Origin of the sequence: Dorea amylophila (genome assembly GCF_025567265.1) — a bacterium.
Lineage (GTDB): Bacteria > Bacillota > Clostridia > Lachnospirales > Lachnospiraceae > Dorea_A > Dorea_A amylophila.
Genome location: NZ_JAOQJW010000004.1, coordinates 57,672 through 114,657, shown reverse-complemented (window position 1 = coordinate 114,657; position 56,986 = coordinate 57,672). Strand labels below are relative to the sequence as shown.

The window sequence follows — 56,986 nt, the reverse complement described above, 5'->3', positions numbered from 1 at the left end:
TAGAATGGAAATGAATTCTGCAAGAGAATGGTATCTTGTAGGAACACCGTATTGTGGTGATCTGGAATATATCCGGGCAAGGATACCGGGATAATTCAGCCATACAAGTAACGCAGGAGTGAACCGACCAACGGGAGGAATAGCCCCCGGCAGGGCGCAAGGGTACTTTTGATGGACGGTACGGCTGTCGAAAGTGCTTTTGCGTTACTTTTGACAAAAGTAACAAAACCGCCGTATCCGGCGAAAGTTTCTTAATATCGCTATTACTGGCGTGAATAAAAATTATGTGCCATATCTAGCACTTGATTAGAAAAGAGGTGAGAAACATTATGATAAAACGAACAATTAGCGGTATGATTGGGAAAGGTTCTCTGGCTCATAACAGGAGAGAGTTTTTCGCAGAGAATGTAGACCCAGACAGAGTACAATTAAATATTTGTTACCAGAATGAAAATCTGAAAGAAGTTTACAAAGAGTTATTTGATGATGCTGTGGAGAGATACAATACCGGGAAAAGAAAAGACCGGAAGATTACAAATTACTATGAAAAAATCCGGCAGGGAAAACAGGAAAAGTTGTTCCATGAAGTGATTTTCCAGATTGGAAACCGAGAAGATATGGCTGTTGGAACAGAAGCAGGAAATCTGGCTGTAAACGTACTGGATGAGTATGTAAAAGATTTCCAGAAACGGAATCCGACACTTCGGGTATTTAGTTGCTATTTGCATCAGGATGAGGCTACTCCACATCTTCATATTGACTTTATTCCTTATGTGACGGGCTGGAAAGGAAAAGGAATGGATACCAGAGTTTCGCTGAAACAGGCATTAAAAGGTCTTGGATTTCAAGGTGGAAATAAGCATGATACGGAGCTGAATCAGTGGATAAATCATGAAAAAGAAGTACTGGCAGAGATTGCAAGGCAGTATGGAATTGAATGGGAACAGAAAGGTACTCATGAGGAACATCTGGATGTCTATAACTTCAAGAAAAAAGAACGGAAAAAGGAAGTACAGGAATTGGAGCAGGAAAAAGAGCATCTAACTGCTGAAAAAGAAGAATTAACAGCACAAATTGCAGAATCCAGAGCAGATATCCAGAATTTAAAAGACGATAAGGAACAGGCAATCAAGGCGAAGCAAGAAGCAGAACAAAAGGCAGGGAGCGCAGAAAAAGAACTAAAAAGCCTGGAAGATCGCAGAGAACAGCTACAACCGATTATGGATAGTGTGAGCAAAGAAATCAAAGAATATGGAACAGTTAAAATGTTACTGCCGGAGGCGGGCACGCTAGAACGGGCAGTAACCTATCGAGACAAAAAAATTAAACCACTGTTTCTTCAAATAAAGAATAAGGTTGCTGTAATGGCGGCTCAGGTTAAAGAACTCACGAAAGAGGTGGAAGGGTGGAAGAAAAAATATCAAAAGGTGAAACAGAAATATAATGCTATTCAGAGAGAACTGGATGATATACGTAAAGACAATCAGAAATTGTCAGAAGAAAAAGATATATTACAAGGTGTTTCTGATAGGTATGATCATGTTGTGCGTGTTCTTGGAATAGAAACTGTAGATACAGCAGTACAGCAGGATATTCAAAACGAGAAAGTCCTGGAAGAAAAGCGACGGATGGAGCAAATGCCGAAGGGAAATATTCATGAAAGATTGGCATGGGGAATGAAAAAAAGCGAGATGGAGAATCAGCAGCGTAAGAAAACTAAATCAAAAAATAGAGAAATGGAGAGATAAGATTATGGAAACACACATTTATGATGAAAAGAACGGATTAAGCTATACTTTGCATGGAGATTATTATTTGCCGAATTTGGTATTGAATGAAGAAAAACCGATATATGGGAAATATGGAATGCTGCGAAAACAGTTTCTGAAGGAACACAGATTAGCAAAATATCAATATTTGTTGTTGACTGGAAAGCTGACGGAACACCTGAATCAGATTGATCAGGAGAGCAGAGAACAGGTGGAAATGCTTATGGAACAGATGGCAGAAAAACAGGGTGTAACTGAAGAATTAAAGGTACAGAACCAGACGAAGTGGGTTAGGCTGATGAATAATATAAAAGCCAGTGCAGAAGAAATGGTGTTGAGAGAAATACTTTATATATAAGTATTGGTTGTAAAGGACTGAACAGGAAAAGTATAATACTATCCGGCTTATTAAGATTTATTTCACATCTCTTGATTTTTATTACGGTTACTGATATAGTTATTACAGTAACCGTAATAAGGAGGGGATGCTATGAGGGATAATGTGAAAAGTGGTGCACTCACAGAAGTGACATTCTATATTTTGCTTTCACTCTATTCACCTAAACACGGATATGCTGTCATGCAGTTCATTGAAGAAAAAACAGGTGGGCGGCTTTCATTGGGAGCAGGCACTTTATATGGTGCATTAAATTCAATGCAGGAAAAGGGATGGATTGAGCTTTTCGGAGATAGTGAAGGTAGAAAAAAAGAGTATCTTATCACTGTAAAAGGAAAGGAGATAGCTGAAAAAGAACTTATCAGACTTCGTGAACTTGTAGGTATTGCAAGCGGAATTGTAGGAGGTACATTATGAGCAAAAAGTGTTATCGTTTTTTTGGCGGGCTATTGACGGTACAGAAAAACTGGCTGAATAAGATGGCTGAAAAAGGTTATCGCCTTATTCGAACGGGAAAATTACTCTATGAATTTGAAAAATGTAAGCCAGGTCAAGTTCAATATTGCGTGGAGTTTATAGGACAAAAATCAAAAGCTAATGCTGAAGATTACCATGATTTCTTGGAAGAAATGGGATATTCCGTATTCTATAAAAATATCAATCTTAATTATTCTGTTGGTAAAGTTCGCTGGCGTCCGTGGGCTGAAATTGGCGGTCGTATTGCAACAAACACTACAACATTTAACAGGGAATTGCTGATTGTAGAAAAAGAAAATGATGGAAAACCTTTTGAACTTCATACGTCCTATGAAGATAGGGCAAATTATTACAGTAATTTGCGAAATCCCTGGCTTTTATTAATGCTTATGCTCGTGGCATTTGCTACCGTAAATCGGTCTGTTATTTTAGGCATAGTTGCTGTGATTTTTCTAATCCCTGTCATTATATACCAGTTGCAAATTATGAAAAATAGGCATGAAGCGAAGATGAAGGAGTGGTGATTCAGGATAACAAGGTTGGTTTAGCTGATGCAATGTAATGCACTGTCGTTTGAGGGTTAGTAGCCCGTTCTTAAATTTGTGGGCAGTTTGTTGCTGATGATATAAATATTAGAGAAAATTAATTGAAAGTTAAAAAAAGAAAGTAATAAGTAAACAAAGGCTCAATTGTAAACATGTATTGGGAACGCTATAATGGAAATAAGGACAGGAGGTGCGAACAATGCGTATTGGTGAGCAGATAAAAAACTATCGAAAAACTGAGGGATTAACACAAGAACAGGTGGCAAATTATCTGGGTGTTTCTACTCCTGCGGTAAATAAATGGGAAAAGGGAAATACATATCCGGATATCTCATTACTTCCAGCTTTGGCACGATTATTGAAAATTGATATGAATGAATTGTTTTCGTTTCGTGAAGAATTGACCGAAAAAGAGATTGGACAATTTGTGAATGAACTTTCGGAAGTTTCATTGGACAGCTTTACAGAGGCTTTCGAGATGGCATCTCGTAAAATACAGGAGTATCCTCATTGCGACTTATTAATATATACGATCGCAACCGTTCTGAACGGATCTTTGACTTTGTCAGATCTTAATGGCGAAGAACGAATGGAATATAATACAGCTATTATTGAGTGGCTGGAACGAACAGCAGACAGTCAGGATGAAAGAGTGAGAAATTCAAGCGTTTTTATACTTGCAACAAAATATGTCCAAATGGAGAAATATGAAGAAGCAAATGCCCTTTTGAAAAAAATTCCTGATACTGTAATTGATGCAACGATTATGAAAACAAGTGTATTAGCACATCAGGAAGGAACAGACACTGCTGCGTTATTCCTGGAAGGGAAACTGCTACAGGCAGTTGTCAATATTCAAAGCTACTTGTATAAGTTAATTGAAATGGAAGAAGAAACAGGAAACCATGATAAAGCAGAGAGAATTGCTGAGATTACAGATCACATGATATCGTTGTTTGGACTATGGAATTACGGCAACACAGTGCCATATCTGCTGATTGCTGGATATCGAAAAGATGTAGAAAAATGTGTTCAGTTAATTAAGCAATTATTAAGTGAATCACAGAAGCCTTGGAATATGACACAATCCCCTTTGTATTACAGGTATGAAGATACTGCACAGGGAAAAGCCTTTTCGGGAGTTGGAAAAAATTTTGTTCGTGAATTGTATTCGGAAATTGAAAATAAGAAAGAGTATGAATTCTTGAGAGGGAATAAGGAACTCGAATTAATTTTTGAGGAACACTTGAAATAGGTTGTAAAAATGTATGGAAATAGATATAGTTGAGAAAGAAGAAAATTTTTGACATTTCCACAGATGCGTGCTAATATGATTATAGAAAAAGAGTGCTACCGATAGACGGTTAGTCCGTTTTACTATTTAGAATATCATCAAAGATAACCGCTTAGTTTACCAGACCAGGGCGGTTATTTTTGTGGTTTATGATTATCTTTGCCTAATGTATATCCGATACTAAAGCAGGTTAAGCCGAAGCTCACTACTGCTATGAAGTCAATAATACTCATTGGCTTAGCCCTCCTTTCCACTGGATTCCTTTACAGGTTTCTATGTAATCAGAGGGTCACAGGTCTCCGTTTCACTTCGGTCGTTGCAAAACGAGTGCCACTGGCACTCTGCAACCCTCTGGAGAAGGACTAACCGCCTACCGTTATGGTAGCACCCATGTTTCGATTATAACAGTTAAAAATTACCGGTGCAATATAAAGTTGGTAGAGAAGTATCTAGTATCTACAGAAGAGAATCGGTTTGAGTATTCTCCGGTGCCAAAACGGTGCCAAGAAATCAGGCAAATCAAAATAGGTGGTGCAATTCAGCCGTTTTTCACTGTATTTTGGAGAGAAAACCATAAAAAATATGAGATAAAACGGGATTAAAGTATCGTGAAGGTGGACGTACTGTAGGATCAGGACGTGTTGCTACAATCATCGAGTAATCATAATCTGTTATCAGAATATTAACTCAAATATAAAAAATGCAGGTAAGAATGGAAACATTCTTACCTGTTTTTTTATTTTATGCCCCGAGAAATTATGTTATGATATTAATAAAAACAGATTTAACCATAAGACAATTAATAGGAGAAGGGAAAATATGCAGAATCCAGAAATCCTGATTATAGGAGCGGCAATCATAGATATACTGGCCAGACCGGTGAATACCAAGGTGTTTGATACAGGTTCCTACCCTGTCGAAGATATTCATATGACAACAGGAGGGGATGCGCTGAATGAAGCAACGATTCTTGCAAAGACAGGACATAAAGTTCAATTAGAAACAGTAATTGGAGAGGATGAAGCCGGAAAATTCATATTAAATCACTGTCGGGAATGCGGTATGGTCATCAGAAATGAAAGTGTAAGGAATGAGCAGATAACCGGTATGAATGTGGTGCTTGTGGACGAAAACGGATCAAGAAGTTTTTTGACAAATCCATATGGAACACTCAGGAGTCTTAGGAAGGAGTATATCCGGATGCCGTTTCCGGATAGTGTGAAGATTGTATGTTTTGCAAGCATTTTTGTGTTTCCTGAGATCGGACCGGTTGAATTAAAGGATATATTTAGGATCGCAAAGAGACAGGGGAAGATTGTCTGTGCTGATATGACAAAACGTAAGAAAGAGGAGACAATAAAAGACATGGCAGATGCTTTTTCATATATAGATTATTTATTCCCGAACGACGAAGAGGCTATGCTTTTGACAAAAACCAGAAATGTAGAAGAGGCTGCAGAACAGATCAAACATACTGGTGTGGGAAATGTAATCATTAAATGTGGAAAGCGTGGCTGTTATGTAAGGACAGATGAGGATAAATATTGGATTACGGCAGTAGAAGATGTGGAATGTATAGATACTACAGGGGCAGGGGATAGTTTTGCAGCAGGATTCATGAGTGCGTTACTGGCCGGCAGAAGTGTAATAGAATGTGCAAAGGAAGGCAATAGATATGGAGCAAAAGCAGTTCAATATGTAGGAGCAACAGAATGGTTAAGACATGAAATTTTAGATGGTAAATAGCATATTTGGATGTCTATTTAGCCTGTGAAACCGTCTATTTAACATGCGTGTGTTTTTCTATGTCAAAATATATGCATTTCTGTCTGTTAGTATCAATCATATAGAGTATTTCAAAGGAAAATACGGAATACTTTACACAGAAAATATCCTTAGAAAAGGAGTTCAGATTCTTCAGGAATCCGCAAAAGAGGATGTAAAAATCCGCAGGGTATCAGAGAATATTTTTTGCTTCTGGCTAATGGAACCGGTAGAATTAGAGCTCTACATACAACAACTAAAAGAGGCATTCAGAAAAAAAGGGGAAGAAGAGGATCTGCCATTTTCCTCCTCGATAGGTGCAATATACAATAATACAATAGGAAAAGAAAATATTGACGAATTGATTGACCGGTGTGGAAAGATGCGGCTTTTGAACGAAAAGCATGCAGAAGCAGAGTTTAGTGAAGGAAAAATGAAGATGTTATAAAAAGTGATTATGGAGGTAAAGGATGTTATACATAGGTGTAGATCTTGGAACGTCAGCAGTAAAACTTCTGGTGATGGATGAGACCGGAGACATTAAAAAGATTGTTTCGAAAGAATATCCGCTCTTCTTCCCGCATCCGGGATGGTCAGAGCAGAAACCGGAAGACTGGTTTGAAAAATCGATGGAGGGAATCAAAGAACTGACGGCAGAGTGTGATAAGTCACAGGTAGCAGGAATCAGCTTCGGAGGACAGATGCATGGATTGGTTGCGTTGGATAAAGATGACAAAGTCATTCGTCCGGCAATTCTATGGAATGACGGAAGAACAGGAGAAGAGACGGAGTATCTGAATGAAGTGATCGGAAAAGAGAAATTGTCTGAGTATACGGCGAACATTGCATTTGCCGGATTTACAGCACCAAAGATTCTCTGGATGAAGAAACATGAGCCGGAGAATTTTGCAAAGATCACAAAAATCATGCTGCCGAAAGATTATCTGGCTTATAAGCTATCCGGTTCTTTCTGTACGGATGTATCGGATGCTTCCGGTATGTTGCTTATGGATGTGAAGAATCGCTGCTGGTCAAAAGAGATGATGGACATTTGCGGGATTACAGAAGATAAACTGCCAAAATTATACGAAAGTTTTGAAGTAGTTGGAACGCTGAAAAAAGAAGTCGCAGATGAGCTTGGGTTTTCAGAGAATGTAAAAGTAATTGCCGGTGCAGGAGATAATGCTGCGGCAGCAGTGGGAACCGGAACAGTCGGGGACGGAATGTGCAATATTTCCCTCGGAACATCCGGAACAATCTTTATATCCAGTAACAAGTTCGGAGTAGACGAGAACAATGCACTGCATTCATTTGCACATGCGGACGGGTACTATCATCTGATGGGATGTATGTTGAGTGCTGCATCCTGCAACAAATGGTGGAACGAAGAGATTCTGAAGACAAAAGATTTTGCAGCGGAACAGGACGGAATTACAAAGCTTGGCGAAAATCGTGTATTCTATCTGCCGTATCTGATGGGAGAGAGATCTCCGCATAATAATCCGGATGCAAGAGCAATGTTTATCGGAATGTCCATGGATACTACCCGTAAAGATATGACACAGGCAGTATTGGAAGGGGTTGCATTTGGCCTGCGTGATTCACTGGAAGTTGCAAGAAGGCTTGGAATTAAGATTGAAAGAACCAGGATCTGCGGCGGAGGGGCGAAGAGCCCGCTCTGGAAGAAGATGATCGCCAATATCATGAATCTGAAGGTGGATGTGGTAGAGAGCGAAGAAGGGCCGGCGCTTGGCGGAGCAATGCTGGCAGCAGTAGGATGCGGAGCATATCCGGATGTAGAGGCTGCGGCTGCCAAGATTGTAAAGGTCGTAGATACAGTAGAACCGGATACGGAACTGACAACAAAGTATGAAGAACGATACCAGCAGTTCAGGAAAATCTATCCGACTGTAAAATGCTTATATGAAAAATGTTGATTTCACTTCCGTGGATAAGGCGGATATGTTAAAATAACTTGAAGAGTGAAATCTTAGATAAAGAGGTATGAGATGTGTAATTCTCATACCTCTTTTTTAAGACAAAGGAAAAAGAGGAGGAAAATGAACTATGGAAAGTCATAAGATTATCCAGGTAGAAGAAAAAGTACCATTGAAACTATTGCTGCCACTTAGTATCCAGCATATGTTTGCGATGTTTGGGGCATCGGTGCTGGTTCCGTTCATATTCGGAATCAATCCAGCGATCGTACTTTTTATGAACGGTGTGGGAACGCTGATCTTTATCGTGGTGACAAAAGCGAAGTCACCGGCGTATCTAGGATCCAGCTTTGCATTCCTTGCACCAGCTGGTGTCGTGATCAGTAAGATGGGGTATCCGTATGTGGAAAGACTCAGTGATGCGGTATTCAATATCCGTATGCTGTATGATGACACGGTGCTGATCGGCGGTGAACTGGGAGAATATGCGGACTACTTCATCGAAAAAGTATGGGGGATTCTGGACAGCCAGGATATCTACCGGGAAGAAAGTGCAAAGGATTATGTAAAAGTCTGTGAAGATGGAGAGAATGTGATCGCGATCGGAGCAGCAATGTATTATATCAATCAGGCGGCAGTCAGATTGTAAAAGAATCTAAGAGATCAAGGAGGAAAAAAGATGACAGAATTAGAAATCAAGGAACAGATGTGTGAAGTGGGCAGACGCGTATATAACAAAGGCATGGTGGCGGCTAATGATGGAAACTTTTCCGTAAAATTAAACGATCACGAATTCTTATGCACACCAACAGGTGTAAGTAAAGGGTTCATGACACCGGAATTCATCTGTAAAGTAGATGAGAATGCGAATGTATTAGAGGCTAATGAAGGATTCCGTCCCTCTTCGGAAATTAAGATGCATATGCGTGTTTATAAAGAAAGACCAGATGTAAAATCTGTTGTACATGCACATCCGATGTATGCAACATCATTCGCATGTTGTGGAATGGGTCTGACAGAGAAGATCATGCCGGAAGCAGTACTGTCACTTGGAGAAGTACCGCTTGCAAAATACGGAACACCTTCTACAGACGAGATTCCGGATGCAGTTGCAGAATATCTGGATTATTATGATGCAGTACTTCTGGAAAACCATGGAGCTTTGACCTATTCCGATTCCCTGATGAATGCGTATTTTAAGATGGAATCACTGGAGTTCTATGCAAGACTTCTGTATCAGGCAAAAATGCTTGGCGGCCCGAAAGAACTTCCGGAAGAACAGGTACTGAGACTTTATTCTATGAGAAGCCAGTATGGACTGACAGGAAGACATCCTGCCGACAAACTGAAAAAATAATCACAAAAGAGCTGAAAAACGGGAAAGAAAGGAGCGTACAGGATGGAAAATCAGAATACACATTATGTTCTGGCATTTGATTTTGGTGCTTCCAGTGGAAGGGCAATTCTCGGCGCCCTGAAAGATGGGAAAATAGAGATGAAAGAGATCCACCGCTTTTCGAATGATCCTGTTATCGTAAACGGAACGATGTACTGGGATACACTCCGGCAGTTCTTTGAGATCAAGCAGGGAATTGTCAAAGCGAAAAAATATGGAACCATCGACAGTATGGGGATTGATACATGGGGCGTGGATTTTGGACTGATCGATGAACATGGTGCACTTCTGGAAAATGCCGTACATTATCGTGATGAGCGGACACGCGGAATGGACAGAAAAGTATTTACGAAGATCCCGAAATCAGAACTTTATAATATAACAGGAAATGAATTTAACTACTTCAATACAATCTTTCAGTTAAATGCATTGAAAGAAAATCGCCCATGGATGTTAGAAAGAGCGAATAAATTCCTCTTTACACCGGATCTTTTTAACTATTTCCTGACAGGAGAAAAGAAAGCAGAGTATACGATGGCAACAACGTCCTCACTCCTGGATATCCGGAAAAGAGAGTGGTCGGAAGAAGTGATAGAACGGATCGGACTGAAGAAAGAATTATTCCCGGAGCTGATCGCAAGTGGAAGTATCGTCGGTCCTCTGAAAAAAGAAATCTGTGAAGAACTTGGCGTGAATTCGATGAAGGTTATAGCTGTAGCCTCTCATGATACACAGAGTGCATCGGCAGCAGTCCCAACGCAGGAAAAAGATTTTATCTTTATCAGTTGTGGTACATGGAGTCTGTATGGCACAGAACTGGATGAGCCGGTTATTGGAGAAAAATCACTTGAGATGAATGTATCGAATGAAGGCGGTTATGGAGGAAAGATTAATTTCCTTAAGAATCTGACCGGTCTTTGGATGGTGCAGGAAAGCAGAAGGCAATGGATTCGGGAAGGCAATGAATATAGCTTCGGAGAGCTGGAGACACAGGCAAAAGAAGTGGAATTATTCCAGAACTTTGTGGATGCCAATGCAGAAGAATTTGTATCATCTGGCAATATGCCGCGCAGGATTCGTGAATATTGTAAACAGACGGGTCAGACAGTACCGGAGACGCCGGGCGAGATCGTATGCTGCATCAATCAGAGTCTTGCAATGAAATACAGAAGGGAACTGGATAAGATACAGTATTGCCTGAATAAGAAGTATGACACGATCCATATGATCGGTGGAGGAATCCAGAGTAAACTGCTCTGCCAGATGACGGCTAATGCAACCGGCTGCCGCGTAGCTGCAGGACCAGTAGAAGCTACTGCATTTGGAAATATTGCAGTACAGATGATCGCACTTGGCCAGATCAAAGATATCAAAGAAGCAAGAGAGATCATTGAACGTTCTGAGGCGACCTGTTATTATGAACCGCAGAATACAGAAGAGTGGAGTCAGGCATATGCACGTTACTGTCAGGTGACAAAAAGACAGGAAGAAGGATTAGAATAAAAAACATAATAAAAACTCCGGAGAAGAGATTGTTCAAATCTTCTCCAGAGTTTTGCTATCCCAGGGGAGGGATATGTATTACTTACTGGAGTTCCGAGATGGTTACATCACCATATACAGATTTCCAGTCAGCATCAAAATTATCTACGGCTTTCAGAATATGAGCCTGTGTCAGTGCAGCTGATAAGATGGAAGGATCCATGGTTGCTGTCTGTGCACCGGCAAGGAAAGCGCGGTCAACCTGGCCTGCATTCTTAAAGCTTGCGCCAAGAATCTGTGTGTGATATCCGTAAAGTCCTATCATTTCTGCAAAAGAAGCAATGACATCATCCGGATCGATTCCCATATTTTCCATCCTGTTAAAGTATGGTGCGATATAATCAGCTCCTGCTTCCATGGCAAGGAATCCCTGCTGTTTGCTGTAGATTGCGGTAGCGGTTACATTAACGTCCTGTTTTTTGAGAGTTTTGATCGCTTTGATACCTTCTAATGTAACAGGAACTTTGACGCATACCTGATCGTCTACTTTGTTAAGGATCGTCTCTGCATCACGGAGCATTCCGTCAGTGTCCAGTGCCGTAACCTGAATATGCAGAGTCTTGTCCATTCCGATGATAGAACGGATCTCGTTCATATGCGCAAAGAAATCAATCTTTCCTTCTTTTTTTACAATCGATGGATTTGATGTAACACCGGCGATTGGGAAAATGTCTGTATAGTAACGAATTGCATCAAGATTAGCTGTGTCTAATAAATATTTCATAAGAAACCTCCTGAAAATTAATAATATGAAATAAATAAGTGATTACTGTGCAACCAGTATCCGGATTCCCTTTTCGGAGAGAAAAGATTTTTCCTCTTCGGAAATGCCGGCATCGGTAATGAGCTGATAAACATCCTGAAACCGTAGATAAGCAACAGCTCCGGATTGACGAAATTTTGCAGAATCGGCAAGAATGTAGGTGTGATCTGCAGAGTTTGTCATTTCACGTACAGTATCAGTACGTGTCAGATCTTCTCCGGTGAATCCGAACTCTTTGGAAAAGCCATCGGTTCCGGTAAATATTTTATCTACATGAAACGCTTTAATAGCTTGTTTGGTAAGAGGACCGACCAGGGATCTGCCTTTTGGCTGTAAAGTACCGCCCAAAAGAATGATCTGGATATTGCTATAGTCAGCAACGTAATCGGCAAGATATACGGAATTGGTAATAATCGTAATGTTCTGTTTTGTTTTGGCAAGTTCTTCTGCGAAAAGTGCGCAAGTCGAACCAGATTCAATGATCAACGTCTCGCCGTCCTTTACAAGTGATGCGGCAGACTGTGCAATCTTCTGCTTGTTGTCATAATGAAAGGCCATACGGTAATTGATATCCCCGGGATCTTTTAGTACAGCATAACCGCGCTCTCTTTTTAAGATTCCGCGTCCGGACAGCGTGTCTAAATCCTTGCGGATTGTTACTTTAGATGTATGCAGATATTCTGCAAGTGTAGATACTTCGGTCTTGCCATGTTCCGTCATATATTCAAGTAATGCGGTATGTCGTTCTTTTGATGTCAAAATGCACACCTCCTTTAAGTTATGTGATTTCTACAGTTGTTATATTATCACTGAAAGTAACATAAGTCAATAATTGAAGTTACGTACGAAAGATAAAAAGTTTCAAAATATTTACAAGGAGATGACTATGTGGTATAGTAATAGACAGAGAAAGAGGAAAATAGGAGAAGGAGAGCGGTGAAATGGATAAATATTTAATCGCACATGATCTTGGAACATCGGGAGACAAAGCATCCTTATTTTCAATAGAGGGAAAGCTGGTAAAAAGCTATACGGCATCTTACAAAACGCATTATTTTCATAATAATTATGCAGAACAGGAGACGGAAGACTGGTGGGAAGCAATCTGCAGGTCAACAAAGGAAATTGTTAAGGACATAGAACCCGAAGCAGTTCTTGGAATTTCCTTTTCGTCGCAGATGCAGGCGTGTGTTGTGGTAGATGAAAAAGGAAATGCGCTGCGTCCGGTTATGATTTGGGCGGATCAGAGATCCGGAGAACAGATGGAGAAACTGACCGAAAAAGTAGGAGCGGACCGAATGTACGAGATTAACGGACATCGTCCGAGTGCAAGCTACAGTATCGAGAAGCTGATGTGGATCAGGGATCATGAAGCGGAAGTGTATCAGAATACATATAAGATGCTGCTGGCAAAAGATTATATTATCTGCAGACTGACAGGAAAATTTGTTACGGATTATTCGGAAGCTTCCGGAACGGATGCATTCGACCTTAAAGGAATGGAATGGTCGGAAGAAGTGCTGAGTGCTGCAGAAATTCCGGCAGATAAGATGCCTGAATTACATGCATCGACGGATGTGATTGGTAATTTGACTGCTCATGCAGCGGAAGAATTGGGACTTGCCGTGAATACAAAGGTAGTATGCGGAGGGGGAGACGGACCATGTTCTGCACTGGGAGCCGGAAGTACGGAGAATGGGCAGATGTTCCTGTCGTATGGCACCTCGGCATGGATCGCAGGAACTTCAGATGAAGTATTCCTGGACAAAGACCGCACATTAATCTGTTTTGGGCATGTAATACCGGGAAAATATATGCCTTGTGGTACCATGCAGGCAGCAGGAAGCTCTTATTCTTATATCCGCCATGCAATGTGTGGAGAGGAAGAAGTGACCGCAGAAAAAGAGGGGGTATCTATCTATGATGTCATGAACCGTCTGGTAGAACAGTCGCCGGCGGGAGCGAAAGGACTTGTATTCCTTCCATATCTTGTGGGGGAGAGAAGTCCGAGATGGAATCCGGATGCATCGGGAAGTTTTCTCGGAATCCGGATGGAGCATGAAAAGTGTGATTATATCCGTGCCGTACTGGAAGGGGTAGCCATGAATCTGGGTATAATCCTTGAAAAGCAGAGGGAGAACGGAGAGATCCAGGATCTGGTACTTACCGGAGGAGGAGCCAAAGGAGATACGTTGTCTCAGATACTGGCAGATGTGCTGGGTGTACGCCTGCACCGGCTGGATCAGGTGGAGACTGCAACTTCCGTGGCAGCAGCGGTTATTGCAGGTATCGGTGTAGGTGTGTTTAAAGATTTTTCTGTTGTAGATCAGTTTGTGAAACGGGAAAAGACATTTGTTCCGCGTGAAGAATATAAGCCGGTATATGATCATCAGAAAAAATTGTTTGAAAAAGGATATGAGTGTCTGTTGGATTATTACAAAATGTCTGCAGAAGAATAGAACAGAAACGGAAAGTATGTAAGATGTATATAAAGACATACAAAGAAAAGGAGGATATACAACATGAAACATGGAATTTATTACGCTTATTGGGAAAGTGAATGGGCTGCTGATTACAAATATTATGTGGAAAAAGTAGCCAGACTTGGATTTGATATTCTGGAAATCGGTGTAGGTCCGATTGCAGATTATTCTCAGACAGAGATCAAAGAATTAAGAAAATGTGCGGATGATAATGGTATTATTCTGACAGGCGGATATGGTCCGACATTTAATCATAATATGGGATCCTCTGATCCGAAGATCAAAGCAGAGGCGCTTGACTGGTATAAGCGGACGTTTGATGTAATGGGTGAATTGGATATGCACTGGCTTGGAGGTGCACTTTATTCTTACTGGCCGGTTGATTTTTCAACGGTAAATAAACCGGAAGACTGGAAATACAGTGTAGAGGGTGTACGGGAACTTGCTGATGCTGCAAAACCATATGGAATTGATCTTGGAATGGAAGTTATTAACAGATTTGAGACGCACATTTTGAATACATCGGAAGAAGGTGTGGAATTTGTAAAAGAAGTAGATAAAGATAATGTGAAAGTTATGCTTGATACATTCCACATGAATATTGAAGAGGTGAGTATCGGAGACGCAATCCGCCATGCAGGAAATCTTCTGGGACACCTGCATACAGGCGAATGTAACCGTATGGTACCGGGAAAAGGACGTATGCCTTGGAGAGAAATCGGTGATGCATTACAGGATATTAAATATGACGGGAATGTAGTTATGGAACCGTTTGTACGTATGGGTGGTCAGGTTGGATCGGATATTAAGATCTGGAGAGATATCAGTCGTGGGGCAAGTGAAGCAGAACTTGATGCAGATGCAAAACGATCAGTTGAGTTCCAGAGATATATGTTGGATTGGAAATAATCTGGTGTTAAAAAATAAGTGAGAAAACCGATGGAGTAGCTGATAACAGCTATTTCCATCGGTTTTTTAGACTCTGACATGCAAGAGAAGCAGCTGGAAGATTTTTTTGTGTTATACCGCAGGCAATTCATCAATAATCTGCTGCAAAACTTTCTCAACAGAATCCGTAACATGGGTTGCATATTTATCGATCCCAGGGGCGGCATTAGCCATAGCATAGCTTGTGCCGGCGGTCTTGAGCATTTCAACATCGTTGTACTGATCACCGAATACAACACAGTCCTTTGCATCGATATGCAGATGATCGAGCAGATTTTTCAGTGCACTTCCTTTGTTGGCTGTCGGACAGATAAAATCTACCCAGAGGTTACCGGAAGTAACCACTTTAATGTCGGAAGAAAACATTTCTTTTAAATGCTTTTCACATGCATCGGTTCCGTTGTAATCGCAGACCGCAATCTTAAGGATCGGTTCCGGAATCTCGCTTTTTGGATCATCAATGAATTTCATATGATTCTTGATGACATTTACCATGTGATTATAGAATTCCGGATTTTTCGAGGTGCTGTAGCAGACACGTTCGCCGGAGATAATGCAATTGTATTGTGGATATCTGGCAACTTCATCCAGGATACGGTAAGCAAGGTCGTGTTCGATGATCCCTTTGGAAATAGTCTCTTCGTTGTATATGCAAAGAGAACCGTTTTCGGCTATGTATGCGATATCATCCTGAACCGGAGTGAATAGCCTGCGCAGGTTCAGATACTGGCGTCCGCTGGCTGCTGCGAACAGGATTCCTTGTTCTTTTAATGTACGGATCTGGTCGAAAACGATGGGATTTACATCACGTGCGCCGTTTTGAAGTAATGTGCCGTCGAGGTCACTGGCGATTAATTTAACCATAAATAACTCCTTAGATAAAACATTTCTGAAAACATTGATATTTATTTCGCTACTAATTATAATATAAATGAGTAAAATATGAAAGACAAAGGTAGGAACAAGGATATGAAGATAGGGATTGCAAACGATCATTCGGCAGTAGACATGAAAAATGAGATTGTAGAATATCTGAAAAGCCTGGGATATGAAGTTGTGAATTATGGAACAGATACTTATGAAAGCTGCAATTATCCAGAGTATGGTGAAAAGATTGGTAATGCGGTGGCAAGCGGTGAAGTAGAGCAGGGGATTGCAATCTGCGGAACCGGTGCAGGGATCTCGCTTGCAGCGAATAAAGTAAATGGTATCCGTGCAGTAGTATGCAGCGATCCATATACAGCAAGAATGGCGAAAGAACACAACGATGCGAATATAATTGCATTCGGAGCACGTGTGATCGGTATTGAAACAGCGAAATGTATCGTTGATGAATGGCTGAACGCGAAGTTTGAAGGCGGAAGACATGCCGCGAGAGTGGACATGATCATGGATGTGGAAAAAAGAAATCATAATTTGTAAAACTAAAAAATATAAAAAGGCAGTACACGGAGTGATGATCTGTGTACTGCCTTTTGTCATTTATTTCTGATGAGATGCTTCATAGTCTCTGAAAGCATCTACCTTTGACTGTGAAGAGCATCCAGGAACAAATTCGTTCGTAAGGAAAGCATCTGTTAATTCTTCTCTTAATTAGGATTATTTTGAAAAAGGAAATGGCTGTGTGCTTGACAATATAAACAGATAGTGTAAACTTACTTATTAAGAGATAGTGTCATTATATAATGAAAGAGGAATGTGATGGAGAGACAGCAGAAGGCTTATAAAGGTGTAATTGATTACTTTAAAAAGAAGATTTTGGATGGAGAACTTCGTCCGGGGGAGAAACTGCCGCCGGAGCGGGATATCGCAGAACGGTTGAATGTAAGCCGTAATTCAGTGCGGGAGGCAATCCGTATCATGGATATGACAGGAGTAATTTCTTCGCAGCAGGGATCGGGAAATTATATTACCTGCGAATTCCAGAAAAGTCTTGCGGAGACGATGACGATGATGTTTGCTATGGATCAGATAGACTACAGGCAGATCAGTCAGATACGCCAGGCGTTGGAATGTCTGGCCTTTTCGCTTGCAATAGAGAATGCAACAGATGGTCAGATAGAAGAAATGGAGAAAGCAGTAAAGGAACTGGATCGGAGTCAGGATGATGTAAAGAATGCAGAACTGGATAAGAAACTGCATTATACGCTCGCACAGGCGTCGGGCAATATACTGGTGCAGGATTTTCTGGAGGCATGTTCCGGTGTGATCGATTCATTTATTCACGATATGCGTGCGGAAATTTTGCGTACGGAAGAGAGAAAGAATTTGTTGAATGAATGTCATAAAAAGCTGATAGAAGGGTTGAAAGAGAAAAATAAAGCAAAAGGCCTGGAGGCTTTGGAACATCATTTTACGTTGATCAATGAGATTTTGGAAGAACGGGAAAGATAGAAAAACAGAAGAACATTTGGCGTAATGTTTCATATTTTATAGCAGATGGGATTGGTTCCTGTCTGCTATATTTTTTGCCTGTAAAGAGGCAGAAATGAAGGGTCCCCTGATTTTATAAAAGATGATAAGAAAGGAACATAGCTATGGCATATTCGATCATGTTGGATGCCGGACACGGCGGTACAAAAGATCCGGGAGCAGTCTATAAAGGAAGACAGGAAAAGGATGACAATCTGAGACTGGTGCTGGCAATCGGAGAGATCCTGTCTGAAAGAGGACTGGATGTGAGATATACACGGACAACGGATGTCTATGAAACCCCTTATGAGAAAGCAATGAAGGCAAATAATGCAGGAGTAGATCTCTTTATTTCAATTCACCGGAATTCATTTCCTGCCGATAATGAGGTGGAAGGAGTTGAAAGTCTGATCTATGATCTGTCGGGACTCAAATACAAGATGGCACAGGATATCAATGAGCAGCTCGAAGGTGTAGGCTTCGTGAATCTGGGCGTGAAAGCAAGACCGGATCTGGTGGTTCTGAAACGTACAAAAATGCCGGCGATACTGGTAGAAGCCGGATTCCTGAATTCGGACACAGATAACCGTCTGTTTGATGATAACTTTGAAGATATCGCACAGGCAATTGCAGATGGGATTCTGGACACATTGGAAAGTAATGGGCTGATCAAAGAAGAAAAAGTTCCAGTGTACCGGGTGCAGGTGGGTTTGTTCCGGAATCAACGCTATGCGAACCGGCTGCAGAATGAACTTCTGGAGCAGGAGTATCCGGTGTACATTGACCGGTCCGGTCCGTATTACAGAGTCTATGTAGGAGAATTTGATAATTTAAATGATGCGGTACAGATGGAGCGCCGTCTGAAGCGGGCAGGATATCAGACTTTGATCGTGCAGGGGAAGATTTAACATAGATTTTTCATTGCCGGGGTATTTTATTTAACATAGCCTTTCTATACTTGAATCAGAAAAAGAGATAAGAGTAAAGATTCAAAAAACGGGAGGCGTTTAGAGATGAGATATCTGTGGAATATGTTGAATAAAGAATTTACAATAGAAGGGGCTGTCAGTGCCTTTCTGGTAATCAATATGATTGGATGGATGGCAGCAACGATGGGAGCAGGAATGCTGATCTGCAAATTTTTGGGATTTTCTATCACGGGTAATTTGGAAAATCTCATGTGTGCAGGAATCTACGGAGGATTGATCGTAGGATTGGTCGGGGGCAGCTTATATCTGTACGGGTTATACAAACACCACTCCATGGAATAGAAGATAAATTAAAAAGGGACTTGTTTTACAAAACAGTGTAGAACAAGTCCTTTTTTAGTTCCGGAATATACAGGAGGATATGATGGCGGATGGTATAGCAATTGACACGAGGATCATTTCATAATATTATGGAATTGCTTTGGGAGTGTTAAGACAACAATAAAATGTGTATGTATGAATAAAAGTAATAAAAAGATGGAGGAATAAAATGGCAGATAGATTACAGTTTAAAGAAAAGCTTGCGGGAGTACTTGCGCTTGCAGAAGATCAGAATGGAAAGATTACCGTAGATGAAGTGGAAAAGTATTTTGAAGAGGATGGACTTTCGCAAGAACAGATGAATCTGGTCTGTGATTACCTGTTATCGATGAAGATGGCGGTGATCGGTTATAAACAGGCCGGAGGTACGGTAAAAGAAGCGGAAAATGAAGAACAACAGCCATTAAGCCCGGACGAACAGAAATACGTAGAAGAATATCTGCGAAGTCTTGGCGATATGAATGAAGAGACACCGGAAGAGGTGCGCATGGCATATTATCTTCCGAAAGTGGTAGAAGAAGCGGTGAGACTGCATCATCCGGAAGTGTTTATCGGTGATATGATCCAGGAAGGAAACATTGTACTGATGCTGGCATTAAAAGAGATCCGGAAGGAAAAAGATGAAGAAGAGATTCTGAAACAGGTACGTGCCGGAATGCTGGCATCGTTGGAGTCGCAGACAGAAGTAAAGAGAAGAGATCATAAGATGGTTGAGAAAGTTACAGAACTTGATGAGACGATTAAGAGTATGAAAGAAGAATACGGACGTAAAGTCAGCGTGGATGAAGTTGCAGACAGACTTGGAATCAGCGAGGATGAGATCGAAGATATTCTGAAACTTGCCGGAGAAGAAGTGAAAGATGAAGAATAAAAAGGAGACGGGGATTAATCCTCGTCTCCTTCTTCATCTTCCGGTTTTGGTTCCGGCAGATATAAATGTACACTTTCAATTCTGTTTTTGTCTAATTTTTCTACAACCAGATGGATGTCGTCTTCGGTGGTGACGCCGTCGCCAATCTCAGGAAGCCGGTCCAGATGCTCGATAATGAATCCACCGACGGAATCATACTCTTCTGAGGTCAGATCAAGATCGAGCCTGTCATTTAAGTCATCCAGATTCGTGGAACCTTCTACGATATAATCGCGTTCACCAACCTGTTTGATAAAGTCTTCTTCGTTTTCGTCATATTCATCATGAATTTCTCCGACGATTTCTTCCAGGATATCCTCTAATGTGATTAGTCCGGAAGTTTCGCCGTATTCATCCAGAACGATGGCAATGTTAAAAGAAGCCTGGCGCATCTCCACAAGTAATTCGGAAATATTCTTATATTCGTAAGTGAAATAGGCCTCGCGCATAAAGTCGCGGATATGAAACTCTTTTTCTTTGTCATATAAGAGAAGATCTTTCATATTGATCGTACCGACAACATTGTCCGTTGTATCTTCAAAAATCGGAAGACGTGTGAATTTGTCCTCGCGGAAAATGTCGATCAATTCTTCGTAGGTGGCATTTACATCGGCGAACGTAACATGAACTCTTGGTACCATAACATCTTTCGCTTTCGCATCGCCAAGATCGAATACGTTATAGATCATCTCTTTTTCGTCAGATTCGATAACACCGCTTTCGTGGCTGACATCTACGATCGTACGGAGTTCGGATTCTGTCATCTGTTTATTTCCGGCATTCGGATCGATGTGAAGAATGCGGAGAATGATATCCGACAGCGTATTGATGATAAATACAAATGGTGTCATGACTTTGATGTACAGATTTATGGCCGGAGCATAACGAAGAGACATCTTTTCCGCATGCAGTGTAGCCATGGTCTTTGGTGTGATCTCTCCGAAGAGAATGATCAGTACAGACAGAACTGCACTTGCCACTGCCACCATAGACCCGCCAAGATTGTAAGCCAGGGTGGTAGTAAGGGAAGCGGCGGAAAGATTCACCACATTATTACCGATCAGGATTGCACTCAGCATCTTGCTGGTATCATCGGTAATACGCATAACGGTTTTTGCCCGCTTGCTGCCTTCGTCGGCAAGACCACGGATACGCATTCGGTTTACCGTTGTTAAAGCTGTCTCCGCAGATGAAAAAAATCCTGAAAGAATCAATAAAATCAATAGAATAATGAGTTGTATCGCGACACTCGTGTCCAATTGTATAATTCACTCCTTTAAAAAATAAATACTTGGCACTAATATACCGCATTTGAGGCAAATTTGCAAGTGTACGTTGAATTTACCGGGCGTTTAGTGTAAGATGTAAGTACTGTCTGAGGGCAGGAATTTTATGAACTGAAAATTCTGTATGATATAGTAGCGGTTGGAAGAAGAACAACCTGACAAAAAAGGTGGAGACAAGAATGAATCAGGAAATAGGAAAGAAATTATTGAGTATTTTAAAAGTGGAACAGGTAAAAAAGGATGAACCGATGAAGATTCACACAACATTCCGTGTGGGAGGTCCGGCAAGCTATTTTGTGACACCAGAGACGGAAGAAGAAGTTGCAAAAGTAATCGAGGTGTGCACACAGGAAAATGTTCCTTATTATATAGTAGGAAATGGAAGTAATCTTCTGGTATCCGATCAGGGATATGAAGGAGTGATCATCCAGATATATAAACAGATGAATCAGGTAGAAATTACAGAAAATGAGATTCACGCACAGGCGGGCGCATTGCTTTCTATGATTGCTAACCGTGCAATGGAAGCAGAACTTACAGGTTTTGAATTTGCGGCAGGAATTCCGGGAACACTCGGAGGAGCGTGTGTGATGAATGCCGGAGCATATGGCGGGGAGATGAAGGATGTACTGGAAACGGTAACCGTTCTTACCCGTGACGGGGATGTAAAAACGTTGACAAAAGATGAACTGGAACTCGGATACCGTACCAGTGTGATCGCAAAAAAAGACTATATTGTATTAAGTGCGGTGATCAGACTTGAGAATGGAAAAAAAGAAGAGATCAAAGCCGTTATGGATGACCTGAAGGAAAAAAGAATTACAAAGCAGCCGTTGGAATATCCGAGTGCAGGAAGTACATTCAAACGCCCGGAGGGATATTTCGCGGGAAAGCTGATACAGGATGCAGGACTTCGTGGATTTCAGGTCGGAGGAGCGCAGGTGTCTGAAAAACATTGTGGATTTGTAGTGAATAAGGATCAGGCAACAGCAGCAGATGTGATGAACCTGATGAACCAGGTGTCTGATAAGGTGTATGAAATGTCAGGAGTACGGCTGGAGCCGGAAGTAAAGAGACTGGGAGTGTTCTAAGATGAGATGTGTGATCGTTACCGGAATGTCCGGGGCTGGAAAAAGTACAGCGCTTAAGATGCTGGAAGATATGGGGTATTTTTGTGTGGACAATCTTCCGGTACCGCTGATTCCGAAGATGGCAGAACTGTTAAGCGTGCCGGGGACGGAGATCAACAAGGCTGCTCTTGGAGTAGATATCCGGAGTGGACAGAATTTTTATGAACTGAAGAAGATATTAAAAGAGCTGGACCGGTCAGGAACAAGATTTGAGATCCTGTATCTGGAATCCAGTGATGATGTACTGATCAAAAGATATAAAGAGACAAGACGATTTCATCCCTTATCCGGAAAAGACGGGAGAGTGGAAGAAGGAATTAAAGAAGAAAGAAAACGGCTGAAATTTTTAAGAGAGCGTGCAGATTATCTGATTGACAGCAGTCATATGCTGACAAGAGAGTTGCGTGCAGAACTGTCAAAGATTTTTGTGGAAAATAAAGAATATAAGAATCTGTATATATCCGTATTGTCATTTGGATTCAAATATGGAATACCGGCAGATGCAGACCTTGTATTTGATGTACGTTTTCTTCCTAATCCGTATTATATTGATGAACTGCGTCCGAAAAGCGGGAATGACAAAGAAGTCCGGGAGTATGTCATGGATAATGACAAGGCAAGAATGTTCCTTGCAAAACTGACGGATATGGTGGAATTCCTGATTCCGAATTATGTACAGGAAGGTAAGACACAGCTGGTGATCGGGATCGGATGTACAGGCGGAAAGCACCGGTCGGTAACGTTGGCGAATGAATTATATGAAGCATTGAGTAAGAATGATAATTATGGTATCCGTATCGAACACCGTGATATTGGAAAGGATGCTGTCACCAAAGCGAGGTAGAAAGTCAGATGTCATTCTCGGGAAAAGTAAAAGAAGAATTATTGGAACATTATGCCAGAGCAAGACACTGTGATATTGCGGAATTGTCTGCAATTGTTCATATGTGCGGAGCATTTGGATCGGGATACAAAGGAGTGTGCTGTCTTAAAGTACATACGGAAAATCTCGGGGTCGCAAGAAAATGCTTTACATTGTTGGAAAAAACGTTTAATATAAAGAATGATATCGTAGTCCGCAGAAATGCAGGAAAAGATAATTACAGTTATTACATTTATGCAAAAGGTGAAGAACTAATGGCGATCCGTGACACGATCGTACAGGCAGTCTGTTGTAAGAGAGCATATATCAGGGGAGCATTTATAGCATCGGGGTCTATGAGTGATCCAAGCAAGTCTTATCATTTTGAAATTGTCTGTAACGATATGCGTCAGGCAGAGCATCTGCGGGACATGATGAACAGTTTCGATGTAGATGCGAAGATTGTACAGCGTAAAAGAACATATGTAGTTTATCTTAAGGAAGGCTCACAGATTGTAGATATACTGAATGTGATGGAAGCCCACGTGGCTTTGATGGAACTAGAGAATGTCCGTATCATGAAAGAGATGCGTAATTCTGTGAACCGGAAAGTAAACTGTGAGACAGCTAATATTAATAAAACCGTATCTGCTGCAGTAAGGCAGATGGAGGATATTACATATATCAGAGATCAGATCGGTTTTGAGAAGCTGCCGGAGGGATTAAGAGACGTTGCCCTTACGCGTCTGGCATACCCGGAAGCGGCTTTGAAAGAGCTTGGTCAGCTAATGGCGAATCCTCTGGGAAAATCAGGGGTGAATCACAGGCTCAGGAAGTTAAGTGAAATCGCACAACAGTTAAGGGAACAGCAAGGAGGAGCAAGTCGTTATGATTAGAAAGCCTGTTACCATTCAGAATAATATGGACATGGAAGACCGTCCGGTGGCTCATCTCGTACAGGAAGCAAGCCAGTATGCGAGCCAGGTATATATTGTGATGGGAAGTAAAAAGATTAACGCAAAGAGTATTATGGGAATGATGAGTCTGAAACTTCAGAAAGGCGAAGATGTTACAATTGTAGCAGACGGTCAGGATGAAGATGCAGCCGTAAGTGGCGTGGCAACATTTTTAGGTGCATAACAATAATACAGGGAATATCCGGATGATGTGAGATAAAGGGGCCGTTGTGATGAGAGTTACAATAGCCTCTTCATTATTAAATTAAGAATTATATGAAAGATAAGGGAGGATGCATATTTTATGAAGCGTTTGCTTTTTATCTACAATCCACATGCGGGAAAAGAACTTTTAAAACCGAAGCTTGCAGATGTGATTGATATCTTTGTGAAAGCCGGCTATGAGGTTGTGGCATATCCGACGCAGGCGTATCGTGATGCGTATAAGAAAATTAAGAAATATGATTCCAGTGAATACGATCTGATCGTGTGCAGCGGAGGAGACGGAACGCTTGACGAGGTCGTAACCGGTATGATGAAACGCGACAGGGATAAGCGAGAGCCGATCGGATATATTCCGACCGGTACAACAAATGACTTCGCAAGCAGCCTTCATATTCCGAGAGGATTACTGGAGGCGGCAGACAATGCAGTAAATGGGGAAGTATTTGCCTGTGATGCCGGAAGATTTAATGATGATATTTTTGTCTATATTGCGGCATTCGGACTGTTTACAGATGTATCTTACCAGACAAAACAGTCTATGAAGAATGTTCTGGGACATCTGGCATATGTGCTGGAAGGTGCGAAACGTCTGTTCAATATTCCTTCATATAAGGTGAAGGTGACACATGATGATGAAGTGATCGAAGATGAATTCGTATATGGAATGGTTACAAATTCCAGATCCGTCGGTGGGTTCCGTAATCTGATCGGAAAACAGGTCGGATTCGATGACGGGGTTTTTGAAGTGACATTGATCAAGACACCTAAGAATCCGATCGAATTGCAGGAAATCATCGCTGCATTGATGATTGAGCAGATGGATTCCAAGTATATGTATACGTTCAAGAGTGGACGGATCATGTTCGAATCTATAGAGGAGATACCATGGACGCTGGATGGGGAATTCGGCGGCGAACACGATGAAGTTGTGGTCGAGAACCTGAATAAAGAGCTTCAGATCATGGTTCCGGGAACGCATGAAGAAGATTAAAAATCCCTGAATTGTAGAAAAAACTGAGAAATTTAAAAAAATTAAAAAAAGTACTTGCCTTTTTGCAAAATCCTTGCTATACTAGGCAAGTACCAAACGAATGGCTCCGTGGTCAAGCGGTCAAGACGCTAGCCTCTCACGCTGGAATCAGGGGTTCGATTCCCCTCGGAGTCACTGAGATCTGCAGATTCTTCTGCAGATTTTTTTTATCAAAGTGTTCAAAACAAGTCTGTTAAAAGTCCATTATTAATTTCATAGATATAATCTATAAGCAATCTTTTATATAAAGAAAAACAATTTCAATAAGCAGATAATAAATGATACTATGGAAGAAGTCGGAAAGGAATAGGAATTATGAAAGATCTTTTGATAGTATCTCATTGCATTTTGAATCATGCGGCAAAGGTAGAACAGGATGAAGCGGAACTGGCCGGAGAATATAAGATCCGGGAAGAGTTGCTGCAGCTTGTTTTAAAAAAAGATGTACAGTTATTTCAAATGCCCTGTCCAGAGTTTATCATGTATGGGTCTCAGAGATGGGGGCATGTAAAGAATCAGTTTCAACATCCATTTTATATTGAACAATGCCGGCAGATTCTTGAACCGGTTTTATTTCAGTTGCAAGAATATGCGCAGCATGTGGAAAAATTCCGCATTTTGGGGATTGTTTCAGTAGAAGGCAGTCCGAACTGTGGATATCATCTTACCTGCGAAGGAGAATGGAAGGGTGAGATTGGAACGGATGAAAAAAGAATACAGGACATTCAGAAGTCTCTGAAAATGACAGAAAAACCGGGTGTATATATGGAAGTACTGGAAGAAGAACTTCGTAAAAAAAATATGAAGATTCCTATTATGACGATGCAGGAAGCATTACAGCTGCTGAAAAACTAATGGTTGGAGAGAAGAGAGGAGAACAAAATGAAAAACAGAAAAGTCTATGTAACAACTTTTTGTGGTGTTGCAGTAGCAATGAACATTGTACTTGGAATTATCACATCGGCACTGGGTATCCCGTTATATCTGGATACACTTGGAACCGTACTTTCTGCGGCGATTCTTGGTCCGGTACCGGGTATCATCGTAGGAGCATTGAGCAATATTATTACAGGACTGATCTATAGCGTGTCGGATATCCCATTCTGTCTGGTAAATATGGCAGTCGGTCTGATCGTAGGTCTTGTGGCAAAAAAATGGAAATTCGGAATCGTTCCGGCAATAATTACAGGTGTTGCACTTAGTTTTATCTGCCCGGCGATCGGAACACCAATCGGAATCTATGTATATGGAGGACTGAATGGATCAGTTTCGGATATGCTGGTGATGTCACTGGTGCAGGGTGGAAAAACAATTTTTCAGGCTTCCTTCCTTAGAAATGTTGCATCAAACTTGATCGATAAGATCGGAACATGTGTTATCGGATATCTGCTCATTAAGGCAATGCCGATGAGATTTTTGGATAATTTTAAGAAAGAGGCATAAATCTCATATGATAAAGATTGAAAATCTGGTACATAACTATACAATATGGAAAGATGAAAATACAAAAAGTGAGAAGACAGTGTTGGACGGAATATCATTAGATATTCCGTCTGGTCAGTTTGTGGCAATTTTAGGGCCGAATGGTTCCGGTAAGTCTACATTAGCCCGGCATTTGAATGTATTACTGCTTCCGGATGAAGGGACAGTATGGATTGACGGAAAGAATACACAGGCAAAAGAAAGGCTTTATGAAATCAGAAGCCGGGTTGGTATGGTGTTTCAGAACCCGGACAATCAGATTGTTGGCACCAGTGTAGAAGAAGATGTTGCATTTGGTCCGGAGAATAAAAATGTAGAGCCGGAAAAAATAAGAAGAATTGTAGAAGATGTTTTGCGGAAAGTAAAGTTGTGGGAGAAGAGAAAAACTCCGCCTTCCAAATTATCGGGCGGGCAGAAACAGAGACTAGCAACGGCGGATGCGCTGGCAGGACTCCCGGAATGTCTGGTGTTGGATGAACCGACAGCTATGCTGGATCCCTCTTCAAGAAAAGAAGTAATAAATATTGTGAAAGAATTGAATCAAAAAGAGGGAATGACGATTATCCTGATCACACATCATACGGATGAAGTCGTAGATGCGGATCGTATTATATTGATGAAGGATGGAAAAATAATCGGAGATGATATTCCAAAGAAAATATTTGCAGACCGCAGCCTGTTAAAAAGAGCGAAAATGGATATTCCGCCGGTTGTAGAATTGGGTATGCGGCTGAAAAAGCAGAAGATTGGATTGGATGAACCGGTTTTACATGAACAGGAAATGATCAGAAAAATTACAGAACTATATAGAAGTAAATGCGGAGGCTGGAAAGATGCTGCAAGGTAAACATATCACATTTTCTTATCAGGATCCGGCAAAAGGGAAGACAGATGTCCTGGCAGATGTTTCGTTTGAAATCAGAGAGCACGATTTTATAGGACTGATCGGTGCATCGGGATCAGGAAAGACAACATTGATTAAGCATCTGAATGGTCTGCTGAAGGCAGAATCGGGAGAAATCTTTTTTAAAGGTAAAAATATATACAGTAAAAAATATCCGCTTTCAGAATTGAGAAAAAAAGTCGGACTTGTATTTCAATATCCCGAACAACAGTTGTTTGGCAGGACAATTTTGAAAGATGTGATGTATGGTCCGCTGAATCTGGGAATGAGTGAAGAAGAGGCCGGAAAGTTAGCAAAGGAAAGCCTGGAACTGGTAGGGATTCCGGAAGAGTATTATCAGATGAGTCCGATGGAGCTTTCGGGAGGACAGAAAAGATGTGCTGCAATTGCAGGTGTATTAGCGATGCAGCCGGAAATACTGGTGCTGGACGAACCGGCAGCAGGGCTTGATCCTGAGACGAAACATGAAATATTTGAGCTGTTATGCAGGATAAGAGAGAAACGAAATAACGCAATTGTACTGGTATCACACCATATGGAAGATGTAGCGCAATTTGCTAACCGTGTATGGGTGATGTATAAAGGAAAGATCGCGATGGATGGCACTCCGGAAGAAGTATATTCCAGAGTGGAAGAACTGGAAGAAATGAACATTGGAATTCCGCAGATCACACATTTGACCTATTCGCTGATAAAAGAAGGCGTGCCTTTGCCACGGCCGGCAATCAGTGTGGAAGAAGCAGAAAAGATGCTGGCAGAGATTTTGAAAGAGGAGAAACCATTATGATTCGGGATATTACGATTGGAAGATATTATGATTCGGAATCTGTGATTCACCGGATGGATCCGAGAACAAAATTGATGGGAGTTCTGGTATATATTATTTCGCTGTTCCTTGTGAAAAATGTCTGCTGGTATATCGGATGTCTGATAGTAATGCTTGTCCTTTATAAGGCCGCGGGAGTTCCATTTGGATATTTGTTGAAAGGATTGCGGGGAATTCTGCTTTTGCTCTGCTTTACGTTCCTATTCCGTATGTTGTACACGCCGGGCGATCCGCTTATACAGGTCTGGATATTTACGATAACAAAACAAGGAATATTAAAGGCAGTACAGATGACAGCAAGGATTGCCCTGATGATTTCGGGTGCATCTCTCCTTTCTTATACTTCAACTCCGAAAGAACTTGCGGATGGTTTGGAAAAAGCGTTTTCCGGATTGGAAAAAACAGGGATTCCTGTGCATGAAATGGCGGTCATTGTGATGATAGCGTTCAGATTCATTCCCATCATGTTAGAAGAATTAAATGTTTTGATGGATGCACAGGCAGCCAGAGGCGCAAAATTTGAAGATGGCAATATACTGGAAAAATGTAAAGGTGTCATGACGTTATTGCTTCCATTGTTTCTGCTGACGGTACGAAGGTCATCGGATCTGGCAATGGCAATGGAAGCCCGGGGGTATACAGGAAGCGGAAAAACTTCAAGAATGTATCCATTGGTATATAAAAAAGAAGACAGGGTGGGATACCTTGCGATTTTGATATATATTAGTGTTTTCATAATTGCAAGGATAAGTTCCTTGTCTTTTTAGAAGTTATGATATATAATGCAAGTGAAACAAATTTGTCATAAAGAAACAGAGATGCTTATGGCAGTAAGAATTGGAGGAATAACATATGTTAGTATCAGCAAAAGAAATGCTCGATAAGGCAGTAGCAGGTCACTACGCAGTAGGACAGTTTAACATCAATAACTTAGAGTGGACAAAATCTATTCTTCTTACAGCAGAAGAGTTAAAGTCACCAGTTATCTTAGGTGTATCTGAGGGTGCCGGAAAATACATGACCGGATTCAAGACTGTAGCAGCTATGGTTAAAGCTATGATGGAAGAACTTAACATCACAGTTCCGGTTGCATTACACCTTGACCACGGAACATACGAAGGATGTAAAAAATGTATCGATGCAGGATTCTCTTCAATCATGTTCGATGGATCTAAATATCCAATCGAAGAGAATGTGGCAAAGACAAAAGAACTGATTGCTATTTGCAGAGAAAAAGGAATGTCTATCGAAGCTGAAGTAGGATCTATCGGTGGAGAAGAAGACGGAGTTATCGGTAAAGGTGAATGTGCTGATCCTAATGAATGTAAGATGATTGCTGACCTTGGTGTTGATATGCTTGCAGCAGGTATCGGTAATATCCACGGAAAATATCCTGCAAACTGGGAAGGATTAAGCTTTGAGACTCTGGATGCTATCCAGAAACTGACTGGCGATATGCCATTAGTTCTTCACGGAGGTACAGGAATTCCGGAAGATATGATCAAGAAAGCAATCAGTCTCGGTGTTGCAAAGATCAACGTAAACACAGAGTGCCAGCTGTCATTTGCTGATGCTACACGTAAATATATTGAAGCAGGAAAAGATCTGGAAGGAAAAGGATACGATCCTCGTAAACTCCTGAAACCAGGTGCTGAAGCTATCCAGGCAACAGTTAAAGAGAAGATGGAATTGTTCGGTTCAGTAGGAAAAGCTGAATAATCAGTAAATTTTCACTTGCCTTTTTTGACTGGTTGAGTTATACTAACTGGCATAGGAAGAACAAAGGCGTTCCAACGAAAGTTGGAGTGCCTTTTTTCATACTATGGTATGCACAGAAAGTGTATAAGAAGATTATATGCATACCATAGTGTGAAACTTATACTATAAATAACAATGAGAAAGGAAACGAAGAGACATGAGTGAAGCAATTAATGTAGCCAAGATATTTGGCGAAGACGTGTTCAATGATACTGTAATGCAGGAACGTCTTCCGAAAAAAGTCTATAAGGATCTGAAGAAAACAATTGAAGAAGGTAAGGAATTAGACCTTGCTACAGCAGATGTAATTGCACATGAGATGAAAGAATGGGCAATTGAGAAGGGGGCTACACACTATACTCATTGGTTCCAGCCTCTGACAGGTGTAACTGCTGAAAAACATGATTCATTTATTTCAGCACCTCTTCCGAATGGAAAAGTACTGATGAGTTTTTCGGGAAAAGAACTGATCAAAGGAGAACCGGATGCATCATCATTCCCATCAGGCGGACTTCGTGCAACGTTCGAAGCAAGAGGATATACAGCATGGGATTGTACATCACCGGCATTTGTAAGACATGATGCAGCAGGAGCAACACTTTGCATCCCTACAGCATTCTGTTCATACAAAGGAGAGGCACTTGACCAGAAGACTCCACTTCTTCGTTCTATGCAGGCAATCAATGAGCAGTCACTGAGACTGTTAAGATTGTTTGGAAATACAACATCTAAGAAAGTAACACCTTCCGTAGGACCGGAGCAGGAATATTTCCTTGTAGATGCTGAAAAATTCTTACAGAGAAAAGACCTGATCTATACAGGACGTACACTGTTCGGAGCAATGCCTCCAAAAGGGCAGGAGTTAGATGATCATTATTTCGGAACCATCCGTCAGAGAATCGCAGGATTTATGAAAGATGTCAATGAAGAACTCTGGAAAGTCGGTGTTACATCTAAGACACAGCATAACGAAGTTGCACCTGCACAGCATGAACTTGCACCAATCTATGCAGAGTGTAATGTAGCGCTGGATCACAACCATATTATCATGCAGACACTGAAGAGAGTTGCATGCCAGCATGGTATGAAGTGTTTACTCCATGAGAAACCGTTCGCAGGAGTTAATGGTTCCGGTAAACATGATAACTGGTCTCTTACAACAGACGACGGAAAGAACCTGTTAGAGCCAGGCAAAACACCACATGAAAATATTCAGTTCTTACTGGTACTTACCTGTATCCTGAAAGCAGTTGACAGACACGCAGATCTTCTTCGTGAATCTGCAGCAGATCCTGGTAATGATCATAGACTCGGAGCTAACGAGGCACCACCGGCAATTATCTCTGTATTCCTCGGAGAACAGTTAGAAGATGTACTGGAACAGCTGATCAGCACAGGCGAAGCTACACATAGTCTGAAAGGCGGAAAGCTTCAGACAGGAGTTGATACACTTCCGGATCTTGCAAAAGATGCAACAGACCGTAACAGAACATCACCATTTGCATTCACAGGCAACAAATTCGAATTCCGTATGGTAGGTTCCCGTGATTCTATTTCAGGACCAAACGTAGTACTGAATACAATCGTTGCAGAAGCATTCTCAGAGGCTTGTGATGTCCTTGAAAAAGCAGATAACTTTGATGAAGCAGTTCATGACCTGATCAAGAAATATGCAACAGAGCATCAGAGAGTGGTATTCGACGGTAATGGATACTCAGATGCATGGGTAGAGGAAGCTGAAAGACGTGGACTTCCAAATATCAGATCTATGGTAGAAGCAATACCTGCCCTGACTACAGACAAGGCTATCAATATGTTTGAAAAATTCAAAGTATTTACAAAAGCTGAGCTGGAATCCCGTGCAGAGATCAAATTTGAAAGCTATGCAAAGGCAATCAATATTGAAGCACGTACTATGATCGATATGGCAAGCAAACAGATTATTCCTGCAATTATTAAATATACGAAAGAACTTGCAGATACAGTAGTTGCAGTAAAAGAAGCCGGCGCAGATGCATCTGTTCAGGCAGAACTTCTGACAGAAGTATCCGGATTATTAGCAGAGTCTAAGAAAGCGCTGGAAGCATTGAAAGTTGTCACAGATCAGGCAGCAGCTATGGAAGAGGGAGAAGATCAGGCAAGATTCTACCACTTCGATGTTGTACCTGCAATGGAAGCACTTCGTACTCCGGTTGACACACTGGAGATGATCGTTGACAAAGAAGCATGGCCAATGCCTTCTTATGGAGATCTTATCTTTGAAGTATAATCAGAGATGGAAGATTATCTGTTAGACGAAGAAAATATTTTAGAAATACATTAGAAAAATTTAAGAACCCTGGACTTGGAATGGACACATGATTGTGATATTCTAAGTTCAGGGTTTTTGAATACCAAAGTATGTTAAAATCCTGCAAGGAGGGCAATCATGACGAAAAGAGAATTTTTAGATAAATTAAAAAAAGCACTTGTCAATGACCTTTCGGGAAGTGTAATACAGGAGAATGTGAATTATTACAACGATTATATTACGGAAGAAGTGCGGAAAGGACGCAGAGAGTCTGATGTGATCGAAGAACTGGGGGATCCATGGGCAATTGCGAAGAATATTATTACTTCGGAAGAAATGAAAGGAAACACACAGGAATCATATGACAGCTATGAGCCGGGAAGACGAAGAGAGAATTCTTATGAACAGGACTATGGCAGCGAATCCGGGTACAGGGGCACACACGTCTTTGGACTTGATACCTGGTGGAAGAAACTGGTTCTGATCCTTGGAATTATAGGAATTGTTGTATTGGTTGCAGCGGTGGTCGGAGGAATTATCAGTCTGCTTGCACCGATATTCGTACCGCTTCTGATCGTGTGTCTGATTATTAAGCTGATTAACGGTAGGAGAAGGTGAATAGATAATAAGTAAAAGACCGATGGGGGAGCCATCGGTCTTTTGAGGGGAGTATAAATAATTAATAAGGGGTTGTAGAAAGTGTCCTTTCTACACCAACAGTATAATATAGTAAAAAATAAAAATCAAGAAAAATATTAAAAAAATCTTAATATGTGCCGGGATGCATAATTGGAAAATGTCAGGACATACTAATCACGTAACAAAAAGTGATTAGGAGGAATTCAAAATGGCTAAAAATTACAATTCATCAGAAAACTGTCATAACGAGGCGGACAAGAACACATCGAACAGAAATGCATCCAGAAACACATCGAACAAGAATGCATATGGAAAGAATGCATCGGACAGAAATGTAACAGACAAGAATGCAAACAACAAAAATGCATATGACAAAGATGCAAAAGATAAGAATTCATACAATTATGGAAATGAGAACAGCAGCTACTAGAAAAAAGAGTTTCCGGGCAGGATGTACGAAAGTGCGTCCTGCTTTTTTGCCACCATGTATGTGTAACGAATTTCCAAAAACAGGAGACCGGGTGGAGAACCGGGAGGTTCTATATGTGAAATGGGTTGACAAAGAGAGGCGGTTATCAGTAAGATAAGTAAGTAGAAAATAATAGATGGAATGCAGTTGTACTGCATGAATAGAGCAGATAATGGAGAATTGAATGAAAAAAATGGAATTGATCGCTCCCTGTCATTTTGGGCTGGAAGCGGTATTAAAACGAGAGATACTGGATCTGGGATATGATATCTCGGAAGTAGAAGACGGAAGGGTCGGTTTCTGGGGAGACGCAGAGGCAATCTGCCGTGCGAATATATTTCTCAGAACAGCGGAGAGAGTTCTTCTAAAAGTAGGCAGCTTTAAAGCAACAAGCTATGAAGAATTATTTGAGAATACCAGAGCGTTGGACTGGGAAAATTATATCCCGGAAAATGGAAAATTCTGGGTTGCAAAAGCGGCATCTGTAAAGAGTAAATTATTCAGCCCGTCGGATATCCAGTCAGTGATGAAAAAAGCGATGGTAAGAAGAATGCAGCAGAAGTACCAGGTAGAATGGTTTGCGGAAGACGGAGCAGCATATCCGGTCCGTGTCTTCCTGAAAAAGGATGTTGTGACGGTTGGAATCGATACATCCGGTGTATCTCTGCATAAAAGAGGATACCGTGAAGTATCAGGAAAAGCACCGATCACAGAGACACTGGCAGCAGCACTGATCATGCTGACTCCATGGCATAAGGACAGAATTCTGGTAGATCCGTTCTGCGGAAGTGGTACATTTCCGATAGAAGCAGCAATGATCGCAGCGAATATCGCACCGGGGATGAATCGTTCCTTTACGGCAGAAGAATGGACGAACTTGATCCCGAAGAAGCTCTGGTATGAGACGGTAAATGAAGCGAATGAACTGATTAACGATGATATCGAAGTTGATATCCAGGGATATGATGTAGACGGATCTGTGATCAAGATCGCGAGACGTAATGCGAGAGAGGCGGGTGTCGATCATCTGATCCATTTCCAGGAAAGAGATGTGAAAGATTTAAGTCATCCAAAGAAATATGGATTCATCATTACGAATCCGCCGTATGGAGAAAGGCTGGAAGATAAGAAGGATCTGCCGGCATTATATAAGGCATTCGGAGAGAGCTTTAAGAATCTGGATTCCTGGTCTGCGTATATGATTACATCTTATGAAGATGCAGAACGCTATTTCGGACGGAAAGCCGATCGTAACCGTAAGATTTATAACGGAATGTTAAAGACATATTTTTACCAGTTCTTAGGACCAAAGCCGCCAAAGGCCGGACGTCCGTCGGACAGACAGGAGAAGAAATAAGATGGATAAAATTATATTTGCAACTGGCAATGAACATAAGATGACAGAGATTCGTGCGATCTTAAGTGATCTGGGAGTGGAGATTCTTTCTCAGAAAGAAGCAGGAATCAAAGCAGACGTGATAGAGGATGGAATGACATTTGAAGAAAATGCGATGATCAAAGCAACAGAGATTGCAAAGATCGCACATGAGATGCCGGAGTATGCACATGCAGTCGTTCTGGCAGATGATTCCGGCCTGGAGATTGATTATCTGAATAAAGAACCGGGAATCTATTCTGCGAGATATATGGGAGAAGATACTTCGTATGATATTAAGAATCAGGCCCTTCTGGACCGTCTGGACGGTGTGCCGGATGAAAAGCGTACAGCAAGATTCGTCTGTGCGATTGCAGCAGCTATGCCGGATGGTTGCTGTGAAGTAGTCAGAGGAACGATGGAAGGAATTATTGGACATAAGATTGCAGGAGAGAATGGATTCGGCTATGATCCGATCTTCTTTCTTCCGGAATGCGGATGTACCAGTGCGGAACTATCGCCGGAAAAGAAGAACGAACTGAGTCACAGAGGGGAAGGATTGAAAAAAATCCGTAAAATCCTGGAACAGAGATAGAATTCAAAAGAAACAGACAAAAGAAGCAGACAGAAGAATAGTTAGGATAAGAGAATATGAAGATACTGATCATAAGTGATACGCATGGGGCACACAGAAATTTTGACCGTGTGATAGAAAAAGAACAGCCGCTGGATATGTTGATACATCTCGGCGACGTAGAAGGCGATGAGGATTATATTCCGGCAGTTGCGGACTGTCCGGTACATATGGTGCGTGGAAATAATGACTTTTTTTCCGGTCTTCCGGGAGAGGAAGAGTTCATGATCGGGGGCTATCATATATTTATTACACACGGACATGGATATTATGTATCTATGGGAGAAGAACGACTGAAACAGGAGGCAAGAGGGCGTGGTGCCGACATTGCAATGTATGGGCATACACACCGGCCGTTTTATGAAAAAGAAAAAGATCTGATTACGTTGAACCCGGGAAGCCTCTGTTATCCAAGACAACAGGGGAGAAAGCCGAGTTATATGCTCATGCAGATTGACGACAACGGAAAAATGGAGATTACACAGGAATATCTGAATCCGTAAAGGGAGAGTCCGGAAAATCCTTGTATTTCAAGGGTTTCCGGACTACTTGAAGAAAAAATAAAAAAAATGAAAAAAGTTGTTGACATTTAGTTGGCACTCATATATAATATGTCTTGTGTCACGGAGCGGTAACAAAAAGTGATACAAAACAACACCATCGGGGTGTGGCTCAGCTTGGCTAGAGCGCCTGGTTTGGGACCAGGAGGTCGCAGGTTCGAATCCTGTCACCCCGATACGTCATGCGGGTGTAGTTCAATGGTAGAACACCAGCCTTCCAAGCTGGATACGTGGGTTCGATTCCCATCACCCGCTTTCCTGAAACAATTTGTTTTGGGTGTGGTTAGAGATATGAGTCTGTAGCTCAGCTGGATAGAGCAACGGCCTTCTAAGCCGTAGGTCGAGGGTTCGAATCCCCCCAGGCTCGTTTAAACCACAAAATTTAATACGGTGATACTTAGTTGGACAAAAGACAGTTCGATAAGTAATATGGTGGGTATGGTGCAGTTGGTTAGCGCGCCAGATTGTGGTTCTGGATATCATGGGTTCGAGTCCCATTACCCACCCTTTTTCTTTATTATTGGGCTATCGCCAAGCGGTAAGGCACAGGACTTTGACTCCTGCATTCGTTGGTTCGAATCCAACTAGCCCAGTTTATTATGGGCGTGTAGCTCAGGTGGTAGAGCACTTGACTTTTAATCAAGTTGTCCGGGGTTCGAATCCCCGCACGCTCAGTATTTAAAAACGCAGATCTTTCAAAATAAGAAGGATTTGCGTTTTTATTAAGCGGATGTGGCGGAATTGGCAGACGCGCTAGACTTAGGATCTAGTGTCCACGACGTGCAGGTTCAAGTCCTGTCATCCGCATGAAAAGATAATCCCGAGAACAGTATGATATGATGCAGTTCTTCGGGATTTTTTGTATACGAAGGTATACAGGAGAATCTGCTGCCGGTAGTTCTCTTTATATAAAAAAGAAAGGAAAAAATATATGAGAAGAGTAAAAAGAGTTATTGTGCTGATTTTGATCGTGATGTTATGCATGCCGCTGCTGCCGGGAGTGCAGACCGAGGCTGCAGATGGGGGAAAACATCTGGATGTATTATTTACGCATGACACACATTCGCATCTGAACAGCTATTCTACGATCGTAAATGGGAAACAAAAAGAGGTCGGAGGCTTTGCAAGGATCAAAACATTGATCGATGAAAAGAAGAAAGAAAATCCGGATACACTTATCCTGGACGGAGGAGATTTTTCCATGGGAACCCTGATCCAGACAGTGTACACAACAGAAGCGGCAGAACTTAGGATGCTTGGATATCTGGGCTGTGATGTTACGACATTTGGCAATCATGAATTTGATTACCGTTCCGGCGGACTTGCAGATATGCTGAAGACTGCAAAGAATTCAGGGGAGACAGTTCCGAAACTTGTAGTGTGTAATGTAGACTGGGATGCCATGGAAAAAGAGGGATTAAGCAAAGGGCAGAAACAGATAGAATCCGCATTTGAGACATATGGAGTAAAGGATTATGTGGTTATTCAAAAAGGCGGTGTAAAGATAGCGGTTCTTGGGGTATTCGGGAAAGATGCATTAGAATGTGCACCTACCTGTGAACTTGAGTTTAAGGATCCTGTGGAATCAGCAAAAAATACAGTAGAAGAGATTAAGAAAAAAGAAGATGTCGATATGATCGCATGCGTTTCACACAGTGGGACATGGGAAGATGAGAAAGTATCAGAAGACGAGACTCTGGCGAAAGAAGTACCGGATATTGATCTGATCATCAGCGGGCATACACATACGCAATTAGACCAGCCAATCAGACATGGGAATACTTATATCGTATCCTGTGGGGAATACGGTAGAAATCTTGGAAGCATTTCCATGACCCAGAAGAAAGATAAACGCTGGAAAATGAATACTTATAAATTGATTCCAGTAACAAAGAATGTAAAATCTGATCAGGCAGCCCAAAAGCAGATTGATAAATTTATGGATACTGTTGATACCAATTATCTGGTAAATTTCGGTTATACAAAAGATCAGGTGCTTGCAGAAAATGATATTAAGTTCAACAGCCTTGGGGAAATGGAAACAAAGCATGAAGAACTGAATCTGGGAGACATTATATCTGACGCCTATGTGTATGCGGTGGAAAATTCCGAAGGATATGATGGCAGGCCGGTAGATGTGGCGGTTGTGCCAAGTGGAACGGTGCGTGACACATACACAAAAGGTGATATTACGGTAGAAAAGGTTTATAATTCTTTCTCGCTGGGGATCGGTAAAGACGGTCTTGCCGGTTATCCACTGATCACTGCATATTTAACCGGAAAAGAATTAAAGCTGGTAGCAGAAGTAGATGCGTCTGTTTCTGATTATATGACGACTGCAAGATTATATTGCAGTGGAATGAACTTTACTTATAATCCGCACCGCATGATTCTGAATAAAGTAACAGACTGCTATCTGACCAAAGACGGGAAGAGAGAAGAGATACAGGATGATAAATTATACAAGGTTGTGACAGATCTGTATACAGGACAGATGTTGGGCTCTGTCACGGATGTATCATATGGATTATTAAAGATTGAACCGAAGGATAAGAATGGTAAGCTGCTAAAGAATCTGGAAGATGAGGCAATTACAGACGGTAAGACAGAATTAAAGGCATGGGTGGCAATTGCAAGATATATGCAGTCGTTTGAAGACACAGACGGAGACGGAATAGCAAATGTTTCTGATTACTATAGTACGACACACGGGCGGAAAGTAGTGGAAGACAGCAGGAATATTGCAGATCTGTTAAAACATCCGAATAAATTTGCCGGAATGATCGTGGGAATCTGTGCGGGACTTCTTTTTCTGATTATAGTGATTATCTGGCTGATACGAAAGTTGATCAGAAAAATCCGTGTTAAAAAGAAAAAATAAAAGAAATGAAAAAACACCGGGCATTCAATTCTGCCTCGGTGTTTTTTTGACTATTTTATAATAAATTTCCGGATTATACAGCTTACAACTCCTGCGGCACAGATTGGAAGTAATGTATTCTTTAAACTTCCGTAAACAGTCAATGCACTCTGGATTCCCTGGAGTGCGGCAGGAATCTGCGGAATGAGACTTGCAAACACAGCAGACAGATAAGAGCCGGTTGCGATAATGATAAAGGATGTAAGCCCCCGGCCGTTATCGATGGTATTTCCATCACGGCCCTGCTTCCTGCTTCCGCCGAGAACACAGAAAAAGATAATAATCTCATAAAGCAATAATACTCCGGCAACCGCAAGATAGGCGATCAGTTCCTGATCTGCAGCTGTCAGACGGGAAATAATGTTACCAAAAGGACCTATATTTGTCAGGAAATGCAGTCCCAAAAGATAAATGATCCATGCGATCAATAGCAGCGTTCCCATTCTTAACAGAAAATTGATAAATTTGAATAAGATTTTTCCTCCCGTTTTTGCGGTTTTTGCAACCGGTTTTGCGACATTTGGAATTTTAACCCCACGTTTTTTTCGGCGGTTTTTCTCTTTTTTACGACCATTGCGGGAATCATCATAATCATCATCCATGGCAATGTCATCATCATAAAGCTCATCATCTAACTCATCAAGGAAATCCTCATCATAATAGCTGGTATCAAAGAAATTATCTTTTCCTTTTTGATTCCTGCTTTTTCTGGAAGTTTTCCTGTTTTTATCCTTTAATTTTTTTGTTAATCTGTCATAATCATTTTTTCTGATATAATCGGTATGATCAATATCGGATAATCCGGATAATACATCACGGTAATCATCATCATCGTCATCATCGATAGAGATGTCTGGAAGATCACCTTCGTAGATCACTTCGAAATCATCGTCAAAAACATCAGAAGCAGTTGGTGTTTTTTTCTTGTTATTTAAACTCATTGTTAATCCCTCCTATTTATACCCATCTTCTATTTTATAATGTTTGAAAAAAACTCTCAAGAGTGGTCACAGAATATTCACGAAGTTGTAAGAAAAAATTTAGATTTGTATTATATGAAATAAAAGCTTAACAGATCTGAAAAAGAAGTTTGTTGAGAAATAAAGTGGAATCACGTATAATAAAATTTATTAATATAATGACAAAGAAGGAGAGAGGATATTTGACAGAGTTATATTATTTCGCATTATCATTTTTTGTATATGGATTCCTGGGATGGTGCACGGAGGTCGCATATGCAGCAGCAAAACAGGGCAAGTTTGTAAACCGTGGATTTTTGAATGGACCGATCTGTCCGGTATATGGAATAGGGGTTGGTGTTGTAGTACAGTTTCTGACGCCGGTTGAGAATAACCTGGTGTTGCTGTATATCAGTTCTACCATACTTGTGACTGTGATCGAAGGGATTACCGGATTTTTGCTGGAGAAGATCTTTCATAATAAATGGTGGGATTATTCGGAACAGCCATTGAATATTGGTGGATATGTATGTGTGTTGTTTTCGCTGATCTGGGGAGTGTTCTGCGTCCTGATCGTGAAGATTATCCATCCGCTGATTTACAAAGTGCTGACGATGATTCCGCTCGTTCTGGGAATTGTAGTTATGGCGTGTCTGGCGGTCGGACTTCTTGCGGATCTGTATGTAACAGCTTCCGGTATCCTTAAGATGAACCGCAGACTGGAAGCAATGGAGAAGATTGCAGCCGAGCTGAAGGAACTGTCTGATAAGGTCGGCGAGAATATCTATGAGAATGTAATGGAAGGTATGGAATTCAGGGAGGAGAAGAAAGCTCGTATAGAGGAATTAAAAGAGAAATACGAAGAGATGGCAGAGAACCGTACAAAAGTTGGTGAGCGTCTCGTGAAGGCATTCCCGAAGATGCAGGTCGGGCAGCATAAGGAGATATTTGAGGAACTGCGGGAGCGCATAAAAAGAAGTAAATAAAATCATAATTCAGAAAAAATAAAAAACCTTGAAGAACAAATCTTCAAGGTTTTTTCATGCGGAAAAAGGGACTTGAACCCTCACAGGATTGCTCCCACTAGAACCTGAATCTAGCGCGTCTGCCATTCCGCCATTTCCGCTTGACAAAAAGTATCTTATCATAGTCTGACGGAAAATGCAAACATTTTTTGTGAAAAATTGAAATTTTTTTAATTTTTTCTTCAAATCTAATGGATTTCGATTCCGTTTACTTCCAGATGATCATCGATTGCAATTACCAGACAGCGGCGTCCATCGATATCACGCGTCTCTACCAGATCGGCTCGTTCCGGATTAACCTTAACTACCACATCCGGTGTCTCAATCTGGAAAGTCTTAGCACTGGCGATGTTGGATGCGAGCAGGGTTCCGTGTATGCCGACTGTCTCATCGAATTCATCATCGAATGATTCCAGCTTCTCTTCGGCAACTCCGCTGCGTGTCAGGAGCTTTCTGACATCAGTTTTGGATAATTCCAGCGGTTCCGGTTCTTCCTTGGACTGTTCGATCATTTCATTTAAATTATCATGGATGTTACGGACCACTTCGTAGTCACTGTCTTCGCCCAGGGTATCACTTACGATTGCCTGGAAGGTTGTCTTCTGATCACCGGCAGTCAGTGGAGTAGTGCTTCCAAGGACGTGTTCTACGAAATATGGCTGTAATTCTTCTGGTTTCTTTGTGTAATAAAGGACATTATGTAAGTCCGTTGCACGATCCTGGAATGCAGGGAATAAAAATCCTTTGACCGGAGCTTCTACGAACCAGTCGCGGATACGGTCTTCAATGTTATTTGTCTGTGCATTGTAAGTAAGTCCGGCTTTCGTAAGATTGACCGGACAGATGCTGCAGAGGATGTGCTCATATACGGTATCGGAGGCGTCCTCCATCTCCAGACCATCTTTGGTCTTACCGGGAACATCGTATACGGCATGGATCAGGATGATGTAGTAGTTTTCGCCGTATTCATAACTTTCCACGACCTTATCATAGAATTCCTCCAGAAGAAGGTCATCCTGAAGTTTACTGTCCTTTAATCTCATAAGAAATTCCTGTGTGCCGCCATTCAATTCCTGGTCGAGCGGGAATTCCATATTGATGAGGTTCTTTCCAATTGTTCCGGAAAGGGTGTGTTTGAAGATGTCAAAATATTTGAAAGCCTCTTCTTCGGGTAAAGATAAGAAGGCTTTTTTCATTTCCATTTTTTTCTCTTTTTCGTGATCCACATAACATCCGCAGATGCGTGTGATGGCACAGTTTTCAGGAGAAAACTGTCTGCGGATCTCTAGAACTTCTTTTTTATTCATGCTATACACTTCCTTATCATAGGCTGGGAGGATACCTTAAAGCTTCTATATCAGATATCCGGTCCTGCGTTATAAAATGTTAGCATATCAGAGAGGAAAAAACAATCTTTGACCATTGTAAAAGATGAGATGGGAACGTATAATAGTAAATAGAATATACCAAAATACGTAACTATCCGATACTTGAAAAAGATGGGGAAGGGGATAGTTATAGTAAAAAAGAAAGGGAAAAAGAATATGGGAAATATATTCGACATTTTAGGACCGGTAATGGTAGGTCCATCCAGCTCGCATACAGCAGGGGCAGTCAGGATCGGTATGGTGGCAAGACAGTTATTCGGCCGTCAGCCGGAGAAGGCGGAGGTTATCTTGCATGGCTCGTTTGCCGCAACAGGAAAGGGACATGGAACGGACAGGGCATTGATTGCCGGTTTATTGGGGATGATGCCGGATGATATGCGCATACCGGACAGTTACGAAGTTGCAAAAGACATGGGGATGGATTTTGTAATGAAGAACAAGAACATTAAGGGTGCACATCCGAATACTGCTCAGATTATTATGGAAGCAGAAGGTGTGCCGCAGATGAAGATCCAGGCACATTCCATCGGAGGCGGACGCATCTGTGTCTGTAAATTGGATGGGATTGATGTAAATTTCAGTGGAGAGAGCTGTACACTGATCATCCGGAATGTGGATGAGCCGGGACGGATCATGGAGGTGGCCGCTGCACTCAGTAAAGCTGAGATCAATGTGGCGACCATGCAGGTATTCCGTGACAAGCGTGGCGGAACGGCTGTTATGGTTGTAGAGACAGATCAGGTGATTCCGCAGAGTGCGATCGATGAACTGGAGAGCAAGCCGGGAATTATCCGTGTGAAATTTCTTGATCCGAACGGATCGGTATAGATAATGGAGGAAAAGAAGATATGTCATATCAGTCAATGGAAGAGGCGAAACTGAGAGGGGAAAAAGAGAACATTCCATTCTGGAAAGCAATCCAGTTAGAGGATGCACAGGAGAGGGATGTGAAGATAGAAGATTCCTGGGAAAAGATGAAGTATATGTGGCAGTCCATGCTGGATGCGCTGGATGCCTATGAACCGGACAAGGTATCAAGAAGTGGTCTGGTCGGAACAGAAGGCGGGCTTATGGACAATTACCGTGAGAATGAAGAACCGTTGTGTGGGGATTTTGTCTCAAAGGTGATGTCTAATGCACTGAAGATGGGGTGTAATAATGCCTGTATGAAACGAATTGTTGCGGCACCCACAGCAGGAGCCTGCGGTGTACTTCCGGCAGTACTTGTTACTTATTATAAAGAATACAATGTTCCGGAAGAAAAGATGATAGAAGCCATGTATGTGGCAGCCGGACTTGGTCAGATCATTGCCAACCGGGCATATCTTGCGGGAGCATCGGGAGGATGTCAGGCAGAGATCGGTTCCGGTTCGGGAATGGCAGCCGGGGCAATCTGCTATATCAAAGGCGGAGATACGGATCAGATCGGACATGCCTGTGCGATGGCATTGAAGAACCTGATGGGACTTGTATGTGATCCGGTAGGAGGTCTGGTAGAGGTACCGTGTGTGAAACGTAATGTAGGCGGTGCAGTGAATGCGCTGGCGGCAGCGGACATGGCACTGGCAGGGATTACAAGTAAGGTACCTGTTGACCAGGTGATAGATGCGATGAAAGAAGTCGGAGACAAGATGGACGTATCATTGAGAGAAACCGGTGTCGGTGGTGTTGCAGGAACACCTGCAGCACAGGAAGTAGTAGAAAAATTAGGGATGTAGCGCAAGCTACATCCCCTTTTTAAGAGAGCGTTGTTTTTAAATCGGTGCTATGAAAATAAGCGTGTGCTTTATCGAATAATTTGTTGCACAGGACCGTATAAACAGAACCAAACAGGTTGGCACCAATTCGGAGTGCTACTGCATATGGCATTCCAAACAGACCGGACGCAATGGAAAGCGCTCCAAATGTATTGAACACTGTCTGCCAGGAATATCCTGCCGAATATCCGACACCGATTCCGCCGATGATTCCGATATAGGCATACATAGACTCAGGAAGAACCGTATACAGAACAACGAATAACAGACCTCCTACGATGTTGAACATCCAACGCTTTCCGGAACGTGCGACACAGTCATTTGTAAACGGAAGACACACGGACATACATGCGATACCTGCCCACATAGCTCTTGGAAGTCCGAGCCGGGACATGATGAGCATCGCCGATGATACGATGAATGTCAGCTTGATATACCATCTGCTGCGTGCGGAATGAATGTTGAATTCCTGGAACAGATGAGAAAATTTACGCCGGTAAGGACGGTTCTTCTGATTCTTATAGAAAATGATCATGCAGAGGATCATTCCGACAAGGAGTCCTTCCAGTCTTAAAATGTAGGCATGTCCGCTTACATCATATCCAAATAATAATAGATAGCCAAGGACAAAAGTAGAGTGATTGTACATGATCACATTGTGGCATCCGAGGATCATCAGCAGCATGATACAGGCTGCATTAATAAAGAAGGCAGGAACCGGTGATACCATGTTGGCAAGACGGGGACCTGCCATAAGGATTGCGTAGATGCCTGCGATAGAGGCAAGCCCGTGCGTGGTACGGATTCCGAAATCGGCCTGCCTGAGAACCAGCACGGCCAGAAGCACGGTAACTCCGACAACACTGTTGTCATTTCCGATGAATTTACTATATAAAGATACAACGGCGACACAGAATATCATTACAAGATATACTTTAAAGTTGTAAATGAGTATGTGACGGCGTTTTTCTTTTTTATCGGTTGTGTTTTTAATCAGCTGTTTAGAGCCGGTCGAGCTTAGTTGTAGTTCCTGGTAAAATGTCATAATAAAATCTCCTTTATTTTTTTTGTGAAGAAAGAATCTCGTTCGCTTCACGGATTAGTTGGAATAAAGTCTCGAATTTCTCTTTCTTCATATTTTTCTGTAATGTATAGAGTGGATCCAGATAGTAATAGTACGTACGGTCAATCTCATCTTTTCCGGCACCGGTAATGCGGATGCAGTAACTGCGGCGGTCGGACGCAGAGGCCTCTTTACAGATAAACCCTTTGGATTCCAGATGGTCGGTCAGGCGGCTTACGATAGTCTTACTGATGCCCATAGCGCTGGTAATCTGTCTTGGGGTCAGTGGTTCTTCCGAAAGCGCGATCCGGAACAGAAAATCAATCTCCTGAGCAGAAGTGTGCTCTGATTTTCCGGATTTCCGGATCGCCATGCTTGCGAAATGCCGGAGGTCGCCCTGTTTTGATACGATATCAGTCCAGTTTTTGTCTTTCATAGTTGCTCCTTTATAATAGTTTACTTTGTAAACAATTGCGATAAGTACTATAATAGATATAGAAGGAAATGTCAAGGGGATTTATGGAAGTACCTTTGGTCTATAAAAATAAAAAAGTTTGTAACGAATTGAGAAAAAATGACTCTTAATAGTAAAAGAAGATATAAATGAGAGAAGAGAGGTGAGTTCATGGAATCTTTTGAGGAAGTATATCAGAAATATTTAAAAGAGGTATATTGTTTTCTGCTGAGATTATCCGGAGACAGGGAAATAGCAGAAGAACTTACCCAGCAGACATTTGCCATTGCATTTGAAAAATTGGAAAATTTCAGAGGTGAATGTAAATTATCGGTGTGGTTATGTCAGATTGCGAAGCATGAATATTATGCGTGGACAAAAAAGCAGAAAAGATATGCAAATAAATTAGATGAAAATCATGCAGATCAAGGGGAGGATTTATTAAATGGCATAATCAATCAGGAAAATGGACAGATCATCCGAAAAATTCTACATGACTTACAGGAACCGTACAAAGAAGTATTCATGCTGCGGGTGATGGGAGAGGTATCATACAGAGATATCGGACAGTTATTTTCAAAAAGTGAAAGCTGGGCGAGAGTGACCTATTACAGAGCCAAGAAAATGATCGTAGAAAAGATGGGAGGCGCAGGCAATGATGAAATGTGAGATTATCAGAGATCTGATACCGTTATATCTGGATAAGGTATGCAGCGAAGATAGCAGAAAACTGGTGGAAGAGCATTTAGCAGAATGTAGTGAATGCAGGAAATATATGAAAGAATTAGAGACGGAACTGGAAGCGGTGAAACAGAAAAAAGAAGAAGACCTGGATGAAAAGCGGTTGTTACAGGAAGGAGCGGAGCGTATGAAGGAAATCGGCAGAAAAAGTATCGTAGATAAGATGATTATTGTGGATACATTACTAAATTTCTTATTGATCGTAACGGCTGTAGTATTGTGCAAACGGCAGATAGATATCGAAGGTGCCGATGCGGGATATTATATAGCAGCCATGGTATTCAGCTTTGGATTTATTATCACATTCTTCATATGTGACTGCATCACACTGGTTCAGAAATGGAAGAGAAGAAAAATGCGGACGGAGTGGGAGTATAAACAGATCCCGATCTGTGAAAGTTATGCGAAGATATCTATAGGCGTAAAAGTAATCATTGTATTTATGCTGGTATGTGCGGCTTGTATATTAGGATTTTCACAGTTTGGAGGAGTATTTTCTATTTAATGCACTAAGTAAGCCAAATCCCCGAACCGTAATAAAAGGTTAGTTCTCCATTTAATTATTATGGCATGCGAAACCGCAGGAATAAACTTACAAGGTCCTATCCTGTGCATACGGACTCATGGTTGGTAATTCTTAAGTAAAAAAGTTGACCGTTTGCTCACAAAAAATCCACTGTCTGAGACGAATGTCGAGTTTGGATTTTTTGTGAGCTCGTTTTTAGGTCAACTTTTTTGCTTTAGAATTTCCCCATGTTGGAGTCAGCACAGGATAGGATCTTGTAAGTTTATTCCGATCGGTGATAGCCGCCATAATGCATTAAATAGAAACTTGACAACTATAGTTGTCATCTGTTAGAATCTAAATGACAAGAAAAATTGTCAAAATATGATTGATAAAGGAGATGAGCATTTGCCTTTACTAAACCGATTGAAGGAATACAGATCAAGACTTGGCGTCAATCAGACCGAGATGGGAAAGCTCGCAGGCGTATCCAGACAGACGATCAGCCAGATAGAGAGAGGAGACTATTCGCCGTCAGTAACACTCGCATTAAAGATTGCGAAGATTTGTGAAGTCAGTGTAGAAGATATTTTTATATATGAAGAGGAGATAAGATTGAAAATGAGAAGTAGAGGGTATCCATTCCCTTAAGCACACGACAAATAAGCCATCTTTCGGTGGCTGCTTTAAAAATTGAATATTGAGAAGTTAAGGTTATGCGGTTGCTGACTTGATTTTATAACCCTGATTTCTTGCGATAAGGATTGCCTGTTCTACCGTAATTTCACGGTCAACTGGAGGCAGGTCTGATTTCCTGTAAAGTTCTGCATTATAGTTTTCGCCGTTCTTCAACATGTGGTATAATGCGGTAAGAAGCATTCTTGCTATGGCAATGATTGCTTTCTTGTGACCGCGACGCTTTTTGAGACGGAGATAACGGTTACGCATTTCAGGATGCTTTGAGCTTTTAACAACAGCGTTTGCGCACTGTACTAAAAGCGGCTTGATATAGCATCCGGCTTTGGAAACCCGGACAGATTTTTTCTTCCCTGCGCTTTCATTGTTGGTCGGAGCAAGACCAGCCCATGAGCATAAGTGTTTCGCCGAAGGAAAAGCCTCCATATTGGTACCGATTTCGGAAATAATTCCGATGGCAGTGAAGTCACTGCTGATACCAGGAGCGGTTTGAAGAATGGCGAGTTCCTGCTGATAGGGAGCGGCGAGCGCAAGAATGAGTTCTTCAAGCTCTGCTTTCCGGGATTCAAGGCTTTCATAATGAGCCTTGATTATCTTGAGTTTTCCTGCTTGTTCCGGTGTGATATAGCCGTCAATGGCATCACGCAGTTCGGGAAGTTTCTTTTTCAAACTTTTGAAAACAAGGGGTTCAAGGTCAAAGGAAGTATCTTCAGGGTTTTCTAAAATCTTATCCAGTATTGCCTGAGCAGATTTGCCGAAGGTGTCCGAAACAACGTTTCCCAACTGGATATTGGAAACCGTGAGACAGTTCTGCAAACGATTCTTTTCGCTTGATTTGAAGCAGGTCAGTTTGAAACGGTAGCGCATAAGGTCACGAAGCTGGCGGATGTCAGCAGGAGGCATAAAGCTACCGGCAACAAGGTCATGCTTAAACAGGTCAGCAATCCATTTGGCATCTTTCTTGTCAGTTTTCTTTCCACGGATAGCCTTAACATACTTTGGATGAGCAAGGACAATCGAACAATCTTTTTCGAGAATGTTATAAACAGGAATCCAGTATTTACCAGTAGATTCCATACAGACATCCTTGCAATTATGTTCGAGTAGCCATTGTAACAAATTTTTCAAACCTTTCGTGTAGGTAGAAAAACGGTGGCGCTCGTAAGAGGTAACGCCGTGCTTGTCAGTAGAAGCAATGCAGGCGACTACAAAAGTCTTGTGGACATCAATGCCACAACAGATTTTGTACACGATTTTTAAAGCCATAGGGACTCCTTTCAGAACCAGAGCGGTTCGCTAAAGATTATAGGGAGAGACGGAATTGACTGACTGTCTAAGCCATAAACGAAGTTGTTTAAACAGAGATAAGATTTCGTGCTTGGTGTCACACTTATTTGTGCCTGAAAAGACAGTCTACACATATAATGATACGGTCATCCGGCAAGCCGGACAGCCCACTCACCTCCTCGTGATTTGTAGTATACCGAGTTCCCTACAAGAAGAATTATAAAGAAAAAATAAGCTCAGGGAAACATTTTCATTGCGTTTTGTGCCTGAGCGAAGCGAAAGGAATGGATATAATGATGAAAGAAAAGAAAAGTAGTTATTTTACCGCAACGTGGAAGATGCTCGCGGCAGTGATAATCGGGGGAATCGCCGGAGGCGTGTCGGTAGTCATCTATGAACTGATGAAAAAAGGAATAGATGCAGGAATCAGAACGATTAACGGAACGATTCAGCAATATATATTTCCAGCTCTGATTATAATCGCGGTTGTTACGGTAGTTGTGGGTGAATACAGTTTATACCGGTTAAAGAATGTATACAAAGAAATGAAGGATGCAGATGAGGACAGATTCTATGAACTGGATTACGAAGAAGAAAAATGGGGAGCGTGGACCAGTGGGGTTAATTTGGTGTCACAGGTGGCCTGCATCATAATTTTATCCTTTGGATATTCTTTGAAGTATATAGAATCAGGAAAATCCAGATATTTTTTATTCGCCTGCATTATATTTATACTGTGCTATTTCTACGATATTTATCTTTCTGTACGTTATGTAAAAGCGATACAGGCGGCACATCCGGAGAAAAAAGGTGATCCAACTTCAAGCAAATTTACGGAACAGTGGGTGGAAAGCTGTGATGAAGCAGAAAAAGAAATTATATACAAAAGTGCATATAAGACGTATATTGTATTGAACAAAGTAATACCGATATTATTGTTGCTTACATTAATAGCAAATATGTTCTTGAATACTGGTATATTGGCGGTTCTTGTTGTAGCTGTCATTTATCTGGTCACAGGAATGACGTATATCAGATCCAGCATGGTTTCTAAAGCAAAAAGGATTGGATAAAATAAAAAGTCATATTAGGTGAATGCATCAGATAAAACTGGTGCATTCATGATTATAACATATCATTCTATATTATAATTCGTTGAGTTAAGGAACATTTCGTTCCAATCATGAAATACATCGATAAATATATCAAAATTTTTCAAAATATATAACGAAAGAATAAGCAAATAAATGTTGAATTATCAGATATTCGAAATGTGGGATTCCATTATGAAGGATGGAAACGGAAGATTAAAATCATTTACAAATATACTTGATAATATAATTATTATCGCATTGAAATACTGTAAAGATAAGTTTATACTGAGAGGAGAAGCCTATGAATAATACGAATTTGTTAAAGACAGGTTTTGTTAATGAACGGTTCCGATATTATGAGAAGTTAGTCGCAGAGCTGACAATGATGAGTGATATGTTCATGCGGAACGTGTTAAATATTCTGGAATGTGCGGAATATGTATTAAGAGTTATTACTGAAAATGATGATCTGGAATTAACAGAAGTCGTTGTTCAGAAAGATTACAAGAATTTACAGGGAAGATCGGCTGTACTTGACTGTGTGGCTGTGAATGGCAGAAAAGAAATGGAAGTAGAAAATGAAGTTGCACCCATCTTACATATCAAACGGACTGTAAGAGAAACCGGCAGAGATTATAATGATAAAAGCGAAATTATATATATTAACGCCCGGATGAAAGAAAATACAGATCTGGGCAGATTGATGCATGATTTTCATTGTACAAAGGCAGAAGACATGTATAGCAAAGTATTGGCAGAGTGGGTAAGAGTATTGAAAGAGACACAGGAAGGAGTGGAGATTATGTGTAAAGAGATGGATAAGATTTACAAAGCGGGAGAGTTAATAGGAGAAGAGCGTGGAAAAGAAAAAGGAAAATATGAAACAGCAATGAAGTTGCTTGAATTAGGAGCAAGGGAAGACATGATTGCAGAAGCAGTAGGGCATAGTGTAGAAGAAATAAAACGTTGGAAGAATGATATGAAACACTAATAATATATTATGAAAAATAAGCAAAAATGGAAAAGGAGAATCTATGATGAAAGTATTTGCATACAGAAAATGCAGCACCTGCATGAAAGCATTAAAGTGGCTGGAAGCACACAACGTAGAATTTGAAGAACGAGCAATTAAAGAAGAAAATCCAACTTACGAAGAATTAAAAGAATGGTACACAATGAGCGGACTTCCACTCAAAAAGTTCTTCAATACCAGTGGTATGATATACAAACAGATGAACCTGAAAGACAAATTAAAAGAAATGACCGAAGACGACCAGTTAAAACTCCTGGCAACCGACGGAATGCTCGTAAAACGCCCATTAGTAATCGGAGATAATTTCGTTCTGACCGGCTTCAAAGAAAAAGAATGGGAAGAGAAACTGCTATAAGTTAAAATATATTATCATAATTATATGAATTCCAGGTAAACACCAGACGTCCGGAAAAATAAAAATATATTTTGATATTCAAAATACTTGACAAACAAAATTTCTTGATATATACTTTGACAGTCAAAATAATTTAGAATCAAAATAAATCAGAGGTATTTAGAATGACTGGAAGAATATGTGGGACAGGATCTTGCGTACCATCATTTGTAATGGATAACAATGACATTGCAAAACTGGTTGATACCAGTGATGAGTGGATCCGGGAGAGAACCGGAGTCGTGAGACGTCATATCATCAGAGAAGAGACGACGGTATCCATGGCCGTCCAAGCTGGACGACAGGCACTTGAAAATGCAGGTATTACTGCAGACGATGTGGATCTGATCATCGTTTCTACGATTTCTTCAAATGTAATACTTCCATGTACAGCCTGTGAAGTGCAAAGAGAACTCGGAGCAAAGCGTGCAACCTGTTTTGATCTGAGTGCGGCATGTACCGGATTCGTAGTTGCTTATAATACAGCGGTGGCGTATCTGAATGCGGGTGTGTATCAGACTGCTCTGATCATTGGCAGTGAAAGTTTGTCGAACCTGACGAACTGGAAGGACCGCGGAACATGTATCCTGTTCGGGGATGGTGCCGGAGCAGCGGTACTGAAAAGTGAAGATATGAGATATTATCTTCCAGTGACACACTCCGATGGTTCCAAAGGAGAAGCACTGTGCTGCCGGAGCAGATATGACAGAAGCGAGTTATCGCCGGAAGATCTGCCGAAGCCGGATGAAAAAGAATATCTGATGCAGATGGATGGAAGAGAAGTATTTATGTTTGCAGTAAAGAGCGTGCCGCAGGCAGTAAAAGAAGTACTGGAAAAAAATAATGTGGCTCAGGAAGAAATCAGCTTTTATATCTTACATCAGGCGAACAAAAGGATCGTAGAAGCAATCGCAAAGCGGCTGGGCGAGCCGTTGGAAAAATTTCCGATGAATCTGGAAGAATACGGAAATACATCTTCCGCAAGCATTCCGATTCTTCTTGATGAACTGAACAGAGCCGGAAAGCTGCAAAAAGGTCAGAAGATTATCCTCGCGGGATTTGGCGCAGGACTTACCTGGGGCGCAAGTATTCTGGAATGGTAAAAAACAGTAAAAACAAATATGAGAAGGAGAACAAAAACATGTTAGAACAGATCAAAAAAATGGTAGCAGACAACTTAGGAGTAGAGGAAAGCAAGATCACAGAAAATGCATCATTCAAAGATGACCTCGGAGCAGATTCCCTGGATCTTTTTGAACTGACAATGGCACTGGAAGATGAATACGGAATCGAGATTCCATCCGAAGATCTGGAAAAGATCGTAACAGTAGGTGATGTTGTAGAGTATGTAAATGCTCACAAAGAGTAAGAAATACAGGACAGTAACATAAAAATGAGATTATAAAAAGACAGGGAGTATAGAGATTATGCAGACAGAAGTAACCAGATTATTAGGAATTGAATACCCGATCATCCAGGGCGGTATGGCCTGGGTAGCAGAATATCATCTGGCAGCAGGTGTATCTGAAGCCGGCGGACTGGGACTCATCGGTGCAGCAAGTGCTCCGGCAGACTGGGTAAGAGATCAGGTACGCAAGGCAAAAGAACTGACAGACAAACCGTTCGGTGTCAACATCATGCTGATGAGTCCTTATGCAGATGAGGTCGCAAAGGTAATCGTTGAAGAAGGTGTAAAAGTTGTGACCACCGGTGCAGGTAATCCGGAGAAATACATGAAGATGTGGAAAGAAGCCGGAGTAAAGGTTATTCCTGTTGTTGCTTCTGTAGCCCTGGCGAAGAGAATGGAACGCTGCGGGGCAGACGCCCTGGTAGCAGAAGGATGTGAAGCCGGCGGACATATCGGCGAGAGTACAACGATGGTGCTTGTTCCGCAAATCGTGGATGCAGTCAATATTCCGGTTATTGCTGCCGGAGGAATTGCAGACGGAAGAGGAATCGCTGCCGCATTTATGCTGGGAGCAAAAGGTGTTCAGATGGGAACACATTTTGTCGTTACAGATGAATCCCAGGTACATGAGAATTACAAAGAAAGAATCATCAAAGCGAAGGATATTGATTCCAAAGTAACAGGAAGAACCACAGGACATCCGGTCAGAGCCCTTCGCAATGATATGACGAGAAAATATCTGGAACTGGAGAACGCCGGAGCCGGATTTGAAGAATTAGAAAAGCTTACACTTGGCGGACTTAGAAAAGCAGTTGTAGAAGGCGATGTGAAGAACGGAAGTGTAATGGCAGGACAGATTGCAGGTATGGTAAAAGAAAGAATGTCATGTAAAGAGCTGGTTCAGAAACTGGTGAATGAGACAGATGCATTGATCGGAGGAAAAGGATTCTATGAGTAAGACTGCATTTATTTATCCCGGACAGGGAGCTCAGAAAGCCGGCATGGGAGCCGACTTTTATGAGAACAGTGAGATCGCAAGATACATATTCGATCAGGCAGGTGAGGAGCTTGGTCTGGATATGAAAGCACTCTGCTTTGAAGAAAATGACAAACTGGATCTGACGGAATATACGCAAGCAGCGATGGTTACCACTTGTCTTGCGATGACAAGAGTTGCAGAGAATAAAGGGTTGAAAGCAGATGTTACGGCAGGATTAAGTCTCGGTGAATATCCGGCGATCGCAATTGCCGGCGGGATGAATGATATGGATGCGATCCGTCTGGTGAGAAAAAGAGGAATTCTGATGCAGAATACGGTGCCGGCAGGAGAAGGTGCTATGTGTGCGGTCATCTCCATGGATGCAGAGAAAATCGAAGAAGTGATCGAACCGATCGCAGATGTATCAGTTGCAAATTATAATTGTCCGGGACAGATTGTTATCACCGGCAAGACGAAGGCTGTGGAAGAAGCAGCCGGAAAATTAAAAGAAGCAGGTGCAAGACGGACAATTATGTTAAATGTCAGCGGACCGTTCCATTCGAAGATGCTGGTTCCGGCGGGAGAGAAGCTGGCAGAAGAGCTGGAGAATACCAGATTTCATGAATTGAAGATTCCGTATGTGACAAACGTATCGGCAGAAGAAGTAACGGATATCAGAGAAACTCCGGGGCTTCTTACGACACAGATCAGTTCACCGGTGCGCTGGATGCAGAGCATGGAGCGCATGATCGCAGATGGTGTGGATACATTCGTCGAAATCGGACCGGGCAGGACACTGGAAGGATTCTTAAGAAAAATCAATCGAAATGTGAAAGTATTCCACATTTCCCAGTGGGAGGATGTGGATAAAGTCTGTGAGGAACTCGCAGATGGTGGAAACAGGATGGAGGAATCGTAAAGATGGATCAGACAATGGAAGGAAAAGTTGCGGTTGTAACCGGAGCATCCAGAGGAATTGGAAAAGCAATCGCTGTAAAGCTTGCATCAAAAGGAGCAACAGTTGTGATCAACTATAACGGTTCCAGAGAAAGAGCCGAAGAAGTAAAGAATGAAGTTGAGTCTGCAGGCGGTAAAGCGGTGATCATACAATGTAATGTGGCCGATTTTGATGCTTGTAAAGAATTCATCGAGACGGTGATCAAGGAGCAGGGAAGAATTGATATTCTGGTTAATAATGCAGGAATCACAAAGGATGGACTCCTTATGAAGATGTCAGAAGAAGATTTTGATAAGGTATTGGACACAAACTTGAAGGGAACATTTCATACAATAAGAGCTGCGCTCCGCCAGATGATCCGCCAGAGAAGCGGACGCATTATAAATATGGCATCTGTTGTAGGTGTCAGCGGTAATGCAGGACAGGCAAATTATGCGGCGTCCAAAGCAGGTGTGATCGGACTGACCAAAACAGCAGCCAGAGAAGTGGCATCCAGAGGAATCACGGTCAATGCAGTTGCACCGGGATTTATCGAGACCGACATGACAGAAGTACTTCCGGAAAAGATAAAAGAAGCGTCTGCCGCACAGATTCCGCTTGGAAAATTCGGAAAAGCAGAAGATGTGGCGAATGCAGTTGCATTTCTTGCGTCAGAGGATGCGGGATATATTACCGGACAGGTATTGCATGTAGACGGCGGTATGGTGATGTAAAGGAGATTAAGATATATGAAGAGAAGGGTTGTAGTGACAGGACTTGGAGCAGTGACTCCGATCGGAAATACCGTAGAGGAGTTCTGGGACGGTATAAAAGAAGGTAAAGTAGGAATCGGAGAGATCACAAAATTCGACACTACGGAATATAAGGTGAAAATTGCGGCCGAGGTAAAAGATTTTCAGGCAAAAGACAGAATGGATTTTAAGGCAGCAAGAAGAATGGAGCCATTTTCCCAGTATGCGGTAGCGGCGGCGAAAGAAGCATTCGAGGATTCCGGACTTGATATGTCAAAAGAAGATCCGTTCCGTGTCGGTGTGATCGTAGGTTCCGGTATCGGAAGCCTTCAGGCAGTAGAAAAAGAATATGAAAAGATCCGGACCAAAGGACCGGGAAGAGTCAATCCATTGCTGGTTCCGATGATGATCTCGAACATGGCAGCAGGCAATATTTCCATCCAGCTTGGGCTGAAAGGAAAATGCACGAATGTTGTCACAGCATGTGCCAGTGGAACAAACTGCATCGGTGATGCATTCCGTGCGATCCAGTATGGTGACGCAGAAGTGATGCTGGCGGGTGGAGCAGAAGGATGTATCTGTGAGACCGGAGTCGCAGGATTCACAAGTCTGACAGCACTTTCGACTTCTACAGATCCGATGAAGGCATCCAGACCATTTGATAAAGACAGGGATGGATTCGTTCTCGGAGAAGGTGCAGGTGTAGTTGTTCTGGAAGAACTGGAACATGCAAAACAACGTGGTGCAGTCATCTATGCCGAACTTGTCGGATATGGTTCTACGGGAGATGCATATCACATTACTTCTCCGGCAGAAGACGGAAGCGGAGCAGCCAAAGCAATGGAACTTGCAATGGAAGAAGGCGGGATCGAACCTTCTCAGGTAGATTATATCAATGCACATGGAACCAGTACACATCATAATGACCTGTTCGAGACACGTGCAATTAAGCTGGCACTCGGCGAAGCGGCAAAGGATGTTGTGATCAATTCTACAAAATCTATGATCGGACATCTGCTTGGCGCAGCAGGAGGTGTAGAGTTTATTACCTGTGTGAAGACAATTCAGGATAACTTCATTCATCAGACTGTCGGAACAGAAACCGCAGATGAAGAATGTGACCTGAATTATGCAATTGGTGCGCCGATTGAGAAGAAAGTGGATTATGTACTGACCAACTCGCTTGGATTCGGAGGGCATAATGCAGTGTTATTGTTGAAG

The 56,986-nt window shown here is 41.7% G+C and carries 60 protein-coding genes, 9 tRNA genes and 2 pseudogenes (2 of these 71 only partly in view); 60 read left to right on the top strand and 11 right to left on the bottom strand.

Translation table 11 applies throughout. From position 1 onward, the window contains the following. The 12 genes and pseudogenes from OCV72_RS03405 to OCV72_RS03350 all read left to right on the top strand — a co-directional run. Nucleotides 1–94: the 3' portion of a DUF5348 domain-containing protein gene (locus OCV72_RS03405; RefSeq protein WP_055281943.1), read on the top strand. The gene continues 134 nt to the left of window position 1, outside the view; the window shows 94 of its 228 coding nt (coding positions 135–228); its start codon lies beyond the left edge, outside the window; the stop codon is at nt 92–94. Nucleotides 95–329: 235 nt separating this feature from the next. Next, nucleotides 330–1,748, top strand: coding sequence for a plasmid recombination protein (locus OCV72_RS03400; RefSeq protein WP_055281941.1), 1,419 nt, complete (start codon nt 330–332; stop codon nt 1,746–1,748). 4 nt (nt 1,749–1,752) lie between these two features. After that, nucleotides 1,753–2,127, top strand: a complete 375-nt coding sequence (locus OCV72_RS03395; protein WP_055258600.1) for a TnpV protein — start codon at nt 1,753–1,755, stop codon at nt 2,125–2,127. A gap of 132 nt (nt 2,128–2,259) precedes the next feature. After that, nucleotides 2,260–2,583: a PadR family transcriptional regulator gene (locus tag OCV72_RS03390; protein ID WP_055056227.1), complete on the top strand. Its 324-nt coding sequence runs from the start codon at nt 2,260–2,262 to the stop codon at nt 2,581–2,583. Next, entirely contained in the window at nt 2,580–3,167 is a 588-nt protein-coding gene (locus OCV72_RS03385) for a DUF2812 domain-containing protein (RefSeq protein WP_055056226.1), read from the top strand. The genes OCV72_RS03390 and OCV72_RS03385 overlap by 4 nt, the downstream gene beginning before the upstream one ends. A gap of 220 nt (nt 3,168–3,387) precedes the next feature. Continuing rightward, on the top strand, nt 3,388–4,443 hold the full coding sequence (locus OCV72_RS03380; RefSeq protein ID WP_055281939.1) for a helix-turn-helix domain-containing protein: 1,056 nt from the start codon (nt 3,388–3,390) through the stop codon (nt 4,441–4,443). An 858-nt stretch (nt 4,444–5,301) separates the two neighbouring features. Further along, the gene (locus OCV72_RS03375) at nt 5,302–6,228 is read left to right on the top strand and encodes a carbohydrate kinase family protein (protein WP_055281937.1); all 927 of its coding nucleotides are present in this window, start codon (nt 5,302–5,304) and stop codon (nt 6,226–6,228) included. 238 nt (nt 6,229–6,466) lie between these two features. Next, on the top strand, nt 6,467–6,694 hold the full coding sequence (locus OCV72_RS03370) for a hypothetical protein (RefSeq protein ID WP_242859193.1): 228 nt from the start codon (nt 6,467–6,469) through the stop codon (nt 6,692–6,694). 22 nt (nt 6,695–6,716) lie between these two features. Beyond that, nucleotides 6,717–8,183, top strand: a complete 1,467-nt coding sequence (gene xylB / locus OCV72_RS03365) for a xylulokinase (RefSeq protein WP_055281932.1) — start codon at nt 6,717–6,719, stop codon at nt 8,181–8,183. A 130-nt stretch (nt 8,184–8,313) separates the two neighbouring features. Beyond that, a pseudogene (locus OCV72_RS16735) lies at nt 8,314–8,586 on the top strand (solute carrier family 23 protein); the annotation flags it as partial. A 276-nt stretch (nt 8,587–8,862) separates the two neighbouring features. Continuing rightward, nucleotides 8,863–9,540 (top strand): class II aldolase/adducin family protein, encoded by a 678-nt coding sequence (locus OCV72_RS03355; protein WP_055281928.1) that lies wholly within the window; start codon nt 8,863–8,865, stop codon nt 9,538–9,540. A 42-nt stretch (nt 9,541–9,582) separates the two neighbouring features. Then, a complete protein-coding gene (locus tag OCV72_RS03350; protein WP_055281926.1) occupies nt 9,583–11,082 on the top strand; it encodes a rhamnulokinase in 1,500 nt (499 codons plus the stop codon). A gap of 82 nt (nt 11,083–11,164) precedes the next feature. On the opposite strand, the gene OCV72_RS03345 is transcribed toward OCV72_RS03350, so the two are convergent. Beyond that, complete coding sequence (locus OCV72_RS03345) at nt 11,165–11,845, bottom strand: fructose-6-phosphate aldolase (protein WP_055281924.1); 681 nt, start codon at nt 11,843–11,845, stop codon at nt 11,165–11,167. A gap of 42 nt (nt 11,846–11,887) precedes the next feature. Further along, complete coding sequence (locus OCV72_RS03340) at nt 11,888–12,643, bottom strand: DeoR/GlpR family DNA-binding transcription regulator (protein WP_155515198.1); 756 nt, start codon at nt 12,641–12,643, stop codon at nt 11,888–11,890. A gap of 182 nt (nt 12,644–12,825) precedes the next feature. Here OCV72_RS03340 and xylB (OCV72_RS03335) point away from each other — a divergent pair, with 182 nt between their 5' ends. Both xylB (OCV72_RS03335) and OCV72_RS03330 read left to right on the top strand, forming a co-directional pair. Next, entirely contained in the window at nt 12,826–14,343 is a 1,518-nt protein-coding gene (gene xylB / locus OCV72_RS03335) for a xylulokinase (protein ID WP_055281922.1), read from the top strand. Nucleotides 14,344–14,406: 63 nt separating this feature from the next. Further along, on the top strand, nt 14,407–15,276 hold the full coding sequence (locus tag OCV72_RS03330; RefSeq protein WP_055281920.1) for a D-psicose 3-epimerase: 870 nt from the start codon (nt 14,407–14,409) through the stop codon (nt 15,274–15,276). Between the two features lie 111 nt (nt 15,277–15,387). On the opposite strand, the gene OCV72_RS03325 is transcribed toward OCV72_RS03330, so the two are convergent. Continuing rightward, the gene (locus OCV72_RS03325) at nt 15,388–16,179 is read right to left on the bottom strand and encodes a Cof-type HAD-IIB family hydrolase (RefSeq protein WP_055281918.1); all 792 of its coding nucleotides are present in this window, start codon (nt 16,177–16,179) and stop codon (nt 15,388–15,390) included. 105 nt (nt 16,180–16,284) lie between these two features. On the opposite strand from OCV72_RS03325, the gene rpiB reads away from it, so the two are divergent. Beyond that, nucleotides 16,285–16,737 carry a ribose 5-phosphate isomerase B gene (gene rpiB, locus OCV72_RS03320; RefSeq protein ID WP_055282014.1) on the top strand — a complete coding sequence of 151 codons (453 nt, stop codon included), beginning with the start codon at nt 16,285–16,287 and terminating at the stop codon, nt 16,735–16,737. 60 nt (nt 16,738–16,797) lie between these two features. Here rpiB and OCV72_RS16850 read toward each other — a convergent pair. Further along, a pseudogene (locus OCV72_RS16850) lies at nt 16,798–16,908 on the bottom strand (RpiB/LacA/LacB family sugar-phosphate isomerase); the annotation flags it as partial. Nucleotides 16,909–17,016: 108 nt separating this feature from the next. Between OCV72_RS16850 and OCV72_RS03315 the strand changes: the two are divergent. The 4 genes from OCV72_RS03315 to OCV72_RS03300 all read left to right on the top strand — a co-directional run bounded on the left by OCV72_RS03315 (nt 17,017) and on the right by OCV72_RS03300 (nt 19,908). Next, the gene (locus OCV72_RS03315) at nt 17,017–17,709 is read left to right on the top strand and encodes a FadR/GntR family transcriptional regulator (protein ID WP_055281916.1); all 693 of its coding nucleotides are present in this window, start codon (nt 17,017–17,019) and stop codon (nt 17,707–17,709) included. A gap of 143 nt (nt 17,710–17,852) precedes the next feature. Beyond that, nucleotides 17,853–18,635 carry an N-acetylmuramoyl-L-alanine amidase gene (locus OCV72_RS03310; RefSeq protein WP_055281914.1) on the top strand — a complete coding sequence of 261 codons (783 nt, stop codon included), beginning with the start codon at nt 17,853–17,855 and terminating at the stop codon, nt 18,633–18,635. A 105-nt stretch (nt 18,636–18,740) separates the two neighbouring features. Beyond that, the gene (locus tag OCV72_RS03305) at nt 18,741–18,998 is read left to right on the top strand and encodes a hypothetical protein (protein ID WP_028086422.1); all 258 of its coding nucleotides are present in this window, start codon (nt 18,741–18,743) and stop codon (nt 18,996–18,998) included. 208 nt (nt 18,999–19,206) lie between these two features. After that, nucleotides 19,207–19,908 (top strand): sigma-70 domain-containing protein, encoded by a 702-nt coding sequence (locus OCV72_RS03300; RefSeq protein ID WP_055281912.1) that lies wholly within the window; start codon nt 19,207–19,209, stop codon nt 19,906–19,908. Nucleotides 19,909–19,922: 14 nt separating this feature from the next. Here OCV72_RS03300 and OCV72_RS03295 read toward each other — a convergent pair whose 3' ends face one another. Next, complete coding sequence (locus tag OCV72_RS03295) at nt 19,923–21,206, bottom strand: HlyC/CorC family transporter (protein WP_055281910.1); 1,284 nt, start codon at nt 21,204–21,206, stop codon at nt 19,923–19,925. Nucleotides 21,207–21,412: 206 nt separating this feature from the next. Between OCV72_RS03295 and murB the strand changes: the two genes are divergently transcribed. The 26 genes from murB (at nt 21,413) to OCV72_RS03165 (ending at nt 39,254) form a co-directional block, all read left to right on the top strand. Continuing rightward, entirely contained in the window at nt 21,413–22,324 is a 912-nt protein-coding gene (murB, locus tag OCV72_RS03290) for a UDP-N-acetylmuramate dehydrogenase (protein ID WP_055281908.1), read from the top strand. Between the two features lies 1 nt (nt 22,325). Beyond that, a complete protein-coding gene (gene rapZ, locus OCV72_RS03285; protein WP_055281905.1) occupies nt 22,326–23,207 on the top strand; it encodes an RNase adapter RapZ in 882 nt (293 codons plus the stop codon). An 8-nt stretch (nt 23,208–23,215) separates the two neighbouring features. Beyond that, on the top strand, nt 23,216–24,121 hold the full coding sequence (whiA, locus tag OCV72_RS03280) for a DNA-binding protein WhiA (RefSeq protein ID WP_055281903.1): 906 nt from the start codon (nt 23,216–23,218) through the stop codon (nt 24,119–24,121). Then, nucleotides 24,114–24,365: an HPr family phosphocarrier protein gene (locus tag OCV72_RS03275; RefSeq protein WP_028086428.1), complete on the top strand. Its 252-nt coding sequence runs from the start codon at nt 24,114–24,116 to the stop codon at nt 24,363–24,365. The genes whiA and OCV72_RS03275 overlap by 8 nt, the downstream gene beginning before the upstream one ends. Before the next feature lie 120 nt (nt 24,366–24,485). Then, nucleotides 24,486–25,397, top strand: coding sequence for a diacylglycerol/lipid kinase family protein (locus OCV72_RS03270; protein WP_055281900.1), 912 nt, complete (start codon nt 24,486–24,488; stop codon nt 25,395–25,397). Nucleotides 25,398–25,499: 102 nt separating this feature from the next. Then, nucleotides 25,500–25,571, top strand: a tRNA-Glu gene (locus tag OCV72_RS03265). Nucleotides 25,572–25,751: 180 nt separating this feature from the next. After that, nucleotides 25,752–26,291 (top strand): CD3072 family TudS-related putative desulfidase, encoded by a 540-nt coding sequence (locus tag OCV72_RS03260; protein ID WP_055281898.1) that lies wholly within the window; start codon nt 25,752–25,754, stop codon nt 26,289–26,291. Nucleotides 26,292–26,318: 27 nt separating this feature from the next. Continuing rightward, the gene (locus OCV72_RS03255) at nt 26,319–26,879 is read left to right on the top strand and encodes a CD3073 family putative ECF transporter S component (RefSeq protein ID WP_055281895.1); all 561 of its coding nucleotides are present in this window, start codon (nt 26,319–26,321) and stop codon (nt 26,877–26,879) included. Nucleotides 26,880–26,886: 7 nt separating this feature from the next. Continuing rightward, the gene (locus tag OCV72_RS03250) at nt 26,887–27,765 is read left to right on the top strand and encodes an energy-coupling factor transporter ATPase (protein WP_055281893.1); all 879 of its coding nucleotides are present in this window, start codon (nt 26,887–26,889) and stop codon (nt 27,763–27,765) included. After that, the gene (locus tag OCV72_RS03245; RefSeq protein WP_055281891.1) at nt 27,752–28,609 is read left to right on the top strand and encodes an energy-coupling factor transporter ATPase; all 858 of its coding nucleotides are present in this window, start codon (nt 27,752–27,754) and stop codon (nt 28,607–28,609) included. The genes OCV72_RS03250 and OCV72_RS03245 overlap by 14 nt, the downstream gene beginning before the upstream one ends. Then, nucleotides 28,606–29,415, top strand: coding sequence for an energy-coupling factor transporter transmembrane component T family protein (locus OCV72_RS03240; protein ID WP_055281889.1), 810 nt, complete (start codon nt 28,606–28,608; stop codon nt 29,413–29,415). The genes OCV72_RS03245 and OCV72_RS03240 overlap by 4 nt, the downstream gene beginning before the upstream one ends. Before the next feature lie 85 nt (nt 29,416–29,500). Continuing rightward, complete coding sequence (gene fba / locus OCV72_RS03235; RefSeq protein ID WP_055281887.1) at nt 29,501–30,367, top strand: class II fructose-1,6-bisphosphate aldolase; 867 nt, start codon at nt 29,501–29,503, stop codon at nt 30,365–30,367. A 196-nt stretch (nt 30,368–30,563) separates the two neighbouring features. Continuing rightward, a complete protein-coding gene (locus tag OCV72_RS03230) occupies nt 30,564–32,675 on the top strand; it encodes a glutamine synthetase III family protein (protein WP_055281885.1) in 2,112 nt (703 codons plus the stop codon). A gap of 159 nt (nt 32,676–32,834) precedes the next feature. Further along, nucleotides 32,835–33,314 (top strand): DUF1700 domain-containing protein, encoded by a 480-nt coding sequence (locus OCV72_RS03225; RefSeq protein WP_055281882.1) that lies wholly within the window; start codon nt 32,835–32,837, stop codon nt 33,312–33,314. Nucleotides 33,315–33,543: 229 nt separating this feature from the next. After that, nucleotides 33,544–33,765, top strand: a complete 222-nt coding sequence (locus tag OCV72_RS03220) for a hypothetical protein (protein WP_055281880.1) — start codon at nt 33,544–33,546, stop codon at nt 33,763–33,765. 223 nt (nt 33,766–33,988) lie between these two features. Then, complete coding sequence (locus tag OCV72_RS03215) at nt 33,989–35,161, top strand: THUMP domain-containing class I SAM-dependent RNA methyltransferase (RefSeq protein ID WP_055281878.1); 1,173 nt, start codon at nt 33,989–33,991, stop codon at nt 35,159–35,161. Nucleotide 35,162: 1 nt separating this feature from the next. After that, on the top strand, nt 35,163–35,774 hold the full coding sequence (rdgB, locus tag OCV72_RS03210) for an RdgB/HAM1 family non-canonical purine NTP pyrophosphatase (RefSeq protein ID WP_055281876.1): 612 nt from the start codon (nt 35,163–35,165) through the stop codon (nt 35,772–35,774). Nucleotides 35,775–35,830: 56 nt separating this feature from the next. Then, entirely contained in the window at nt 35,831–36,316 is a 486-nt protein-coding gene (locus tag OCV72_RS03205) for a metallophosphoesterase family protein (RefSeq protein WP_028086436.1), read from the top strand. Nucleotides 36,317–36,474: 158 nt separating this feature from the next. Beyond that, a tRNA-Pro gene (locus OCV72_RS03200) sits at nt 36,475–36,549 on the top strand. A gap of 8 nt (nt 36,550–36,557) precedes the next feature. After that, a tRNA-Gly gene (locus OCV72_RS03195) sits at nt 36,558–36,628 on the top strand. Between the two features lie 38 nt (nt 36,629–36,666). After that, nucleotides 36,667–36,740, top strand: a tRNA-Arg gene (locus tag OCV72_RS03190). A gap of 65 nt (nt 36,741–36,805) precedes the next feature. Further along, nucleotides 36,806–36,879: transfer RNA gene (locus OCV72_RS03185), tRNA-His, on the top strand. 15 nt (nt 36,880–36,894) lie between these two features. Further along, a tRNA-Gln gene (locus OCV72_RS03180) sits at nt 36,895–36,966 on the top strand. A gap of 8 nt (nt 36,967–36,974) precedes the next feature. Beyond that, a tRNA-Lys gene (locus OCV72_RS03175) sits at nt 36,975–37,047 on the top strand. A gap of 52 nt (nt 37,048–37,099) precedes the next feature. Next, nucleotides 37,100–37,180, top strand: a tRNA-Leu gene (locus OCV72_RS03170). 124 nt (nt 37,181–37,304) lie between these two features. Continuing rightward, on the top strand, nt 37,305–39,254 hold the full coding sequence (locus tag OCV72_RS03165) for a bifunctional metallophosphatase/5'-nucleotidase (protein WP_055281874.1): 1,950 nt from the start codon (nt 37,305–37,307) through the stop codon (nt 39,252–39,254). 50 nt (nt 39,255–39,304) lie between these two features. On the opposite strand, the gene OCV72_RS03160 is transcribed toward OCV72_RS03165, so the two are convergent. After that, nucleotides 39,305–40,234 carry a hypothetical protein gene (locus OCV72_RS03160; protein ID WP_055281872.1) on the bottom strand — a complete coding sequence of 310 codons (930 nt, stop codon included), beginning with the start codon at nt 40,232–40,234 and terminating at the stop codon, nt 39,305–39,307. A gap of 197 nt (nt 40,235–40,431) precedes the next feature. Between OCV72_RS03160 and OCV72_RS03155 the strand changes: the two genes are divergently transcribed. Beyond that, entirely contained in the window at nt 40,432–41,238 is an 807-nt protein-coding gene (locus OCV72_RS03155) for a putative ABC transporter permease (protein WP_055282012.1), read from the top strand. 57 nt (nt 41,239–41,295) lie between these two features. On the opposite strand, the gene OCV72_RS03150 is transcribed toward OCV72_RS03155, so the two are convergent. Next, nucleotides 41,296–41,378 (bottom strand) — tRNA-Leu (locus OCV72_RS03150). Nucleotides 41,379–41,465: 87 nt separating this feature from the next. Beyond that, entirely contained in the window at nt 41,466–42,584 is a 1,119-nt protein-coding gene (locus tag OCV72_RS03145; protein WP_055281870.1) for a DUF4317 domain-containing protein, read from the bottom strand. 237 nt (nt 42,585–42,821) lie between these two features. Between OCV72_RS03145 and sdaAB the strand changes: the two genes are divergently transcribed. Further along, nucleotides 42,822–43,493, top strand: coding sequence for an L-serine ammonia-lyase, iron-sulfur-dependent subunit beta (gene sdaAB / locus OCV72_RS03140; protein ID WP_028088076.1), 672 nt, complete (start codon nt 42,822–42,824; stop codon nt 43,491–43,493). 20 nt (nt 43,494–43,513) lie between these two features. Next, on the top strand, nt 43,514–44,383 hold the full coding sequence (gene sdaAA / locus OCV72_RS03135) for an L-serine ammonia-lyase, iron-sulfur-dependent, subunit alpha (protein WP_055281867.1): 870 nt from the start codon (nt 43,514–43,516) through the stop codon (nt 44,381–44,383). Between the two features lie 19 nt (nt 44,384–44,402). Here sdaAA and OCV72_RS03130 read toward each other — a convergent pair whose 3' ends face one another. Beyond that, nucleotides 44,403–45,467 (bottom strand): FUSC family protein, encoded by a 1,065-nt coding sequence (locus OCV72_RS03130; RefSeq protein ID WP_055281865.1) that lies wholly within the window; start codon nt 45,465–45,467, stop codon nt 44,403–44,405. Nucleotides 45,468–45,480: 13 nt separating this feature from the next. Beyond that, entirely contained in the window at nt 45,481–45,921 is a 441-nt protein-coding gene (locus OCV72_RS03125) for a MarR family winged helix-turn-helix transcriptional regulator (RefSeq protein ID WP_055281863.1), read from the bottom strand. Nucleotides 45,922–46,110: 189 nt separating this feature from the next. On the opposite strand from OCV72_RS03125, the gene OCV72_RS03120 reads away from it, so the two are divergent. From OCV72_RS03120 to OCV72_RS03110, 3 genes are all read left to right on the top strand, one after another. Then, nucleotides 46,111–46,608 (top strand): RNA polymerase sigma factor, encoded by a 498-nt coding sequence (locus tag OCV72_RS03120; protein WP_055193515.1) that lies wholly within the window; start codon nt 46,111–46,113, stop codon nt 46,606–46,608. Further along, nucleotides 46,595–47,185 (top strand): zf-HC2 domain-containing protein, encoded by a 591-nt coding sequence (locus OCV72_RS03115; protein WP_055281861.1) that lies wholly within the window; start codon nt 46,595–46,597, stop codon nt 47,183–47,185. Before OCV72_RS03120 ends, OCV72_RS03115 begins: the two co-directional genes overlap by 14 nt. Nucleotides 47,186–47,593: 408 nt before the next feature. Continuing rightward, nucleotides 47,594–47,836: a helix-turn-helix transcriptional regulator gene (locus OCV72_RS03110; protein ID WP_055281859.1), complete on the top strand. Its 243-nt coding sequence runs from the start codon at nt 47,594–47,596 to the stop codon at nt 47,834–47,836. A 63-nt stretch (nt 47,837–47,899) separates the two neighbouring features. Here the strand turns inward: OCV72_RS03110 and OCV72_RS03105 are convergent, their stop codons facing one another. Then, nucleotides 47,900–49,147, bottom strand: coding sequence for an IS110 family RNA-guided transposase (locus tag OCV72_RS03105; protein ID WP_055055893.1), 1,248 nt, complete (start codon nt 49,145–49,147; stop codon nt 47,900–47,902). A 314-nt stretch (nt 49,148–49,461) separates the two neighbouring features. On the opposite strand from OCV72_RS03105, the gene OCV72_RS03100 reads away from it, so the two are divergent. The 9 genes from OCV72_RS03100 to fabF all read left to right on the top strand — a co-directional run. Further along, nucleotides 49,462–50,241 (top strand): DUF3169 family protein, encoded by a 780-nt coding sequence (locus OCV72_RS03100; protein WP_055281857.1) that lies wholly within the window; start codon nt 49,462–49,464, stop codon nt 50,239–50,241. A gap of 322 nt (nt 50,242–50,563) precedes the next feature. Beyond that, nucleotides 50,564–51,253, top strand: a complete 690-nt coding sequence (locus OCV72_RS03095) for a hypothetical protein (protein WP_055281855.1) — start codon at nt 50,564–50,566, stop codon at nt 51,251–51,253. A gap of 46 nt (nt 51,254–51,299) precedes the next feature. Continuing rightward, nucleotides 51,300–51,650, top strand: coding sequence for an arsenate reductase family protein (locus tag OCV72_RS03090; RefSeq protein WP_055281853.1), 351 nt, complete (start codon nt 51,300–51,302; stop codon nt 51,648–51,650). 164 nt (nt 51,651–51,814) lie between these two features. Beyond that, nucleotides 51,815–52,792 (top strand): beta-ketoacyl-ACP synthase III, encoded by a 978-nt coding sequence (locus OCV72_RS03085; RefSeq protein ID WP_055281851.1) that lies wholly within the window; start codon nt 51,815–51,817, stop codon nt 52,790–52,792. A gap of 38 nt (nt 52,793–52,830) precedes the next feature. Further along, nucleotides 52,831–53,058: an acyl carrier protein gene (locus OCV72_RS03080; RefSeq protein WP_006428212.1), complete on the top strand. Its 228-nt coding sequence runs from the start codon at nt 52,831–52,833 to the stop codon at nt 53,056–53,058. Between the two features lie 58 nt (nt 53,059–53,116). Further along, nucleotides 53,117–54,055, top strand: coding sequence for an enoyl-[acyl-carrier-protein] reductase FabK (gene fabK / locus OCV72_RS03075; protein WP_028088545.1), 939 nt, complete (start codon nt 53,117–53,119; stop codon nt 54,053–54,055). Next, on the top strand, nt 54,048–54,995 hold the full coding sequence (gene fabD, locus OCV72_RS03070) for an ACP S-malonyltransferase (protein ID WP_055281848.1): 948 nt from the start codon (nt 54,048–54,050) through the stop codon (nt 54,993–54,995). Before fabK ends, fabD begins: the two co-directional genes overlap by 8 nt. Nucleotides 54,996–54,997: 2 nt before the next feature. Next, complete coding sequence (gene fabG / locus OCV72_RS03065) at nt 54,998–55,747, top strand: 3-oxoacyl-[acyl-carrier-protein] reductase (protein ID WP_055180671.1); 750 nt, start codon at nt 54,998–55,000, stop codon at nt 55,745–55,747. A 15-nt stretch (nt 55,748–55,762) separates the two neighbouring features. Beyond that, nucleotides 55,763–56,986 carry the 5' portion of a beta-ketoacyl-ACP synthase II gene (fabF, locus tag OCV72_RS03060; RefSeq protein WP_055281846.1) on the top strand. The gene runs 15 nt beyond the window's last position, so only the first 1,224 of its 1,239 coding nucleotides appear in the window; the start codon lies at nt 55,763–55,765; the stop codon falls past the right edge of the window.

Bases quoted from the DNA above. Each gene is read 5' to 3' on its own strand.
- OCV72_RS03230 (WP_055281885.1), top strand. From the start codon at position 30,564: ATGAGTGAAGCAATTAATGTAGCCAAGATATTTGGCGAAGACGTGTTC.
- xylB (WP_055281932.1), top strand. From the start codon at position 6,717: ATGTTATACATAGGTGTAGATCTTGGAACGTCAGCAGTAAAACTTCTG.
- OCV72_RS03245 (WP_055281891.1), top strand. From the start codon at position 27,752: ATGCTGCAAGGTAAACATATCACATTTTCTTATCAGGATCCGGCAAAA.
- OCV72_RS03250 (WP_055281893.1), top strand. From the start codon at position 26,887: ATGATAAAGATTGAAAATCTGGTACATAACTATACAATATGGAAAGAT.
- OCV72_RS03225 (WP_055281882.1), top strand. From the start codon at position 32,835: ATGACGAAAAGAGAATTTTTAGATAAATTAAAAAAAGCACTTGTCAAT.
- fabG (WP_055180671.1), top strand. From the start codon at position 54,998: ATGGATCAGACAATGGAAGGAAAAGTTGCGGTTGTAACCGGAGCATCC.
- OCV72_RS03350 (WP_055281926.1), top strand. From the start codon at position 9,583: ATGGAAAATCAGAATACACATTATGTTCTGGCATTTGATTTTGGTGCT.
- rdgB (WP_055281876.1), top strand. From the start codon at position 35,163: ATGGATAAAATTATATTTGCAACTGGCAATGAACATAAGATGACAGAG.
- OCV72_RS03085 (WP_055281851.1), top strand. From the start codon at position 51,815: ATGACTGGAAGAATATGTGGGACAGGATCTTGCGTACCATCATTTGTA.
- OCV72_RS03105 (WP_055055893.1), bottom strand. From the start codon at position 49,147: ATGGCTTTAAAAATCGTGTACAAAATCTGTTGTGGCATTGATGTCCAC.
- OCV72_RS03205 (WP_028086436.1), top strand. From the start codon at position 35,831: ATGAAGATACTGATCATAAGTGATACGCATGGGGCACACAGAAATTTT.
- OCV72_RS03355 (WP_055281928.1), top strand. From the start codon at position 8,863: ATGACAGAATTAGAAATCAAGGAACAGATGTGTGAAGTGGGCAGACGC.
- OCV72_RS03375 (WP_055281937.1), top strand. From the start codon at position 5,302: ATGCAGAATCCAGAAATCCTGATTATAGGAGCGGCAATCATAGATATA.
- OCV72_RS03275 (WP_028086428.1), top strand. From the start codon at position 24,114: ATGATTAGAAAGCCTGTTACCATTCAGAATAATATGGACATGGAAGAC.
- fabD (WP_055281848.1), top strand. From the start codon at position 54,048: ATGAGTAAGACTGCATTTATTTATCCCGGACAGGGAGCTCAGAAAGCC.
- OCV72_RS03345 (WP_055281924.1), bottom strand. From the start codon at position 11,845: ATGAAATATTTATTAGACACAGCTAATCTTGATGCAATTCGTTACTAT.
- OCV72_RS03315 (WP_055281916.1), top strand. From the start codon at position 17,017: ATGGAGAGACAGCAGAAGGCTTATAAAGGTGTAATTGATTACTTTAAA.
- OCV72_RS03100 (WP_055281857.1), top strand. From the start codon at position 49,462: ATGATGAAAGAAAAGAAAAGTAGTTATTTTACCGCAACGTGGAAGATG.
- sdaAA (WP_055281867.1), top strand. From the start codon at position 43,514: ATGTCATATCAGTCAATGGAAGAGGCGAAACTGAGAGGGGAAAAAGAG.
- OCV72_RS03395 (WP_055258600.1), top strand. From the start codon at position 1,753: ATGGAAACACACATTTATGATGAAAAGAACGGATTAAGCTATACTTTG.
- OCV72_RS03165 (WP_055281874.1), top strand. From the start codon at position 37,305: ATGAGAAGAGTAAAAAGAGTTATTGTGCTGATTTTGATCGTGATGTTA.
- OCV72_RS03260 (WP_055281898.1), top strand. From the start codon at position 25,752: ATGAAAGATCTTTTGATAGTATCTCATTGCATTTTGAATCATGCGGCA.
- OCV72_RS03300 (WP_055281912.1), top strand. From the start codon at position 19,207: ATGGCAGATAGATTACAGTTTAAAGAAAAGCTTGCGGGAGTACTTGCG.
- OCV72_RS03215 (WP_055281878.1), top strand. From the start codon at position 33,989: ATGAAAAAAATGGAATTGATCGCTCCCTGTCATTTTGGGCTGGAAGCG.
- fba (WP_055281887.1), top strand. From the start codon at position 29,501: ATGTTAGTATCAGCAAAAGAAATGCTCGATAAGGCAGTAGCAGGTCAC.
- OCV72_RS03305 (WP_028086422.1), top strand. From the start codon at position 18,741: ATGAGATATCTGTGGAATATGTTGAATAAAGAATTTACAATAGAAGGG.
- fabK (WP_028088545.1), top strand. From the start codon at position 53,117: ATGCAGACAGAAGTAACCAGATTATTAGGAATTGAATACCCGATCATC.
- OCV72_RS03080 (WP_006428212.1), top strand. From the start codon at position 52,831: ATGTTAGAACAGATCAAAAAAATGGTAGCAGACAACTTAGGAGTAGAG.
- OCV72_RS03125 (WP_055281863.1), bottom strand. From the start codon at position 45,921: ATGAAAGACAAAAACTGGACTGATATCGTATCAAAACAGGGCGACCTC.
- whiA (WP_055281903.1), top strand. From the start codon at position 23,216: ATGTCATTCTCGGGAAAAGTAAAAGAAGAATTATTGGAACATTATGCC.
- OCV72_RS03270 (WP_055281900.1), top strand. From the start codon at position 24,486: ATGAAGCGTTTGCTTTTTATCTACAATCCACATGCGGGAAAAGAACTT.
- OCV72_RS03090 (WP_055281853.1), top strand. From the start codon at position 51,300: ATGAAAGTATTTGCATACAGAAAATGCAGCACCTGCATGAAAGCATTA.
- sdaAB (WP_028088076.1), top strand. From the start codon at position 42,822: ATGGGAAATATATTCGACATTTTAGGACCGGTAATGGTAGGTCCATCC.
- OCV72_RS03240 (WP_055281889.1), top strand. From the start codon at position 28,606: ATGATTCGGGATATTACGATTGGAAGATATTATGATTCGGAATCTGTG.
- OCV72_RS03380 (WP_055281939.1), top strand. From the start codon at position 3,388: ATGCGTATTGGTGAGCAGATAAAAAACTATCGAAAAACTGAGGGATTA.
- OCV72_RS03115 (WP_055281861.1), top strand. From the start codon at position 46,595: ATGATGAAATGTGAGATTATCAGAGATCTGATACCGTTATATCTGGAT.
- rpiB (WP_055282014.1), top strand. From the start codon at position 16,285: ATGAAGATAGGGATTGCAAACGATCATTCGGCAGTAGACATGAAAAAT.
- OCV72_RS03390 (WP_055056227.1), top strand. From the start codon at position 2,260: ATGAGGGATAATGTGAAAAGTGGTGCACTCACAGAAGTGACATTCTAT.
- OCV72_RS03330 (WP_055281920.1), top strand. From the start codon at position 14,407: ATGAAACATGGAATTTATTACGCTTATTGGGAAAGTGAATGGGCTGCT.
- OCV72_RS03130 (WP_055281865.1), bottom strand. From the start codon at position 45,467: ATGACATTTTACCAGGAACTACAACTAAGCTCGACCGGCTCTAAACAG.
- OCV72_RS03160 (WP_055281872.1), bottom strand. From the start codon at position 40,234: ATGAGTTTAAATAACAAGAAAAAAACACCAACTGCTTCTGATGTTTTT.
- OCV72_RS03095 (WP_055281855.1), top strand. From the start codon at position 50,564: ATGAATAATACGAATTTGTTAAAGACAGGTTTTGTTAATGAACGGTTC.
- OCV72_RS03385 (WP_055056226.1), top strand. From the start codon at position 2,580: ATGAGCAAAAAGTGTTATCGTTTTTTTGGCGGGCTATTGACGGTACAG.
- rapZ (WP_055281905.1), top strand. From the start codon at position 22,326: ATGAGATGTGTGATCGTTACCGGAATGTCCGGGGCTGGAAAAAGTACA.
- OCV72_RS03400 (WP_055281941.1), top strand. From the start codon at position 330: ATGATAAAACGAACAATTAGCGGTATGATTGGGAAAGGTTCTCTGGCT.
- OCV72_RS03325 (WP_055281918.1), bottom strand. From the start codon at position 16,179: ATGGTTAAATTAATCGCCAGTGACCTCGACGGCACATTACTTCAAAAC.
- OCV72_RS03370 (WP_242859193.1), top strand. From the start codon at position 6,467: ATGGAACCGGTAGAATTAGAGCTCTACATACAACAACTAAAAGAGGCA.
- xylB (WP_055281922.1), top strand. From the start codon at position 12,826: ATGGATAAATATTTAATCGCACATGATCTTGGAACATCGGGAGACAAA.
- OCV72_RS03220 (WP_055281880.1), top strand. From the start codon at position 33,544: ATGGCTAAAAATTACAATTCATCAGAAAACTGTCATAACGAGGCGGAC.
- OCV72_RS03255 (WP_055281895.1), top strand. From the start codon at position 26,319: ATGAAAAACAGAAAAGTCTATGTAACAACTTTTTGTGGTGTTGCAGTA.
- OCV72_RS03145 (WP_055281870.1), bottom strand. From the start codon at position 42,584: ATGAATAAAAAAGAAGTTCTAGAGATCCGCAGACAGTTTTCTCCTGAA.
- OCV72_RS03310 (WP_055281914.1), top strand. From the start codon at position 17,853: ATGGCATATTCGATCATGTTGGATGCCGGACACGGCGGTACAAAAGAT.
- OCV72_RS03120 (WP_055193515.1), top strand. From the start codon at position 46,111: ATGGAATCTTTTGAGGAAGTATATCAGAAATATTTAAAAGAGGTATAT.
- OCV72_RS03155 (WP_055282012.1), top strand. From the start codon at position 40,432: ATGACAAAGAAGGAGAGAGGATATTTGACAGAGTTATATTATTTCGCA.
- murB (WP_055281908.1), top strand. From the start codon at position 21,413: ATGAATCAGGAAATAGGAAAGAAATTATTGAGTATTTTAAAAGTGGAA.